At 73.0% G+C, this 57671-nt stretch carries 46 protein-coding genes and 3 pseudogenes (2 of these 49 cut by a window edge); 22 read left to right on the plus strand and 27 right to left on the minus strand.

The genetic code is table 11. The features are described from left to right. The 3 genes from FHS34_RS10730 to FHS34_RS10740 all read right to left on the minus strand — a co-directional run. Positions 1-204 carry the 5' portion of an SDR family oxidoreductase gene (locus tag FHS34_RS10730; protein ID WP_184963602.1) on the minus strand. 654 nt of this gene lie to the left of the window's left edge, so the window shows 204 of its 858 coding nt (coding positions 1-204); its start codon is at positions 202-204; the stop codon falls past the left edge of the window. 566 nt (positions 205-770) lie between these two features. Continuing rightward, on the minus strand, positions 771-1565 hold the full coding sequence (locus tag FHS34_RS10735) for a hypothetical protein (protein WP_184963604.1): 795 nt from the start codon (positions 1563-1565) through the stop codon (positions 771-773). Between the two features lie 99 nt (positions 1566-1664). Then, positions 1665-3737, minus strand: coding sequence for a SpoIIE family protein phosphatase (locus tag FHS34_RS10740; RefSeq protein WP_184963606.1), 2073 nt, complete (start codon positions 3735-3737; stop codon positions 1665-1667). Positions 3738-3777: 40 nt separating this feature from the next. On the opposite strand from FHS34_RS10740, the gene FHS34_RS10745 reads away from it, so the two are divergent. From FHS34_RS10745 to FHS34_RS10770, 6 genes are all read left to right on the plus strand, one after another. Then, positions 3778-4446 (plus strand): hypothetical protein, encoded by a 669-nt coding sequence (locus FHS34_RS10745; RefSeq protein ID WP_225817336.1) that lies wholly within the window; start codon positions 3778-3780, stop codon positions 4444-4446. Between the two features lie 28 nt (positions 4447-4474). Then, positions 4475-5488 carry a hypothetical protein gene (locus FHS34_RS10750; protein WP_184963608.1) on the plus strand — a complete coding sequence of 338 codons (1014 nt, stop codon included), beginning with the start codon at positions 4475-4477 and terminating at the stop codon, positions 5486-5488. A 19-nt stretch (positions 5489-5507) separates the two neighbouring features. Next, positions 5508-6842: a Dyp-type peroxidase gene (locus FHS34_RS10755; protein ID WP_225817337.1), complete on the plus strand. Its 1335-nt coding sequence runs from the start codon at positions 5508-5510 to the stop codon at positions 6840-6842. A gap of 57 nt (positions 6843-6899) precedes the next feature. Beyond that, positions 6900-7493, plus strand: a complete 594-nt coding sequence (locus FHS34_RS10760; RefSeq protein ID WP_184963612.1) for a GNAT family N-acetyltransferase — start codon at positions 6900-6902, stop codon at positions 7491-7493. Positions 7494-7549: 56 nt separating this feature from the next. Next, on the plus strand, positions 7550-8095 hold the full coding sequence (locus FHS34_RS10765) for a hypothetical protein (RefSeq protein WP_184963614.1): 546 nt from the start codon (positions 7550-7552) through the stop codon (positions 8093-8095). Between the two features lie 210 nt (positions 8096-8305). Further along, complete coding sequence (locus FHS34_RS10770) at positions 8306-9256, plus strand: beta-propeller domain-containing protein (protein WP_184963616.1); 951 nt, start codon at positions 8306-8308, stop codon at positions 9254-9256. Positions 9257-9401: 145 nt separating this feature from the next. Here the strand turns inward: FHS34_RS10770 and FHS34_RS10775 are convergent, their stop codons facing one another. From FHS34_RS10775 to FHS34_RS10785, 3 genes are all read right to left on the minus strand, one after another. Continuing rightward, positions 9402-9929: a substrate-binding domain-containing protein gene (locus FHS34_RS10775; protein WP_225817403.1), complete on the minus strand. Its 528-nt coding sequence runs from the start codon at positions 9927-9929 to the stop codon at positions 9402-9404. 27 nt (positions 9930-9956) lie between these two features. Next, the gene (locus tag FHS34_RS10780) at positions 9957-10178 is read right to left on the minus strand and encodes a hypothetical protein (protein ID WP_184963618.1); all 222 of its coding nucleotides are present in this window, start codon (positions 10176-10178) and stop codon (positions 9957-9959) included. A 108-nt stretch (positions 10179-10286) separates the two neighbouring features. Next, complete coding sequence (locus tag FHS34_RS10785) at positions 10287-11165, minus strand: alpha/beta fold hydrolase (RefSeq protein WP_184963619.1); 879 nt, start codon at positions 11163-11165, stop codon at positions 10287-10289. A 131-nt stretch (positions 11166-11296) separates the two neighbouring features. Here FHS34_RS10785 and FHS34_RS10790 point away from each other — a divergent pair, with 131 nt between their 5' ends. Then, complete coding sequence (locus FHS34_RS10790; protein WP_184963622.1) at positions 11297-13255, plus strand: AfsR/SARP family transcriptional regulator; 1959 nt, start codon at positions 11297-11299, stop codon at positions 13253-13255. A 37-nt stretch (positions 13256-13292) separates the two neighbouring features. Here the strand turns inward: FHS34_RS10790 and FHS34_RS10795 are convergent, their stop codons facing one another. From FHS34_RS10795 to FHS34_RS10815, 5 genes are all read right to left on the minus strand, one after another. Then, positions 13293-14357 carry a hypothetical protein gene (locus tag FHS34_RS10795; protein WP_184963624.1) on the minus strand — a complete coding sequence of 355 codons (1065 nt, stop codon included), beginning with the start codon at positions 14355-14357 and terminating at the stop codon, positions 13293-13295. Between the two features lie 12 nt (positions 14358-14369). After that, entirely contained in the window at positions 14370-17342 is a 2973-nt protein-coding gene (locus FHS34_RS10800) for a protein kinase family protein (protein ID WP_184963626.1), read from the minus strand. Between the two features lie 252 nt (positions 17343-17594). Continuing rightward, positions 17595-18551 (minus strand): hypothetical protein, encoded by a 957-nt coding sequence (locus tag FHS34_RS10805; protein ID WP_184963628.1) that lies wholly within the window; start codon positions 18549-18551, stop codon positions 17595-17597. Positions 18552-18752: 201 nt separating this feature from the next. Then, positions 18753-19514, minus strand: coding sequence for a VC0807 family protein (locus tag FHS34_RS10810; RefSeq protein ID WP_221508776.1), 762 nt, complete (start codon positions 19512-19514; stop codon positions 18753-18755). 211 nt (positions 19515-19725) lie between these two features. Further along, positions 19726-20595, minus strand: coding sequence for a class II glutamine amidotransferase (locus FHS34_RS10815; protein WP_184963630.1), 870 nt, complete (start codon positions 20593-20595; stop codon positions 19726-19728). A 404-nt stretch (positions 20596-20999) separates the two neighbouring features. Here FHS34_RS10815 and FHS34_RS10820 point away from each other — a divergent pair, with 404 nt between their 5' ends. After that, positions 21000-22091 (plus strand): FUSC family protein, encoded by a 1092-nt coding sequence (locus FHS34_RS10820; protein ID WP_184963632.1) that lies wholly within the window; start codon positions 21000-21002, stop codon positions 22089-22091. A 138-nt stretch (positions 22092-22229) separates the two neighbouring features. Beyond that, positions 22230-22859: a flavin reductase family protein gene (locus tag FHS34_RS10825; protein ID WP_184963634.1), complete on the plus strand. Its 630-nt coding sequence runs from the start codon at positions 22230-22232 to the stop codon at positions 22857-22859. A gap of 72 nt (positions 22860-22931) precedes the next feature. On the opposite strand, the gene FHS34_RS10830 is transcribed toward FHS34_RS10825, so the two are convergent. The 5 genes from FHS34_RS10830 to FHS34_RS10850 form a co-directional block, all read right to left on the minus strand. Further along, the gene (locus FHS34_RS10830; RefSeq protein WP_184963636.1) at positions 22932-23675 is read right to left on the minus strand and encodes a class I SAM-dependent methyltransferase; all 744 of its coding nucleotides are present in this window, start codon (positions 23673-23675) and stop codon (positions 22932-22934) included. A gap of 105 nt (positions 23676-23780) precedes the next feature. Beyond that, positions 23781-23939: a hypothetical protein gene (locus tag FHS34_RS10835; protein ID WP_184963638.1), complete on the minus strand. Its 159-nt coding sequence runs from the start codon at positions 23937-23939 to the stop codon at positions 23781-23783. Further along, positions 23936-24289 (minus strand): MerR family transcriptional regulator, encoded by a 354-nt coding sequence (locus FHS34_RS10840; RefSeq protein WP_184964280.1) that lies wholly within the window; start codon positions 24287-24289, stop codon positions 23936-23938. The genes FHS34_RS10835 and FHS34_RS10840 overlap by 4 nt, the downstream gene beginning before the upstream one ends. 54 nt (positions 24290-24343) lie before the next feature. Further along, entirely contained in the window at positions 24344-24832 is a 489-nt protein-coding gene (locus FHS34_RS10845; protein WP_184963640.1) for a hypothetical protein, read from the minus strand. Positions 24833-25154: 322 nt separating this feature from the next. Next, positions 25155-26078, minus strand: a complete 924-nt coding sequence (locus tag FHS34_RS10850) for an NADP-dependent oxidoreductase (RefSeq protein ID WP_184963642.1) — start codon at positions 26076-26078, stop codon at positions 25155-25157. A 133-nt stretch (positions 26079-26211) separates the two neighbouring features. On the opposite strand from FHS34_RS10850, the gene FHS34_RS10855 reads away from it, so the two are divergent. Together FHS34_RS10855 and FHS34_RS42480 are read left to right on the plus strand one after the other, a co-directional pair. Next, complete coding sequence (locus tag FHS34_RS10855; protein WP_184963644.1) at positions 26212-27264, plus strand: GlxA family transcriptional regulator; 1053 nt, start codon at positions 26212-26214, stop codon at positions 27262-27264. 28 nt (positions 27265-27292) lie between these two features. Next, a pseudogene (locus FHS34_RS42480) lies at positions 27293-27541 on the plus strand (MFS transporter); the annotation flags it as partial. Between the two features lie 3 nt (positions 27542-27544). Here the strand turns inward: FHS34_RS42480 and FHS34_RS10860 are convergent. The 3 genes and pseudogenes from FHS34_RS10860 to FHS34_RS10875 form a co-directional block, all read right to left on the minus strand. Beyond that, positions 27545-27772: pseudogene (locus tag FHS34_RS10860) on the minus strand (MFS transporter); the annotation flags it as partial. Positions 27773-27938: 166 nt separating this feature from the next. Continuing rightward, the gene (locus tag FHS34_RS10870; protein ID WP_184963646.1) at positions 27939-28082 is read right to left on the minus strand and encodes a hypothetical protein; all 144 of its coding nucleotides are present in this window, start codon (positions 28080-28082) and stop codon (positions 27939-27941) included. Between the two features lie 342 nt (positions 28083-28424). After that, entirely contained in the window at positions 28425-28697 is a 273-nt protein-coding gene (locus FHS34_RS10875) for a hypothetical protein (RefSeq protein ID WP_184963648.1), read from the minus strand. Positions 28698-29112: 415 nt separating this feature from the next. Here FHS34_RS10875 and FHS34_RS10880 point away from each other — a divergent pair, with 415 nt between their 5' ends. Next, entirely contained in the window at positions 29113-31386 is a 2274-nt protein-coding gene (locus FHS34_RS10880) for a hypothetical protein (RefSeq protein WP_184963650.1), read from the plus strand. Positions 31387-31577: 191 nt separating this feature from the next. After that, positions 31578-31787: a hypothetical protein gene (locus FHS34_RS10885; RefSeq protein WP_184963652.1), complete on the plus strand. Its 210-nt coding sequence runs from the start codon at positions 31578-31580 to the stop codon at positions 31785-31787. A 115-nt stretch (positions 31788-31902) separates the two neighbouring features. Here FHS34_RS10885 and FHS34_RS10890 read toward each other — a convergent pair whose 3' ends face one another. Beyond that, positions 31903-32748 (minus strand): RNA polymerase sigma factor SigF, encoded by an 846-nt coding sequence (locus tag FHS34_RS10890; protein WP_184963654.1) that lies wholly within the window; start codon positions 32746-32748, stop codon positions 31903-31905. Positions 32749-33604: 856 nt separating this feature from the next. On the opposite strand from FHS34_RS10890, the gene FHS34_RS10895 reads away from it, so the two are divergent. The 6 genes from FHS34_RS10895 to FHS34_RS10920 all read left to right on the plus strand — a co-directional run bounded on the left by FHS34_RS10895 (position 33605) and on the right by FHS34_RS10920 (position 49209). Beyond that, a complete protein-coding gene (locus FHS34_RS10895) occupies positions 33605-34717 on the plus strand; it encodes a WD40 repeat domain-containing protein (RefSeq protein ID WP_184963656.1) in 1113 nt (370 codons plus the stop codon). Positions 34718-34723: 6 nt separating this feature from the next. Continuing rightward, entirely contained in the window at positions 34724-37624 is a 2901-nt protein-coding gene (locus tag FHS34_RS10900; protein WP_184963658.1) for a DUF6603 domain-containing protein, read from the plus strand. Between the two features lie 82 nt (positions 37625-37706). After that, positions 37707-40268 (plus strand): amino acid adenylation domain-containing protein, encoded by a 2562-nt coding sequence (locus FHS34_RS10905; protein WP_184963660.1) that lies wholly within the window; start codon positions 37707-37709, stop codon positions 40266-40268. 31 nt (positions 40269-40299) lie between these two features. Further along, a complete protein-coding gene (locus tag FHS34_RS10910; RefSeq protein ID WP_184963662.1) occupies positions 40300-46290 on the plus strand; it encodes a hypothetical protein in 5991 nt (1996 codons plus the stop codon). Positions 46291-46608: 318 nt separating this feature from the next. Further along, the gene (locus FHS34_RS10915) at positions 46609-48105 is read left to right on the plus strand and encodes a hypothetical protein (RefSeq protein ID WP_184963664.1); all 1497 of its coding nucleotides are present in this window, start codon (positions 46609-46611) and stop codon (positions 48103-48105) included. Positions 48106-48324: 219 nt separating this feature from the next. After that, positions 48325-49209, plus strand: a complete 885-nt coding sequence (locus FHS34_RS10920) for a universal stress protein (RefSeq protein WP_184963666.1) — start codon at positions 48325-48327, stop codon at positions 49207-49209. Between the two features lie 105 nt (positions 49210-49314). On the opposite strand, the gene FHS34_RS10925 is transcribed toward FHS34_RS10920, so the two are convergent. Together FHS34_RS10925 and FHS34_RS10930 are read right to left on the minus strand one after the other, a co-directional pair. Beyond that, positions 49315-50028: a response regulator gene (locus tag FHS34_RS10925; RefSeq protein ID WP_184963668.1), complete on the minus strand. Its 714-nt coding sequence runs from the start codon at positions 50026-50028 to the stop codon at positions 49315-49317. A gap of 224 nt (positions 50029-50252) precedes the next feature. Further along, the gene (locus FHS34_RS10930; RefSeq protein WP_184963670.1) at positions 50253-50657 is read right to left on the minus strand and encodes an STAS domain-containing protein; all 405 of its coding nucleotides are present in this window, start codon (positions 50655-50657) and stop codon (positions 50253-50255) included. Between the two features lie 250 nt (positions 50658-50907). Between FHS34_RS10930 and FHS34_RS10935 the strand changes: the two genes are divergently transcribed. Then, the gene (locus FHS34_RS10935; RefSeq protein WP_184963672.1) at positions 50908-51993 is read left to right on the plus strand and encodes a zinc-dependent alcohol dehydrogenase family protein; all 1086 of its coding nucleotides are present in this window, start codon (positions 50908-50910) and stop codon (positions 51991-51993) included. A gap of 15 nt (positions 51994-52008) precedes the next feature. Then, positions 52009-52215 (plus strand): annotated as a pseudogene (locus tag FHS34_RS10940) (pyridoxamine 5'-phosphate oxidase family protein); the annotation flags it as partial. 139 nt (positions 52216-52354) lie between these two features. On the opposite strand, the gene FHS34_RS10945 reads toward FHS34_RS10940, so the two are convergent. Continuing rightward, positions 52355-52837: a pyridoxamine 5'-phosphate oxidase family protein gene (locus FHS34_RS10945; protein ID WP_184963674.1), complete on the minus strand. Its 483-nt coding sequence runs from the start codon at positions 52835-52837 to the stop codon at positions 52355-52357. Positions 52838-53207: 370 nt separating this feature from the next. Here FHS34_RS10945 and FHS34_RS10950 point away from each other — a divergent pair, with 370 nt between their 5' ends. Then, positions 53208-54926, plus strand: coding sequence for a sensor histidine kinase (locus FHS34_RS10950; RefSeq protein ID WP_184964282.1), 1719 nt, complete (start codon positions 53208-53210; stop codon positions 54924-54926). Between the two features lie 13 nt (positions 54927-54939). Here FHS34_RS10950 and FHS34_RS10955 read toward each other — a convergent pair whose 3' ends face one another. The 4 genes from FHS34_RS10955 to FHS34_RS10970 form a co-directional block, all read right to left on the minus strand. Continuing rightward, entirely contained in the window at positions 54940-55110 is a 171-nt protein-coding gene (locus FHS34_RS10955) for a hypothetical protein (protein ID WP_184963676.1), read from the minus strand. Then, the gene (locus FHS34_RS10960) at positions 55107-55565 is read right to left on the minus strand and encodes a cyclic nucleotide-binding domain-containing protein (protein WP_184963678.1); all 459 of its coding nucleotides are present in this window, start codon (positions 55563-55565) and stop codon (positions 55107-55109) included. The genes FHS34_RS10955 and FHS34_RS10960 overlap by 4 nt, the downstream gene beginning before the upstream one ends. A 306-nt stretch (positions 55566-55871) precedes the next feature. Next, entirely contained in the window at positions 55872-56504 is a 633-nt protein-coding gene (locus tag FHS34_RS10965) for a sarcosine oxidase subunit gamma (protein ID WP_184963680.1), read from the minus strand. Further along, a protein-coding gene (locus FHS34_RS10970) for a sarcosine oxidase subunit alpha family protein (protein WP_184963682.1) crosses the window boundary here: on the minus strand, positions 56497-57671 show its end. 1687 nt of this gene lie beyond the right edge of the window; only the last 1175 of its 2862 coding nucleotides appear in the window; its start codon lies off the right edge, out of view; its stop codon occupies positions 56497-56499. Before FHS34_RS10970 ends, FHS34_RS10965 begins: the two co-directional genes overlap by 8 nt.

Genomic DNA, 57671 nt, shown 5'->3' on the forward strand with positions numbered 1-57671 from the left:
GCGCACCGCCTCCTCGCAGGAGGCGGCGTCACGCAGTTCGAGGCGGAGCGGGACGACGCGGTCCGGCCAGGCGGCGGCCAGTTCGTCCAGGCCGGCGGTCCGACGGGCGGTGACCGCCAGTGAGTGTCCGGCCCGCGCCGCGGCCGTGGCCAGCGCGCGCCCGAGGCCGGAGGAGCATCCCGTGACCAGCCAGCGTCTCCCCATCGTTCCCCCGCCCTCATCGACTCGCTTCGGCGGGCCGTGGTGTCCGCGGTGAGCGAGGCGGGGTCGCCTTGCCGTCCGTCGGCCGTACGCGCCGTTCCGCCGCCGCGCCGGTCCCGTGCCCGTGTCGTCCTGCGCCGCTCGGGAGCGAGCAGGGCAGGGCAGTCCGCGAGGACTGCGACTGCCCGGTCCGAGGGAGCAGTTCATAGTCACGGGGTCTTGGGCGCTCGGCCATCCCTCGTGCGGAAGCACGCGCGGGCGCTCCGTCGCACGGTGGGCGCAGAGCGTGGCACGAGCGGGTCCGAGGCGGACGTCGCGGCCGGGCCGTTCGTCGGCGTTCGTCGAGGGCGGTTCGGAAGTGGTCGGTTCCGGACGAGGCGTCCGGCTGGACGGTCCCGCGGGCGTCGGAGCGGCCGGCGGAGCCCGGTGACGCGTGCCGCGGTCTGTTCTGTCTCGGGCACCGGTGTGGAGTCGCCGTGCATCGCTCCTCCCTGCCGAGGCGCCCTTCCCTCGCGCGGCCGCCGCCGTCCCCGGCCCGGCCTGGACGGGGACGGCGGCGAGCCGGGGTGTCAGCCGCCGAGCTTGGAGGTGTCCATGACCTCGCCGGCCGGCGGGGCCGTGACGGTGACCGGCTCGTTGAACGCCAGGAAATCGAACGAGCCCGGCTCCTTGCCGCCCTTGACGGCCATCCTGAGCGCGTACGGCTCGCCTTCGGCCGCCACCAGGAGGGTCTGCGTCTCGGCGCCGTCCTTCCCGGTGAGCGTCACCGCGGACGTGCCGTTGACCTGGGTGTCCGCACCCCGGGTGAGGCGGGCTTCGTCCTTGTCCTTCTCGAACATCGTGTCGATGTCGCAGAAGGGGAACTGGTCGTCAGCCTGGCCCTTGCCCGACGGCATCTTGAGCCAGCGGCCCTTGAGCAGCTCCGTCAGGGCCTTCGTCTCCTCGGCGGACGAGCCCTCCTCGCCGCCCATCTGCTGCCAGAACTTCTCGTCACCCTTCATGTAGGTGGCGCCGCCGGCCTGACGGACGTCGGCGGCCGCGCCCCCGACGGTGAAGGTCCCCTGGCAGTCACCCTTCTTGGCGACGGCGAAGTCGAAGGTCATCTGCTTGCCGTCGGTGGTCATGCCGCCCTTGACCTTGAACGAGTCCAGCTTCGTCATGGCCACGCGGGCCTTTTCGGAGATCTGGGACCCGGTCAGACCCTTGAACGGATCGGCCGGCTTCGCGGGCGACGGCGTGGCGGAGGCGGAGACGGAGTCGCCTGCCCCCTTGTCGTCGGTCTTCTTGTCGTCTCCGCACGCGGTGAGCGTCGTCACCGCCGTCATGGAGAGGGCTGCCGCAGCCAGGAGAGTGCGCTTGTTCACCTTTGTTACCCCTTAAACAATCTGCTCGCTGGTCTGACTCGGCAGTCGCACAAAGGGATGCGGTGACCGGCAGGTGATCCGGATCACTTCTGACGTGGCCTACCGCCGCGGTTCGACCGTCTGCTCGGTCCAGATGGTCTTGGCCTCGGCCGAGTAGCGCGCTCCCCACGCCTCGGCCAGCTGCGCGACGATGTAGAGCCCCCGTCCGCCTTCGTCCGTGGTGCGGGCGTGCCTCAGGTGCGGTGCGGTGGCGCCCGAGTCGCTCACTTCGCAGGTCAGGGTGCGGTCCAGGATCAGGCGCAACTCCAGAGGCGGGGTGCCGTAGCGGATCGCGTTGGTGACCAGTTCGCTGACGATGAGTTCGGTGTTGAACGCGGTCTCCGCCGCCACGCTCCAGTCGGCGAGCTTGTCGGTGGTGAAGCCACGGGCCGATGCGGCGGCGCTGAGTTCGTTGCCCAGCGGGCAGGTGGCCACCCGGTCGGGCGGGAAGGCTCGGGTGCGGGCCAGGAGCAGGACGGCGCCGCCGGCCGCGGTGGCTTCCGGGAGAGCGCGAACGACGTCCTCGCACAGCTGATGGAGCAGCGAGTCGGTGAGTGCGCGGGCTCTGCGCAGCGGGCCGGTGGTGCTCTTCAGATGGGCGGTCAGCGCGCGGGTGGCGGGAAAGGCGACGACGCTGCCCGGTGGGATGCGGATGTCGGTCGCGGCGAAGGGGGCCTGGTCCCGGCTGCCGAGCCGGGGGCCGCAGGCGAGGTCCGGCTGGTCGACCGTGCCGTCGGGGTGGGCGATGACAGGGCCGGGGTGGCCGGCCCGGGCGATGGTGCAGGTCGTCGTCAGCGGGTCGTACACGGCGTAGACGCAGCCGGCGGTGAGCGGCAGGCGGCCGGGCGCCTGTGCCACCCCCTCGGTCATCAGGAAGTTCACGGTGTCGTTGAGCCGCGCGAGCAGGTCGGCGGGCTCCAGGCCGAGGGCGGCCAGTGTGTGGATCACCGTACGCAGTTGGCCCATGGCCGCCGTGGCGTGGATGTCGCCGCCGGAGACCGACCCGGTCACCAGTGCCGTTCGGGCGCCGGACAGGGGGATGGTGTCGTACCATGCGCTCTCGTCGCCGCCGGGACGGGTGATCCCGTCCACTTCGAGCGCCGCCTGAGAGGCGACGTGCGCCGGGGGCATGTGCCTCAGGACGGTGGCGGCCACCGAGTGGTCCCGTGCGTACCGTCTGGCGTTGTCGACGGACAGCGCGGTGTGCAGGGCGAAGTCCCGGGCGAGGAGTGCGTCGTTCTGGTCGTAGGGGCTTCGCCGGGCGGTGCGGTACAGGCTGACCAGGCCGATCACCCCGTCGCGCACCGTCAGGGGAACGACGAGGAGGGAGCGGACGCCTGATTCGCGGATGGCCCAGGCGATGTGCGGGTCGCTGTCCAGCCAGTCGGCTCCCGACGCGATGGCGACGGTCAGGGGGCGTCGCTCCGCCAGGGCCCGGCTGTAGGGGCTGGGGAACGGCAGGAGGCCCACATGCCCCAGCGGATGGGCCTGGGGCTGGTCCTCCCCCGCGCCGCTCAGGAAGGCGGACCGCCGCAGCGTGAGACGGCTGAGGAGCGGAGCGGGCGGTGGCTCGTCCCCCGCGACCACGGCTTCCACCAGCTCCACGACCACGACATCGGCGAAGACCGGCACGAGCGCGTGGGCCAGCTCTCGGCATGTCGCCACCATGTCCAGGGTGCGTCCCACGCCCTCCCGGACCTTGTCGAGTACGGCCAGCCGGGCCTGGGCCCGTTCCCGCTCGGTGACGTCCAGGACCGTGATGCACAGGCCGAGCACCGCGCCGTCACCGGCCAGGAGACGGAACGCGGACAGCTCGTACAGACGCTCCTGTCCCCCGTGGGCCGGCGGCCTCGCTCGTACGATCCGTCCCCGCACGGGCACGCCGGTCTCGAGCACCCGCCGTGCGAGAGCCTCGGCGACGTCCGTGTCGATCACATGGTGGGAAGCGGGAAACGCGCGTCCCACGACGTCTTCTTCCCGCATGCCCTGCATGGCGGGTGTCGCGGTGTTGATGCGCACGACGCACAGCTCGCTGTCCAGTACGGCCAGCCCGACCGGCGCCTGGGTGAAGAGTGCGTCCAAGACCACGGCCCCGGCGTCGCCGGCGCCTGGGAAATCATCGGCGTCGGCCACGGAGTCACCTCCTTCGCACCCCGAAGGCAGTGCCCTTCCGGTGTACTCCGGCACCGAGAACCTGGCCACCGCAGAGCTTCCCGGACGGCAGGCCGGATGCGACCGGCAAGCGGAATCGGTGGCCGGGTGGAACGATGGTCAATGGTCCTGGCACCTGAATCACCGGGGAGCGGACATGGAGATCAAGCCGCAGGCAGCCGTGATCCCCGACGACACGCGGCAACTCGAACAGGGCAAGTACGGCCCCATCTTCCCGAAGACACCGGCGTGTTACGGCTTCACCATCGTCGCGGACGTCAAGCCGGGGCGCGCGGACGCCATCCGCGGGTACGGTCAGGCGCTGGTCGAGAAACTGGAGCAGGATCCCGAGCTCCTCGAACCCCTGAAGCTGCACTACCTGCGGTGGGTCCTGTTCGACGACGACAAGCGCTTCATGTACCAGGGAATCTTCGACACCGACTTCGACAAATACACCGAGGACGCTGTCATGCTGTTCACGAAGGCCGGTGTGAACACCGTCTTCGAGAACCTGGAGGGATTTCCCGAGGACTGGAAGACGAATCCCGACGCGTTCGTCAGGTTCGTGCGGGCGCATCACTGTCCGAGCTTCCTGGAATACGGTGAGTATCCGTATGTGACGGGGGACGAGATCAAAAAGGCGCTGCGGGTCAAGAGCGCTCTGTCCGAGATGCTCGACCAGATGCAGTGAATGGGCACCGCGATCGGAGACGGTCGACATGAGCGAGGCCAGGACCGCGCGCACCTACAACCAGCGGCACGTTCCACGGAAGTACACGCCGGGTGGGCGACGGGTGAGCGTCTACGTCTCCTGGAGCTATCCGGCCGAGGCCGGCCGGTACGCGACCGAGCTGGACAACCGCTTCTCGACGATGACCGAGGTCAGGCGGGTGGCGTGGCCGACCTACGAGGAACCTCAGTGGTCCGACCCCTACCGCTTCCAGCAGGGCATAGCCGGTTCGCTCGAGCTGTTCTTCTGGGCCTGGGTGCCGTTCCAGGACTTCGTCGAGGAGGTCACGGGCCACCCCGTACCGGTGTACCAGCGCATCGACCAGGCGGGTTTCCACACGCCCCTGGACGAGCGGGTGCTGGCGGACACGGACGTGCTGTTCGTCTTCGGGCTGGACCACATGGTCACCGAGCAGGAGGCCCAGCCCGGTGAGATCGAGGCGCTGCGGGAGTTCCTCGGCCGCGAGGACGTCCGGCTGGTGCTCGGCCCGCACCACGACGTCGGGGCCTCGGACGATATGAAGGAACGGGACATGGAGTACCGCCACCACGGCGATCCCCTGGTCCCCCGCCAGCAGAGGTTCGCCACCTACGTCAGGGATCTGATGAAGGGCCTCGGTGTACCGGTGATGAACCGGTACGGCCTGCGTCCCGCCACCGGTCAGGGCAACCAGATCGCCCCCCTGTCCACCGTAGGTGACCTGGACGGCAAGGGGTGGCTGTCCGGGGTGACGAACTTCAACTTCCACATGCACCTGCCGCACTACGAGGTGACGACGGACCGGCCGGACAGGATCCGGGTCCTGGCCCGGCAGCCGATCGACATGTCCAGGCCGCATCCGTTCACCGAGGCCGGCAACACCGAGTTCAACATGTTCCTGTGGATGCCCCCGGGCGGGGACCGGGCCGGGGACGTGCTGCTGGCCGACTCGACGATCTTCAGCTCCTTGTTCGGCGGTGATGACAGCCTGCGCAACTTCTGGCGCAACCTCGTCTCGACGTAGTGCCGCAGGGAGGCGAACCGTGAACGGGCCCGCGGAAGTCAAACTGGAACTCGACGACATCCAGCGTGGAGTCATCAGCCCCCGACCGACCCCCTACGCCGCGACGTACCTCCTCTTCCGCATCGACGAACGGGCCGACGGCAGGGAGTTGATGCGCAGGGCGAGCGCCGCGGTGACCTCCGCCGCGGAATCGGTCAGTCCACTCGGGGAGACGTGGGTCAGCGTCGCGGTCACCTGTACCGGCCTCGCGGCACTCGGTGTGCCGCGCGCGTCGCTGGACACCTTCGCCTGGGAGTTCCGGCAGGGGATGGCGGCCCGCGCCAGGGCCCTCGGCGATGTCGGGGAGAGCGGCCCGGAGAACTGGGAGGCACCTCTCGGCAGCCCGGACGTCCACGTGGTGATCAGCGCGGTCGCACCCGACCCGTTCCTCCTGGATGCCGCCGTCGACCGCGCCCGGCCGGCCTACGACCGCCTCCCCGGTGTGACGGCCGTCTGGCGGCAGGACTGCTACGCCCTGCCCACCGAGACCGAGCACTTCGGCTACCGCGACGGCGTCAGCCATCCGGCCGTCGAGGGCACCGGCATCCCCGGGTCCAACACGCGGGAAGCCCCGTTGAAGGCAGGTGAGTTCATCCTCGGCCATCCCGACGAACTCGGCGGTGTGCAGGCCCCCCGGCCGGACGTCCTGGGCCGCAACGGCAGCTACGCGGTCTTCCGCAAGCTGCATCAGAGGGTCGCCGAGTTCCGGCGCTACCTGAAGGAGAACTCCGTCGACCCCGCCGACGAGGAGCTGGTCGCCGCCAAGCTCATGGGCCGCTGGCGCAGCGGAGCCCCCCTGGCGCTCGCCCCGCTGCACGACGATCCCGCGCTCGGCGCCGACCCGCTCCGCCGCAACACCTTCTGGTACGAACAGGACGACCCGGCGGGGTTCACCACTCCCCGTGGCTGCCACATCCGGCGGGCCAACCCTCGCGACGCCTCGGTGGCCGGCGAGGTACGGCTGCACCGCATGATCAGGCGTGGCGCGGTCTACGGCCCGCCGCTGCCGCACGGGGTCCTGGAGGAGGACGGAGCGGACCGCGGCCTGATGTTCGCCTTCATCGGCGCGCACCTCGGGCGCCAGTTCGAGTTCGTACAGACGGAATGGATCAACGACGGCGTCTTCTTCGGAGGCGAGGACGCCAAGGACCCCGTCGCCGGATCCGCCGACGGCACCGCCGGCTACACCATTCCGCGACGGCCGCTGCGCCGCCGCCTGGCTCCCCTTCCCCGGTTCGTCACGACCCGTGGCGGTGAGTACTGCTTCCTGCCGAGCCTGAGCGCCCTGCGCTGGCTGGGAGAGCTCCACGACTGACCCCGGCGGAGCGCACCCTGCTTCGACAGCGACCCGGCCAGGTTGTTCAATGACCGGATGACACCGGACGCCACCACCTCCACCTCCGCCCTCACCTCGCCCATAGGCGGCCGCGGCCTGCGGCTTCGTCGGTGGGATCCCTCCGCCGAGACCGATGTCGAGACGTTCCTGCGGGGCTGCTCCGACCCGGACTTCCAGCGCTGGAACACTCCGCTGCGCCCCATCACGGATCTTGCGGCCGCCCGCGCCACCCTGCTCGGCAAGGCCGAGGCGGCCGAGGCCGGTACCGAGGCGTCGTTCTGCGTGGAGGACGCGGACAGCGGCACCCCGCTGGGCCACGTCGGCGTCAACCGGATCGACCGCGCGATGCGGTCCGCCTGCGTCGGCTACTGGGTACTGCCCGAGGCACGCGGCCAGGGGGTCGCCACCCGCGCACTCACGCTGGCCACCCGCTGGGCGTTCACCGGTCTGCGGCTGCACCGCCTGGAACTCGACCACGCCGTCGGCCACGAGGCGTCGTGCAAGGTCGCCGAGCGATGCGGTTTCCGCTACGAGGGGACGCTGCGCGGCGCGATGTGGGAGGAGGGCCGCAGGGACGCCTTCCGTGACTGCCATCTGCACGCCCGCCTCGCGACGGACCCGATGCCGTAGCGGGCACGGGCGGCGAACGCCACTATGATCTTCGGCCTGGTCGAGGAGGGGCTCGGATGGCGTTTCAGGAACATGTGGAACGGGTCGCCCGCGAGGTCGTCGGAGCGTTCCCGGCGGACCGCGGGATCTACGCGGTGACGTTCCGCGTCGACAGCGTCGATCAGGATCCGCGGCTTCCGTACGTGGCGATCGGCTACACGACCGAGGCCGACGCCACGGCATCGGCGCGGCAGACGTCGGACGCCTGGGAGGCACGCTGGAGTTACGCGTTCTTCCCGGAGACGGGGCTCGAAGGCGTCAGGAGCGTCGGGCGTGATCCTGACGGTGCGCGGGCGCACCGGCGGGAGGCCGAGTCCCAGGGGCTGTGGTACGGGGACGACGACGAGCCGGACGGCCGCGACGAAGGCCTGGTCGAGTGGTTCTACGAGGTGTGCGTCGCGGCGGCCCGGCACCTCCACGAGAGCGGCCGGATCGTGGAGGCGCTGGGACGGCCGGTCCCGGTGATCCTCTACGACATGTTCGAGCCGGACGCGATGTTCGAGCTGACGTCGAGTGCCAATCCGGCCGAGCTGACCGCCGGCTTCATGGCCGCAACCCCCTGAGCGACGGTCACCGCGTGCCGCGCCGCGTCACGTGTGACAGCGGTGTACGGAACGTGTCACAGAGCGCGTACCGCCAGGTCCCGCCGCTTCCGCACGGCCCCGCCGGGTGGGATGTTTACCGGCCGGAGCGGCCCGCGGCGGGCCGCACGCAGTGATCGGGGGGACACCTTGACGCACCGACAGCACCGCACCGACGACGGCGGAACCGCCGTGGGAACGCGAAGAATCGGCACGGCCTGTGGAGAGGGCACGGCGCGGCGCCGCCGGGCGGCGGCGATCGCCACCGCGCTCGCCATGGCCGTACCGCTGACGCTCAACGCCGCGGCAGACGCGGGAGCGGCGACGGACCACCCGATCGTCTTCGCCCGCTACACCGCGGCAGCGCCCGTCGAAGACCTCTACGCGATCTCCACCGGCGGCGGCACGCCCGTCAAACTCACCCACACCGCCACCGTCAGCGACGTGATGCCCAGCTGGTCCCCGGACGGCAAGCGGGTGGCCTTCGTCCGCTACGGATCCGGGGGCGCCATCGACGGCATCTGGACGATGAACACCACGGGCGGCGGCCTGAAGGCCGTCCCCGGCACCAAGGGTGCCTCCGACCCGGCATGGTCCCCGGACGGCAAGCGGATCGCCTACGCCAAGCCGGTCGGCACCCAGCGTGAGATCTACGTGGCCGACATCGACGGCACCCCCGCCACCCGGCTGACCCACACCGCGGCGGACGACCTGCATCCGACGTGGTCCCCGGACGGGAAGTACCTGGCGTTCAACCGCGCGGACGCCGGCGGGCACAGCAGGGTGATGCGGATCCGGCTGTCCACCCTGGTCCAGACGGCGGTCACCGCGTCCGGCTCCCACGACTGGACGCCCGACTGGTCGCACGGCAACCGGATCGTCTTCAGCCGTGTGGACTCCTCGGGCTTCGCCCACCTCTACGTCGTCCGGCCCGACGGCACCGGCCTGCACCGCATCACCGCGTCCCGCTCCAACGACAAGTACCCCTCGTGGTCCCCGGACGGCCGCCGCCTGGTCTTCACCCGCGGCGGCGGGGACGACGCGGATCCCGAGCACCTGTTCCTGGTCCGTGCCGACGGCACCGGCCTGACCCAGCTCACCAAGACCGACTCCCACGACCTGGAGGCGGACTGGCGCCCCTGACGCACTCCACGGCCTGAACCAGGGTTCACCGGCGACCGGTCCGCAGGGGTCGGTCGCCGAGCCGGGCCGACGGCGAGGAGGACGAGGTCGCGTCGTTGCTCTGTTCGTGGTGCGTCCCGACCGGTACGGGCCGGTGGCAAGGGGGTCAGTCGGCCGGCCGTTCGTTGTTCTTCGCGAGCAGCGGGTTGGGGTCGTCGGCACGCGTGACGAGCACGACTTCGCAGGGATCGACGTCGATGACGGGCACCAGGGCGATGTCCTCGCGCACGGCAGCGCGTCGATCGCCGGCAGGGAAGATCGCGACACAGTGGCCGGTGGCGATGAGTTCCAGCTTGTCCTCGAAGCTGTCATCGATCGAGGGCGGGGGTGGTGCCGGGCGGTCGCCGACCGGCTTGGGCGTGCTCCAGACAACCGGAGTGCTGACGCAGGCCACCAGTTCCTCGTCCGACAGAGCCCGCAGGCTGACGGGTTTCTCGTTCGCCAGATGATGACTCGCCGACGTGAGGAGTACCCGCGGCTCCTCACGGAGCTCGGTCACCCGGAAGCCGTCCGTGGGCCAGGGCAGGGGTCTGTATGCGACGAGGGCGTCGACCCGCCCCTCGGCGAGGACGTGCGTGTCCCGCCAGTCGAGGTGCCGGGTGCGGACCTGGCCGTCGGGATGCCGGCGGCGCAGGGCAAGGACCCGATTGCCCGGGACGGCTCATCGAGGCGGTCCCGGCCGCCAGGCACCCGGACCACCGCCCCGCCACTCCACCCAGCTCGCTCTCGCCACGTCATCCGGCTCCACATCGGGCATGCCGGCCGCGCGCAGGAACTCGGCGATGTCGAGCAGCGTGTACGCCATGCCCAGGAACCGGTCCTCAAGGCGCACACGCCGCCCGCCGTCCCCGGCGGGCTCGTACACGATGACACGCACTGTCATGCCACCAGCGTCACCGAGCAACCGCACGAGCGCGCGTCGTGAGCAGCGCGGCACGGTTCACGCGCCCGGGCCACGACGCCCGCGGCTTGCCCCGTCGTCTGCGCGCGATCACCTCTTCACCAGGTTCTGGATCAGCCGGGCGATGTCCTCCGGCGCCTCCTCGGCCATGAAGTGACCCGCCCGTGTGATGACGTGCCGAAGGTCGGTGCTCCACGGCCGCCAGGTCTCGGCGCCGTCGAAGCCCAGGTGCCGGCCCCAGTCCTGCTGGACGACCGTGACCGGCATGGTGAGCCGGTTGCCGGCGTCGAGGTCGGCCCGGTCGTGTTCGATGTCGACGGTCGCGGTGGCGCGGTAGTCGGCGACGATCGACACAACGGCGCCCCGGCACGCGCGCAGGTACTCGGCGCGTACGTCTGCCGGGATCGCGTCGGGGCTCGTGGACCAGGCGTCGAGGAAATGGCCGAAGAACGCGTCGGCGCTGCCCGCGATCATCCGCTCGGGCAGACCGGGCGGCTGGGCCATCAGGTACAGGTGGAAGGCCACCGCCGCACCGGCCCCGTGCAGGACGTTCCAGGTGTCCAGAGTGGGAAGGATGTCCAGGATTCCCAGGTGGCTGATCCGGTCCGGGTGATCAAGTCCGGCCCGGAAGGCGACGTGCGCGCCGCGGTCGTGCCCGACCAGCGTGAACCGGTCGAAGCCGAGTGCGTCGGCCAGGCGGACGACGTCCGCGGCCATCGTCCGCTTCGAGTAGGTGTCCGCGCCGACCGCTTCCGGCTTGCCGCTGGCGCCGTAGCCGCGGAGATCGGGGCAGATGACGGTGTGGTGGCCGGCCAGGAGAGGAGCGACATGCCGCCACATCAGGTGGGTCTGGGGAAAGCCGTGGAGCAGCACGACGGCCGGTCCCTCTCCGCCGACCGCCGCGTTCAGCTCCACGCCGTCGGCCACAGCGGTGGACCTGGTCTCGAAGCCGGGGATGCCGATGCCCATCGTCGTCGTCTCCTTGTCTCGGACTCGTGAGTCGCTTCCGTTCACGCGGGGGGCGCGTGACGCACAGGGAGGATCCGGGAGCCGGATCAGCAGCGGATCAGCGGCAGCGCGGTACCGACGACAATGAGCCCATGGAGATCCTCGTCAACGTGCTCGGGCCGATCGAGGTCACGGATACCGAGGGCCGTCCTGTGCCGGTGGGCAGCCGGCGCCGCCGCGAGCTTCTGGGTCGGCTGGTCGCGGCCGGCGGCCGGGCCGTCCCGCTTCCGGTGCTGATCGACGATCTCTGGGAGGACCCGCCGCCCACGGCGGCCGGGACGGTCCGCACCTTCGTAGCCGAGCTGCGCCGTGCCCTCGAACCGGATCGGCCTGCGCGGACCCCGTCGCGCACCATCGAGACCGTCGGTACCGGATACGCCCTGCGGGTTCCGCGGGCGCGCGTCGACGCCCACCGGTTCGAGGACACCCTGCGGGCCGTGCAGGACGGACCCGGCGGCCAGGCTGCGGGCACGGGTGCAGGTGCGCTGAGCGAGGCGCTGTCGTGGTGGCGGGGCGAACCGTACGCGGACCTCGACGCCTCGTCCTGGCTGACGCCGGAGCGCGCCCGGCTGACGGAACTCCACCGTCAAGCCGTCGAGCTGCGCGCCCGGGCGACGCTGGACCTCGGACGTGGCGCGCCCCTCGTCCCCGAGCTGGAGGCGTTCGCCGCCGCGCACCCGTGGCGGGAGCATGCCTGGGTTCTGCTCTCCCATGCGCTCTACCAGGCCGGCCGTCAGGTCGACGCGCTGGCCTCGCTGCGCGGCGCGCGAGCCGTGCTGCTGGACCGGTTCGGACTCAGTTCGGCGGACGGCCTCGATCATCTGGAGCGCGACATCCTTCGGCAGGCTCCGCATCTCACGCCCGCGCCTCAGGACGAAGACCGGCTCCGCCTGCTCACGCGCACGGAAGCGGCGGGCACCTACACGCGGCTGCGCTCGATGAGCACCGTCGCCGGGGCCGCCGCGGTCACCGGCGGCACCAACCTGGTACTCGCCCAGAAGCAACGCGCCGCGGCGGCCGCGGAAGCGGAACGGACCGGGGATCCCCTCCTCACCGCCCGGGTGATCGCGGCGTACGACGTACCCACGATCTGGACGCGCGCCGACGATCCCGGCCGGTCCGAGGCCCTGGTCGCGACCACTCGGCGCACGCTGCACCGACTCGGCCCCGGAGCTCCGCCCGCGCTTCGGGCCCGTCTCCTCGCCACCGTCGGGCTGGAGCACCGCGGAAGCCGGGACCGCTGGGCCGCCGAGGCGGCGGCCGAAGCCGAACGCCTCGCCCGCGGCCTGCACGACCCCCACGTGCTGGTACTCGCGCTCAACGCCCGGTTCGTACAGTCCTTCCAGCACCCGGGGCGCACCGGTGAACGCGACGTGATCGCCGACGAGCTCATCGCTCTCGCCGCGCGGCACGATCTCCCGGTGTTCGAGATCCTCGGCCATCTGATCAAGATCCAGGTATGCGCGGCCCGCGGCGCCACCGAACCCGCGCAACGCCACGTCGAGGCGGCCGAGCGGCTCGCCGCCATGCACGATGCCCCGCTCGTGCACGTGCTCACCGCCGCGTTCCGGACCATGCGGCTGGCAGAGCGCTCGAACGACCCCGCCGAAGTGGCTCTCGCCCATCGCACCCTGGCCGACGACCTCGCCGGTGCCGGCATGCCCGGGGTGGAAGCCGGCATCCTCCCGCTCGCGCTGCTCTCCCTCCGTATGCGCCACCGCCGTCCCGCGCCCACGGACCCCGCCCTCGACTGGGGCCCCTGCCGTCCCTGGGTCCAGCCGCTCCTCCACCACGCCCACGGCCGCCTCGCGGCGGCCCGCGAGGCCGCCGCCGCCCTGCCCACTCCCCCCGCGGACCACCTGTACGACTCGCTCTGGGCCGTCACCGCGCACACGGCGGTCCTGCTCCAGGACGCATCACTCGCCGCACGCGCGCACGACGCCCTCTCCCCCCTGCGCGGTGAGATCGCGGGCGGCACAACGGCCATGCTCAGTTTCGGCCCCGTCGACGACGTCCTGACCGCTCTCGATCAGCACCTCGTCCGGCGATGACACCACCCTCGGCGCCGCCCACCGACGCGTCGTTCCGTCATGGGCGGAGCGGATCGCCGTCGCCGTCGCCGCCGAAGACGATGCCGGGAGTGCCGAGGGAACCGGACCGGGCGTTGCGGGCCGCGGAGAGTGCGGCCCCACGCAGCTTGTCGTGGTCGGGGCCGAGCCATCCGGCCAGTTGTCGGTTGGTCGCCGAATCGCCCTCCAGGACACCCAGCAGCAGGTGGGCGTCGCTCACCACGGGCGCCATGTCGCGTGCGGCCTGTCCGCGGGCGTGCTGGACATCGGCGCGCTCGGCCCAGTCGAAGGGGCGGAACGGGCCGAACTCGGTGGTGGTCAGGTAGCGCTGGAGCATCCGGCGCACGGTGTCGGCGAGTGCGGGGCGGACGGAGTCGAAGCACGCGGCGGTCCTGCCGTACGGGACGGACAGCAGGGCGAGCAGCAGGTCAGGGGTGACGAAGGCGCGTTGTGACGTGCGGCAGACGTCCCTGGCGGTGTCGAGAGCCTGGCGCAGCGGCTCCGCCAGAGGGATCAGGGGCGCGGCCCCGCCGTGCACCGCGGCCGCCAGGGCCTGGAAGGAGGTGTCGAGCCGCTCGAGCCGGGTGAGGACGACGCGGGGGAACAGCGGACTGTCGATGGCGGCGGCCGCTTGCGTCACTTCGGCGCGGATGTGGACGAAGAGCCGCTCGATCAGGTGGTCGAACGCCATCGGAAAGGTGTCGGGGTCCAGGCCGGCCCGCTCGGCGGCCTGACGCCAGATCAGCAGAGCACCGCTACGGTCGCCTACCGGGGCCCCCGGCTCTGCGCCGGCGCCGGGGTGAGCCGGGGCGGGATCCGGGTCGCCCGGTGGGGCAAGCAGGGGGATGTCATCGGGGTCGGCTTCCTCCACGAGCCGTTGCAGCAGGCCGAGGACATGGTCCGCCTCCTCTCGGGTGGCGCCCTCCTCCCGTACGTCGTCCACCGCACGCTCCAGCGCCGTACGGCAGGCTTTCTCCAGGGCACGCCGCTCCGCCGGGCCGAGAACGACTCTGCCCAGCCGGTTGCCGACCGGTCCGAGGAGCAGCCGGACGAGCGCTCCGGCCACCGGCGTGACGAATTCCAATGTCGGCTCCTCTCAGCTCCGGCCGAGTGCGGCGGCACGGGACGCCGCCTCCGTCGCGTCCTGCGGGCGGTCCAGTGCGCGATAGCAGTCCGCGAGCATCAGCAGGACCAGGGGCTGCACGGGATCCAGCGCCAGCGACTTCTCGAAGGCTTCCGCGGCTTCGGTCGTCTCCCGCTTTCTGAGATGCACCCGTCCGAGCACCGCCCAGCAGGCGGCTTCGGTGGGCAGCAGTCCGACGGCTCGCCGGGCCGGGACGAGAGCCTCGTCGAGGCGCTCAGCACTCATCAGCGCCTCGGCCAGTCCTCGGTGCCTGAGCGGGTCGAGTGGCTGCTCGTCCGTCAACCGCTGCCAGAAGCCGACGGTGTACTCCCGGTCTCCGTGCAGGAAGCGGGCGATGGGGTCGTCGGCGGCGGGGTCGTGCACGTGGGACAGGGACACGATCTGCCCGAGTTCCCCGCGCAGAGTGACGAGCAGACGCTCGACGTCCGGCGGCGTCCGGTCCGCGTACGCGTGGCTGCGCGGGGGTGCGGTCCTGCGCAGGACGAGGGCGGTGGGGCTGCCGGCCGCCCCCATGCCGCGCCGGTCGACCTCGGCTCGCAGGAAGCTGGACAGGGGATGGTCGTCCGCGACCAGCTCCCATCCCGCGGCGGTGGCGATCGAGCGCACCCGTCGCGCGCGCTCCCGGTCCTTGGTGTCGACGAGCAGCGACAGTACGTGGCCGGAGAGGTCCACCCTGTCCAGTCCCGCGGCTCGTTCGGCCGCGTCCCGCAGCCGGTCCAGTGTGCCGTCCCGCACCTCCCGGGCGGGAGCGGTCGTGTCGCACCACCGGCAGCGCAGGTCCTTTCCCGCGTCGCGGTTGGTCAGCACCGCCCCGCCGCATCCGGGACAGCGGGTGAAGTAGAACGGGGTGTCCCGCAGTTCTCCGCGTGGATACTCCACTCCCATGCGCACGCTGAATCGCCGGAGGTTGTCGGTGAAGGCCGCCGCGTAGTGGCCGGGCTCGGCGTCGCCGGCGAGGTAGAAGTCGACCGTGTAGAGCTGCGTGTGCATGTTCATGCGTGCGTTGAGGAACGGCGTGGCGGGCGAGAGCGGCGCCTCTCCCCGCGGAGCCGCGCCGGCCGGGTCGGGGGTTTGCCGGGGGACGGCGTCGCAGGCTCCGGCGGACGCCGGCCGCGCCGGGGGCGTGGCGGACGCGGCGCCGGATGCCACGGCGGGAGCGGGGGCGGGATCGGGCAGGCCGGCCCCGGTGGAGTCCCGGCCGGGCTCGGCGATGCCGCGGGCCAGGTCGACGGCCGTGTTCCAGAGGGTGGTCGCGTCGGCCTCTCCGAGCTCGTCGCGCGCCGCCGCGTCCAGCGCCAGCGCCTCGTCGGTGCGCTTCATCAGTAACTGGCAGGCCAGGAAGCGGACGTACCACTCCGGGGTGGACAGCCCCTGGGCGTGCGCCATCTCCAGGGCCTGCCAGGCGGTGTGGATGTCGCGGAGATGGTCCATGCAGACCACGGCCAGCCGGAACTGCAGGATGGTCTCCTGCGGGGCGACCTCCAGACCGTGCTGGTAGGCGTCGACCGCTCGGGCCCACTCGCCCAGTTCCTCCAGTGCCCGGCCCTGGTTGCCCCAGGCCTGCCACGCGTCGGAGTACTCGGCGGTCACCCTGGTCAGCAGATCCAGCGCCGCCTGCGGCCGGTCGGCCGCCAGGTGGACGGTGGCCAGGTTGCTCAGGACGGCTACCCGCATGTCCGGCGGCGCCTCGACGGCCAGGACCTTCAGCAGTTGCTCGGCCCGCTCCAGGTCGCCGAGCCTCTTGTACGAGAGCGCCACTTCCACCTGGCACGCCCACCCGGTTCGCGTCGGCAGCCCCATGTCGAGCGCCTGCCCGAAGGAGAAGAGGGCCTCGTCGTCCTGCCCCAGCAGCGACAGCGCGGTACCGCGCCGGTAGCGCAGTGTGGCCGTGACCCGTTCGGGCGGAAGGGAGTCGATCTCCTCCAGACCGAGCTGGGGCTCTCCCATGCCGAAGAGACTGACGATCCGCTGTTCGTCGAGTTGGGCCTGCTGCTCGGCCAGCACGGCGGCCAGCGCGGCGCTCTCGTGCATCAGCATCAGCGAGGACATCGGCTCATGGGTGTCCGCGGCGGTCCGCACCCTTTCCACGACGACGCCGAAGTCCCTCGGCCGCTGCTGCGGACGCGGGGCGAGGCAGTCCCGGGCGAGTGACATCAGGGCGCCGCCGAGACGGTCGTCCGCCGGGCCGTCCGACGGCGGGGGCGCACTCGGCAGTGTTCCGGAGCGGTGGGCGGCCTCCCACTCCCGCTTCCCGGCCACCGTGTACGGGGTGTGTCCGGTGAGCAGTTCGAACAGCACCGTGCCGAAGGCGTAGACGTCCGCGGCCACGGACGGCTCGGCGTCGGCGTCCCAGCACTCGGGCGCTCGATAGGCCCAGGTGCTCTCCAGGTCCGAGGGGCCGTGCCGGCCGGTGACCCGCGACAGGCCGAGGTCGGACACCAGGAGCCACCGGCCCAGTACGAGGAGGTTCTCCGGCTTGAGGTCGCCGTGGACGAGACCGGGGATCTTCCGCTGGGCGAGGTGCATCCCCACGGCGGTCTGGAAGGCCAGGGGCAGGACCGCCGCGGCGGGCAGGGCGGTGCCGTCGGTGAGCAGGTCGCGTACGGTCCGCCCGCCGAGCGGTCCGGGTGGGACGACCGGCATCACCACGAACGGACGGCCCTCGAACGTCTCCAGGGAGAGGGCCGGCATGATGTGCGGCAGCCCCGTCAGCCGTGACCAGAGCACCACCTCGCGCACGAAGGCATCACGGACCGCACGGTCGAAGAAGAACCGGCGTTGAAACGTCTTCAGGGCGAACTGCGGTGTGTCGCTGTCCCGTTCCCCGCACAGAAGCACCTCGCCCATGCCTCCGCGCAGGATCTCGTACACCAGCAGATGCTCGCCGAGGCTGCCGATCGGCTGCTGTCCCGGCGGCTGTTGCACGTCGGCCAACGGAAAGTCGGCAAACGGGTTGCCTGGAGTGTGCCGCTCCATCCGCCCTCCCCCTGGGCCGTGCTGTCGGCCCATGATGCGGGCCGTGCGGAGAGCGTGTCGATACCCTCCCCGCTCGCAACTTCGTACCAGTCCCGGGCGTCCTGCTCGGCCCCCGTCGGATCGGGCCACCGCTTCAACGGCGGGCAGCCACCCATGCGACCCGGCCCCGCCCTCGCCCCTGGGCTGAGCAGCGCGGACCGCTCACTGACCGACGGTGGCTCTGCGCTGCGCCTGTTCGTACTCGGTGAGGGGGTCGCCGCCGGTCTGCCAGGGCCAGGCGGTGACATTCCCGCCGACCGCCTCGAACACCGCACGGGCCTCCGCCCGGCGGTCGCCGGCCATCAGTGCGTAGGCCAGGAGGTTCAGGTCGGCGAGAGTCCTGGCGTGCCGGAGGAATCCCGGCTGACTCCAGGTGTGCACCACCCGGTCGAGCGCCTGGGCCGCCATCCCCTGGGACCAGTGGGTCCGTGCCACCAGTGCTTCGTAGCCGCCCCGGCCGAGGATGGCGTGGTACTGGAAGACCTGGGCGGTGAGCTCCGTCGCCACACAGGGGGCGTTGGCCGGCACACGGGCGACCAGCGCGTCGACGAAGTCCAGTACCTGCAGCCGGGAACCCCCTTCTTCCGGGGTGAGATAGGCCAGCATGGTCATGTACGCCTCGCGGTTCCAGCGGTCCCGGGTGAGCACCTCGTTCCACACCCCGAACACCTGGGGCTGCCTCCAGCGCTCCCAGCGGGCCACCTTGAGCAGGGCCACCCAGGGGGTGGGATCGTCCGGCGCCAGTTCGGCGGCGCGCAGACAGCTGTCCGCGGCGTCCGACGTGTCGCCCCCATGATCATGGGTGCGGGCCTGCTCGACCTGGGCCCACGCATGCAGCACGAGCGCGGTCGGATTGCGGGGCTCGCGTGCGGCCCAGGACTTCGGCAGGTGTGACGCGGAGAGGAAGTCGGCCAGGACGCCGAGGCGATGGGCTTGGCGGTCCCAGTCACCCTGGTCCTGCTCCAGGAGCCGGGTCATCTGCGCCGTGCACAGGTCGGTGGTGGCGATGGTTCCCGTCCTGGTCGTCGCCCGCAGGGACTTCAGCAGCCTCCCCAGCTCTTGGTCGTCGAGTTCCGGGGCGAGACGGGCTCGTTTGCGGCGGCTTGAAAGAAATCCCATGTGCGGAGGCTAAAACGGATCACACTACGCACAAGGGCTACGCCGAGATCGTTATCGATCGCAGCCCGATCGACATCCGGGGGACAGTGGACAGCCCCTACGGGACGACGCCCGGCCGGGCGATCCGGCCGGGCGTCTTCGGTGGTGTCCCTGCCGCGGTGCAGCCGAAGCGGGGCCGGGTCCGGACCCTGAACGGGTTTCTCAGCCCTGGGCCACCGCCGCGGCGGCCGCGGCGGCGCGTTCCTCACCCTTGCGCCGTGCCCGCTTGCCGTAGGTGGCCGTCCACAGGACGAGGACGCCGAGCACGCCGTAGATCAGGATCGGGCTCAGGGTCACCATGGTGTCGGTGCCCAGCGTGTAGGACAACGCGATCCGCACCGCCGCCTCCAGGCAGTAGGCCACGCCCCAGACCGTCGTCATCGTCCGCACGGTCTGGCGGAACCCCTCGAATTCCCACAGGCCGTTCCACCAGGCGGTACTCGCCGCGGTGCCGTCGGTGGCGAATTTGCGGCCGAAGTAGAACATCAACGGGCGCGGAGCCAGCAGTGTGGTCAGGCACAGCAGTCCGAACAGCCCGGTGATGGCCGAGTCCTTGATCAGCAACGCCTTGGCCGAGTGGGGACCGACGAGCGACACCACGGCCGTGAGCACCAGGAACGCCAGCGTCACCACGGCGAACTCATCGAGCCGTCGCCGCCACGCAAGGTGCACGGCGCTGTCCAGCACCGGCCAGGCGCCGCTCGCCAGCAGCGCCGCGAACTCGCTCCATCCCTGATCGCGTAGTGCGTTGTACGTGAGGATCGGGGCGGCCACGTTGAGCGAGATGGTGAGCACCCAGCCGCCGAGGGCGGCGCCCCGGGACCGGGCGGGCGGCGCCGGGCGTTCGTCGGCCGCCGCCCGTGCCTCCGGTGCGGTCGCGGGGCCTGGTCTGGTCGCGTCGTGGTCGTGATCGTGGTCGGGCATGGTCCCCCCTGGATTTCGGTCTAAGGCTCGTGGAGAAACGAAGGCAGGCGCGCGGCGGGAAGACAGCTCTTCGGGCCGCGCGTCGATTCCCCCTGCAGGGCGTGATCTTCCACGACCAAGATCCTGTTCCGCAACCGGTGCCGCGGGTTGTCCCGTAAGGGTCTTGCGGTGGAAGGGTTTTCCGTGAGGCGTTGCCTGAGCGGTCGCGCGGCTACGCGGCCTTCTGGGAGGCGGCGGCGTCCGGGCGCAGGTCGTCGAGGGTGAGCTGGTGCGTCGGCCGGTCCGGCAGGATCACGCGGCGGTCGGTGCGCAGGTCGGGGCCGACGTGGAAGAGTTCGCCGGGCTCCAGCGGGCGCCAGCGGGGGTTGTCGTCCATGCGTTCGCTGGCGACGACGACGGCGGGATGGGCGGCCAGAGCGGCGGAGTGGACGCGCATGCGGCCGTGGCTGCCGCTGTGGTCCAGATGCCGGGTTCCGTGCTGGCCGCCCGCCGCGCGCTCGAGCACGTACAGCTCATGGGTCTCCGGATAGCGCAGCGCCCACAGCTGGTCGGAGGAGATCAGGATCAGGTTGAGGGCGTAGACCGGCAGGTTCCGGGCGATCCAGTGAGCGGCGTGCTCGATTCCTGCGGTGACGTCTCCGTCGCGCTTACGTGTCTCCCGCGTGATCAGGGCGAAGAACCGCTCGGAGTCGGTGTCGCCCTTCACCAGTGACCGGTCCTCGCCGAGGTGGTCGTCGAGCCGCTCCAGGCCCTCGATGACGCCGTTGTGGGCGAACAGCCGTCCGTCCTGCTGGAAGGGGTGGGTGTTACGGGCGTCCAGGCTGCCCGTGGAGGCGAAGCGCACGTGGGCGAGGAAGGTGGCGGACTGTACCTGCCGGGCGTCCTCGGCGAAGGCGCGGTCCTGGTAGGCCGCGATGGGGGCCTTGTCGACGCGTGGGGTTCCGTCGTCGGCGAAGTACCCCAGGCCGGTACCGTCCGGGTCGCTGTGGCTCTGCCGGCTGAGGCTGTCCGGTGCGTCGAGGAGCCAGAAGGTGGCGTGGGTGCGGTTCGGGGCGCTGCTGAGGCCGAACAGGCGACACACGGGCTTCCTCCTCGATCGCCGGACAGGCCGATTGTCCCAGTGGCGGCGGGGATCGACCACTTCGGCGCCATCGGGGCGGGCGCCGGCGGCCGGGTGGTGGCGGCCGGGTGGTGGCGGCCGGGTGGTGGCGTCTTCGGCATGGGGTCTTCGGCCTGGCGGCATGGGCGTGACGTCGACGGCGTGGCGTGACGACGGCGGGGCGTCCCTGAGCGCGTGCATCACGACGGCAGGCTGCCCCTGCGCGTGGCGTCACGACGGCAGGCTGTCCCTGAGCCCGTGGCGCCACGACGGCGCGGCCTTCCTGAGCGTGGGCGACATGCCGCCTTCGGCGTAATCGGGCGCACGGGGCCGGCCGGTCGGCACGCTGTGCCTGTCGATCACGGTCGAGGCCAGGGAGACGGCTGGTGCACAGGTCGCGTGCGGCGCTTTTCACGCACAGGCCGCGCTCTTCCCGCCCCCGCGACGTCCTGCGCGCCGAGGGACCGGCCGCGGCGCGGATCGTGGTCACCGTAGCGGCCGCCTGGCAGGTGGCGTTGTGGCTGGGAGCGGACCAGCCCCCGGTCTACGCGGCCGTCGTCCCGCTCGTGGCCCTGCGGGGAGACCCGCTCACCGCCCTGGCCACCTCCCTGCAACGCGTCCTGGGCGTCGTCGCGGGTGTCCTGATCGGGATCGCGGTCCTGAACGTCCTGCACCCCTCGACCGCCGCGCTCGCCCTGGTGGTCGCTCTGGGCCTGGGCGCCGGAACACTCCTGCGGGCCGGCGGCCCCCTGAACCTGCAGGTCCCGGCCTCCTCGCTGCTGGTCTTCGCCAGCACCTCACCCGACGCCTATGCCTTCCACCGCCTCTGGGAGACCGGAGCGGGGGCCGCTGTGACGATTCTGCTCGCGCCGCTGCTCTGGCCTCCCGACCCTCGCCGCTCCCTCTCCGCCCTGGCCCACGACTCCCGCACACGGCTCGTCCAGGCCCTCACCGGCACGGCTGCGGTCCTCGGCACCGATCCCGGTACGGCGCGCGGCAACGTCAGCGCCGTCGCGGGACACATCGACGCGATCCGCACCGCGGCCGCGTCGGCCCGCGAAGCCGAGCGCGCCATGCGCTTCAACCCCTTGCGCCGCCGGCACCGCGACACGGTGACGCGACTGGTCCGCAGCATCGTGACCGCCGAACGGCTCACCCCGCACTTGGCCACCCTGGCCCGGGAAGTCGCCGCGTTCACCGGCAGGGACGACCTCATCCCGGTGGTCGCCGACGCCCGGCGGCGCATGCCGGGGCTGGCCGCTTCCACCGCCCAGGCGATCAACCACGTCCTGGAATCGGGCCGCCCCCAACCGGCGCTGTCCAGGGCCCGCAACGACCTGAGCGCCTACGCCCACGCGGACAGCCGCCCGGCCGCCGTGGCCCTGCGCAGGCCCTTCAAGGAGATCCTCGACGAACTGGACCCGCCTTCTGAGGGCCCAGGGCCGGGCGGTCACCCACGTATCCCCGCCGGCACCTGATCACCACTCCCGTCGGACATCGGGTGCACAGGTCGGCGCCGGAGGCGGTCGCGGCGTTCCCGTCCGCGGCGCGTGGGACGGCTATGGGGGCCGTCCGTTCGGCGTGCACCGAAGGGTCGCGCCCCTAGCGTTCGGCGCATGACGACTGACACGCATCGAGTGATCCGGCCGAACATCCTCTACTTCGGAACGCCGGTGGTCCTGCTCAGCACGGAGAACGAGGACGGGACCGTCAACCTCGCTCCGATCTCGTCCGCCTGGGCGCTGGGTCAGTGCGTGGTGCTGGGCCTCGGCGTCGAGAGCCGGACGGTGCGCAACCTGGTTGAGCGGCCGGATGTGGTGATCAGCCTCCCCTCCCCCGGCCTGTGGAGGAACGTGGAGTGCCTCGCACCGCTCACCGGCGCCGATCCCGTGCCGGAGAGCAAGCGGGCGGTCTACCGGTACGAGCACGACAAGTTCTCCGCCGCGGGCCTGACGCCACAGCCCTCTGATCTGGTACGCCCGCCGCGCGTCGCCGAGTGCCCCCTCCAACTGGAGGCGCGGGCCGTCGCCCTGACGCCCGGCGGGGAGGGCGGCTTCCGCACCGTCGAGTGCCAGGTGCTCCGGGTCCACGCCGACGAGCGCGTCGTCGTACCCGGCACGCACCACATCGACCCCGGCGTATGGAGCCCTCTCATCTACAACTTCCGCCACTACCACGGGCTCACGCCCGAGCTCGGCCACGGCTTCCGTTCGGAGACGGCCGGGGACGCCGCCCGCGTCGGGTGACTCTCCCGGCGGGTGCCTCGGGCGGAATCGTCCCCGCTCCGCCACCGCATGGCTGCCGGGGCCCGGCCCGGGTCAGTGGTCGGCCACCAGGAGCCGGTATCCGACATCGATCGTGTCGAGCGTGAGCAGCCCGGCATGGCGCGCGTGCCAGCTGCCGTCCGCCAGGTCGGCCGCGAGCCGGGACAGCCCCGGCGCGAGTACGTCGTCGCCGGGCTGGGCCAGCATGGAGATCCCCGCGCGCACGTGCGGATCGAGGTAGGCGTGGGGGCGGCGCCAGTACGCGGCACCGAAGCCGTCGACGCAGTCGTGGGGGATGCCGACGGTCTCCACGCGGCCCCCGCCGAGCAGGTCGAGCAGCCGGTCGGTCGGGACGGCGCGGGTGTCGTCGAACGCGGCTGCCTCCGGGAGGTATTCGCGTACGAGCCAGAACCGTTCGCGGAAGACCTGCTGATCCCACGTCAGGACGAGGACGCGCCGCCGGGCGGCCCTGCGCAGTTCCCTGATTCCCGCCTCGGGATCGGTCCAGTGGTGGATGGTCAGCAGGGCCATGGCGGCATCGGCGGCGTGGTCGCGCACCGGCAGGCGTTCCGCGACGGCTCGCACCGCGGGCGCCGCTCCCGGCGGACGCTGGGTGATCATGACCTGACTGGGCTCGACCGCGAGGACCGTCCGCGGTGGTTCGTAGGAACCGGTGCCCGCGCCGACGTTGATCACGTCCGCGGCGTCACCGAGCGCCGCGTGGATCTGCGCGGCGATCCGCGGATCGGGCCGGCGGGTCCGGGCGTACGTCGCGCCGAGCGTGTCGTAGGTGGTCATGGCGGTCAGTATGCACAGCGGACAGGGCGTCAGCCCTGCCCCTACGGGAGGTCGTCCGCCCGCGCGCGGATGTCCCGTGCCTGCCCCGGCTTCCGCTTCGGGCCCTCACTCCCCCAGCCGGATCAGCGCCCGCATGGCCTCGCGCTCCACGCGGGCGAGGGGCTCCCAGGCGATTCCCGCCTCGCCGAGAACGGACAGCAGCCGGCCCACGCACTCCGCGACCGTCTCCCCGATCGCCGCGGGGGCACAGACCGCCCGTGTCACGGCCAGCCGTCGTTCCGGCTCTCCCCGCTCATCGTCACCTCGTAGCCGGGCAGTCCGCCCGCTGCCAGCCGGTCCAGCAGGTCCAGGCGTGTCCGGTCCCTGCGGATCCGTTCGGCCGGCCGGTCCCGCTCGGCTCGCAGGATCTCCGCCCTGGAGCCGGAATCGGCGGCCAGCGCCCGGGCGATCACGGCCAGGGGGAGGTCCATCTCGCGGAGCACGGCGATGGTCAGGGCGTCACCGGCCTGTTGGGGTGCGTAGTAGCGGTAGCCGGTGCCGCCGTCCACGCGTACCGGGGCCGGCAGCCCCGACTCGTCGTAGTGCCGCAGCTGTTTGACGCTGAGCCGGCACAGGCGGGCGACTCACCGACCACGCACCGGCGGGGGTGTCCCCGGTGAGGCGGGACGCTACGGCGCCACGGGGTCGCCGTCTCCCAGTTGCAGCCACCACACGTCGTCGTGGTCGCGGCTGAGCCGGAGTGTCTGTCGCCGTCCGTCGCCGAAACGCAGCTCGACGGCGGCCAGGTACGGCACGACGGGTTCCTCCACGATCGCGTCGACCTGCCCGCCGGTGTGGGCGCGGTAGGCGGTGACCAGCTTCTGGGCGGCCCGGTCCTGGCCGGTGTACCAGGGGGCGCCGAGCCGGGCGAGGTCGGTGGTGTCACCCGCGGCGAGGCGCTGGACGTACGCCTTGACCAGCAGCTCGACGTCGTCGGCGAGTTCCGGGACGTCGGGGTATTCGGACTGCGCGGCGCGGACGGAGACGTTCACGGCGGGCGTCGCGTGCAGGGAGTAGGGGACGGGGGTGCGCAGCAGCCTCCAGGCGACCACTGCCGCCGCCAGGACGGCCAGCACCGAGACGACCGTCCACAGGCGCTTGCCGTACGGCCCCGACATCACCGCCACCCCCGCCCGAGCTGGAGCGACGCGGCCGCGTGGGCCCTTCCCCGCGACAGCGACGGCTGAGCACCGTGCCGTGCCGACCTCTTCATGTTCAAGATTCCTGATTCTGCGGTCTCCGACGAGCCCGGAGGATCTTCACAGACAACAGGTCTTCATGTCCATGGCCTGCCAGGACGCCGGGAGGCGTCGCGGCGGGGGCGCCGGCGGGCCGGGGCGAACGGCATCCCGTGGGGACAGGTGACCGACCGCGGGTGGCGGCCCCGGCGGGGATCCCGCCGGGGCTGTCCGGTCCGTGCCTCCGCCGGACGCGGCGGGATCAGGCGACCGTCAGGACGATCTTGCCGGTGGTACGGCCCCGCTCGCCGATCTCGTGGGCCTTGGCCGCCTCGGCCAGCGGCAGAACCGTCTCGACGACCGGCTTCAGCGCGCCCCGCTCGACCAGCGCGGCGATCTCCCGCAGGCCCAGGTGGTCGGGCTCGACCAGGACCCACACCGCGCGCACCCCGTCCGGGGCGGCGGGGACGTCGTCCGGGCCGGGCAGGGTGATCAGCCGGCCGCCGGAGCGGAGGACCTTCAGGGAGCGCTCGGCGGTCTCCCCGCCGAGCCCGTCCAGCACCACGTCGACATCGGTCACGGCGTCCTCGAACCGCACCGCCCGGTAGTCGATCACCTCGTCCGCGCCGAGCTGCCGCACCAGGTCGTGCTTGCCGGCGCTGGCCGTGCCGATCACGTACGCGCCTCGGGCCTTGGCGATCTGCACGGCGAAGTGGCCGACCCCGCCGGCCGCCGCGTGCACCAGCACCCGCTCACCGGGACGCACGTCCGCGGCGTCCACCAGCGCCTGCCAGGCGGTCAGCGCGGCGAGCGGCAGCGCAGCCGCCTCCACGTGCGTCAGGCCGGCCGGCTTCGGGGCGAGGTGCCGGGCGGGCGCCACCACGTACTCGGCGTAGCCGCCCGCCTGGCGCGGGAACAGCGGCATCCCGAAGACCTCGTCACCGGGACGGAAGATCCCCACGCCGGGCCCGACGGCCTCGACCGTGCCGGACACGTCCCAGCCCACCGCCGGCACGGAGCCCCACTCGATGAGGGCGCCGCCGGCGCGGGTCTTCCAGTCCACCGGGTTCACTCCGGCCGCGTGCACCCGCACCAGGACCTCGTTGAGTCCCGGCTCGGGGCGCTCCACCTCACGCTCGACCAGGTTCTCGGGTCCGCCCCACTGCTCCACGACCACCGCGCGCATGCTGTTCCGCCTCAGTTCTCTGTCTCGATCGGTTCGCCGGACCGGGAGGTCCCCGGCGCGACGCAGTCCACGATCCGGCACCCCGGCCCGCCATGGTGTTGGCCGTCCGGCCACTATGTGACAGGATTCGGCCATGAGTGGCGCACAGTGGACGACGGGCGAGGACGGGCGGAACCCGGCGGAGGCGGCGGAGGCGGCGCTCCGGCCGCACCGGATCGCCGTACTCGCCCTGCCCGGGGTCCCGCCCTTCGAGCTCGGCATCCCCTCGCGCGTCTTCGGCAGCGTGGCGGACGCCGAGGGCCGCCCGCTCTACGAGGTCACCGTCTGCACCGCGGACGGCGCCCCGGTGCTCAGCGACGCCGGCTTCACCGTGCAGCCGGCCGCCGGCCCCGAGGCCCTGGCCGCCGCGGACACGGTGATCGTCCCGCCCACGCACGCCATGCCCGAGCTGGGGCTCGGCGGCCCGCTGCCCGCCGAGGTCACCGCGGCCATCGCCGGCATCCGGCCCGGCACCCGGCTGGTGTCCATCTGCACCGGTTCCTACGTGCTCGCCGCGGCCGGGCTGCTCGACGGCCGGCCGGCCACCACCCACTGGAACCTGGCCCCGGAGTTCCGCCGGGCCTACCCCAGGGTCAGGGTGGACGAGGAGGTCCTGTTCGTGGACGACGGCGACGTGCTGACCTCGGCGGGCGTGGCCGCGGGCGTCGATCTGTGCCTGCACATGATCCGTCGCGACCACGGCGCGGCCGCGGCCAACCGGGCCGCCCGCATGTGCGTCGTGCCGCCCTGGCGCGACGGCGGGCAGGCGCAGTACATCGACCGCCCGGTCCCCGAACCCACCGTCGCCAGCACCACCGCCACCCGCGCCTGGGCCCTGGAGCACCTCGGCGAGCCGCTGACCCTCGCCCGGCTCGCGGAGCACGCCAGAATGAGCCTGCGCTCCTTCACCCGCCGGTTCCGCGACGAGGTCGGCATGACTCCGGTGCAGTGGCTCACCGCGCAACGCCTGGAACTGGTCAAGCAGTTGCTGGAGACCACCGACCTGTCGATCGATCTGGTCGCGCACCGCGCCGGCTTCGGCTCCGCCAACTCCCTGCGCGCGCACATGAGGACGGCCTTCGGGGTCTCACCCGCCGCCTACCGTCGCACGTTCAGCCCTCATGACCTGGTGGGCGCGGAGGGCTGATCCCCCGTCAGGCCTCAGCGGCCGTCGCCTTTCCTTCACCCGCGGCTCGCTCTGGGCCCTGGTCGTCGGGGTGATCCTGCTCGACCTCGCCGTACAGGCGGTCCATGTCACCAACCAGACCCTGGTCTACGCCCTGCACCCCGACGCGGGCAGCCGACTGATCGGCGGATACATGGTCCTCTACTCGATCGGCAGCGCCACCGGCGCCATCGCCGCGACCTCCCTCTACGCGCTGGCCGGCTGGGGCGCCGTCTGCGCACTGGGTGCCGCGTTCAGCTTCGAGCAGCGCCAGGGCGATGCCGGTGGTCCGCCGGGAGTGCCCGCGGTCGTTCAGGCGGCCCGCCACGGTCGCGGCCAGGGCGCCGGCGACACCGATCAGGCCCAGCGCGCCGATCACGCGGTGGGGCAGGAAGCACGGGGCCTCGCTGAGCGGGAGCGCGACGCTGCTCCACAGCGTGCTGGAGCTGGTCGACCGCAGCCGGGGACAGCGCCTCCGGGCGCTGGAGGTGCTGTCGGCGGACGGGCGGCGGCTGGATCCCGACGACACCACCGTCCACAAGGTCTCCGCCCGGTGATCCGAGCGCGGCGTGGCCGGCGACGCCGCTCCCCCGCGCCGCACGCCGGCACGACGCCGGTCCTCGCCCCGTCAGCCGAGCGGCCGCCTCACCGTCCGGTCAGCCGGCACTGATGCCCAGGACCTGGTTGGTCACCTGGCTGCCGTCGGTCCGCGTGTCCGCCCTCGCGACAGCGGCAGGCACCATGGCCGCCACGCCGCCGACGAGCAGTGTGCCCAGGCGCAGCACGTCACGGCGGCGCATCGGCCCGCCCGCTTCCGGTTCTCCGTGTCTGTCGGATCCGCGATCTCTCGGCACAGCGCACACCTCTGAGTGTCGTGAACCTGTCAAGATTGCGCGTGCGCGGACCGGCCGCCGCACTCGCCCGTCGGCTGCCGCGAGACGGGACGGCAACCTACCGTTCGTTCGAACGACCAGCAGAGTACCGGGAGACGGACGAACAAGCGCCCCCCACGACGCTCGTCGCGCCGGCCCCGAAGGGCACGGCTCCGGCCGGGGAGACACAGCGACGTCCCGCACCGTGGTGCGGGACGTCGGCCACGCGCCTCGACCCGGTCGGAGATCGCGGTGGCGGGAGTGCGGCTCCTACTGGGGGGCGACCCTGCAGGCGCTCGTCGCGGTGTCCTCCGTGACGCCGGCCCTGGTCAGGTCGGACACGCACTGATCGTGGTTGCCGGTCAGGCCGACGTAGCACGCCATATGGACGGAGTCCTGGGCTGCACCGCCCCTCAGCTCGCGCTCCACCTGGTTGACGCAGGACGCGATGTCCGCGTGGGCGGCGGGCGCCGTGAGGGCGGCGCCCCCGAGCGCGAGGGCAAGTCCGGTGAGCACACCGGCGATACGGGTCGACGTGCGCATGGAACGCACCTGCTTTCCGGGATCGTCACGCGGATCCGGCTCGGGCGGTGCGCATCCGCGTGGGAAAGGCGCCGAGCGACGCTCGGCGAGGGCTTGCCCCTCCTTGGACGCCGGAACAGCCGTCCGGCCACCGCGACCTGACAGCGAGCAGCACGGCGGCGTACCGACCCTTCGTGTTCCTCGGGGGCGTGAGAAGCCGCCCATCGCACCCGGTCCCCCGGGGCGGCCGCACGGCAGCGGTCACAGGGCGGTGCGCGGCCTGTGGCGAGACGGACACCACCGCGGGGTGATGCGGGGGCGCGCCTCCTGCTCCTTCCACCGTACGACCGGCAGCGCCTCGCCACGAGCGGGCCGGGGAGGCCGGCCCGTCCGGCCCCGTCACTGAATATGCATATGCCTTTGACATAATCCGCGCATGTCGAGCCGAGACACGATCCAGTACGCCCCCGACGTCGGTCTGCTCATGATCCCGGGCGATCCGGGCAGGGACTTCGCCCCGGGATTCGCGGTCTTCGACGACTGCGTCGCCGCGCTGCGCTCGTACCTCCTGGGCCTGCTGCGGAAAGAAGCCGTCAGGCCGGCGCCGGCCAAGGCGAAGTGCGATGCCGTCATACCCGTGCGCCTGAGTCTCGTCCCCCGGCCCGACAACGACTACGACACGCGTGCCGTCTCGGTCGCCGCCCCGCCCGGCCACGGCGGGTCCGTCCTCGACCGGCACCTGGGCTACCTGTACAGCAGTGCGCTGGATGTCACGAGTGAGAGCGTCCGCAGGCTCACCGACGAGACCGGGACCCCCGTCGGCTGTCACGGCTGGATCGAACTCCACGACCTCGAATCCGACAGCCGTTTCGACGACGAGGACTTCGACGGGGAGGACGACGAGGCCGGGGCCGGCGGCGAGTGGGAGCCCAGCAGGGACCAGCCGGTGTCGTGGGCGGAGCAGAAGGCGTTCGGGTACGCGATCGGCTCCCTGCGGGTCCTGCTGCCCGAGCGGCAGACCGTGCGGACCCTCGTGGAGGCCTACCTGGCAGGGCGTCAGCAGGAGACCAAGGAGCGCACGGAGACGCGGCCGGCTCCGGCCGGTGTGGAACCGGGGCTGCGCCGGGCGCTGGCCGAGCGGCTCGCCGTCCGGCTACGGGCCGGCCTGAGCCATCGCGCCGCCGGCGGCGGCTGGGGCCGGGAGACCGAGCGGGACCGCGCGCGGCGGCGCCGGGAAGCCGAGGCGCGGCCGCTCCTGCACGCATGGGAGACGTACCGCGGTTCGCCGCACGGCTTCCGTGGTCTGCGCGCCGTCACCCGGTCCGTGTTCCAGCACACCCGGGTCGTCGTCCTGGACGAGTCGGGCGTGGAGGTCGGGCAGTACCACCATCCGAACGGTCCGCTCACCCTCACCGACGAGCGGGTGCGCGAGGAGGCGCTGGACGCGCTGCGCGCGCACGGGATCGACGTGGAGGCGCCCGAGGAACTGGCCGCGCTCGGCGGCTTCCCGGACGCGGTGGTCCTCGTGCACGCAGGCACCTGGTCGATCCGGCTCTCGCAACCCGGCGTGGCACGCAGAGCGCTCGCCGAGGCCGGCTGGTTCGACCCGGACTCGGGCACGCTCACCGTGTACGCCGCTCCGCTCGCCGAACCGTTGACGGTACTGCTGCGCCGGCACGGAGTGCGGCCGCTGCTGGTGACCCGGGGCGCGCCGCGCGAGGAGGTGGAGTGGCACAACCTCCGTGCCGCGGTGGCGCCGAGCGCGATCAGCCCGGTGGGCCGCTCCAGCCGGGTGTCGGCCGGCGCGCAGCGGCTGATCCCGGAGCCGTACCGGCGCTGGCTCAACGCGAAGCCCCAGGCCGGGAAGGAGACCGCCGTGAGTGCCGGGAGCCCGCTGCCGCGGCTCGTCGACGACGCGGCGGACAACCCGTACTACCGGCGGGTCCTGGAGTCGCTCTTCGGGGCCCCCGTGGACCTGACGCAACGCGGTCCGTGCCGCCTCTGCGGGCGTTCCGCGCAGTCGGCCCGCCCGGGGCTCTTCTACTGCCACGGCTGCTGTGTCCTCGCGCAGAACGGGGTACTGAGGGACACCGGCGAGGACGGCGCGTGGACGGAGGCGATCGTGTACGCGCTGCGCACGCTCGCGGAGACCGAGTTCTCCGGACCGCCGTCCCTCGCCCAACTGGACCGTGTCTGGCTGCCGTTCGAGGATCCCGGTCCGATCGACGAGGCGATGCTCCGCCGTTTCCTCGTACCGCGTCCCGGCTCCGCGCTGCTGAGTGCGCGCCCGGCGCGCCCGGCCCGGACCTGGACGGAGTGGCTGGCGCACGCGGGGCTGCTCACGGACGGGGTGCGGACCTCGATGGGCACGGTGACCCAGGCGACGGACGGGCACCTGTGCCGCTCCCTGTTCGAGCGGCACGTGGACGACTTCCTCCACCACTGGGGCGTGGCCCATGAGCCCGAGCCCTCCTATCCGCGCCACCCGGAGCTCAACACGACGGGCCTGCGGGCGGACTGGCGCCTGGCGGACGGCACCTTCGTCGAGGCCCTGGGCCTGATGACGCAGGAGGCGTACGCGGCGAAGGTCGCCCGCAAACGGAAGCTGGCCCGCCATCACGGCCTGCGTCTCGTGACGGTCACGGCCGAGGACCTGGACCGGCTGCCGGAGATCTTCGCGGACTGGCTGCCGGACGGCTCGGCGGGCTGAGCGGACCCGGCCGCCCGCTCCGCCGGGCCCGCGCGTGGCGGCCGTCGCGGAACCCGGCGGTGTCTCCCGGACATTCGATGGCGCCGGTGCTAGGTTGAGCGAAACGTCAAATCATCCCCTTTTACGCCGTGAAAACCCGGAGCAAGGTGAGGTGGTCGGCAGTGCCGGTGCGGGCGTACGTACTGTTCGATGTGGACCCAGCCAGCGATGACGTACTCGAACGCCTGGCACATCACAGCCTCGGCGGCTGCAAGGTGCTGGCGAGCGAGATCTACCCGCACGAGATCATCGCCGGTCTGGAAGCCGACCGGCTGGAGGACTTCAACACGGCCATGGGCGAACTGGCCGGTGAAGCCGGGGTACTGCGCACGACCACGCTGCGCATCAGCACCACGCCATGACCTGAGGAGCCGCCTCGGGCACCCCGAGCCCGGGGGCGGCCGCGCGGGTGCAGTCCCGGCGTGACACGGCGAAGCCCGCCGCGGGCACGGCGGGCTTCGTGGTGGCTGTCGGCCCTCAGCTGGTCGTGAGCATGCCCTCGCGCAGGCGGGCCAGTGTGCGGGACAGCAGCCGGGAGACGTGCATCTGGGAGACGCCGAGGCGTTCGCCGATCTGGGCCTGGGTGAGTTCCTCCACGAACCGCATGTGGATGATGTGCCGGTCCCGCTCGTCGAGCTCCGCGATCAGCGGCGCCAGCGCGTGGAAGTCCTCCACCAGCTCCAGCGCGGCGTCCTCGGCACCGATGAAGTCCTGCAGCGCCGCCTCGCCGTCCTCGCTGCCGCCGATCGTGGCGTCCAGGGAGGCGGAGTTGTAGCCGTTGGCGGCCAGCCGGGCCTCGCGCACCTCGTCCTCGGGCAGGCTCATCAGCTCCGACAGTTCCTTGTCCGACGGAGTGCGGCCCAGCCGGCTGCGGAGTTCCTCGCTGGCACGGGCGAGCTGGACGCGGGCCTCCTGCAGGCGGCGCGGCACGTGCACGGCCCAGGTGGTGTCACGGAAGAAGCGCTTGATCTCGCCGACGATGTAGGGGATGGCGAAGGAGGTGAACTCCGTCTCCCTGGACAGCTCGAACCGGTCGATGGCCTTGATCAGGCCGATCATGCCGACCTGGACGATGTCCTCCATCTCCTCCGGACCCCGGCTGCGGAACCGGCCGGCCGCGAAGCGGACCAGGGACATGTTCATCTCGATCAGCGTGTTGCGGGCGTAGCTGTACTCGGCCGTGCCCTCCTCCAGCACCGCCAGCTGCTCGAAGAACAACCGGGACAACTGGCGCGCGTCCTGCGGTGCCACCTGGGAGGGATCCGTTACGTCGGGCAGCGCGGTCGTCTGCGTATCTGCCGCCAGCGTCTTCATGAGCACCATGAAAATTCCCCTCCCGAGGCCGAGCGATGCCACCGCCGGCCGCGCGACGGCCGACAACGCGCCGGTTACCCCGTCATCCTCCACTCATGCCTCCCCGCGCACGAACTGATGCCCGGGCCCTATGCGCCGGGAACGACGTGGGCCAGGCCAGGGGGCCTTGGCGGGCGCCGGACCGCCTCCGGCCGCGGTGCGCGAACCCGAGGCCGGACACCGAGGCCAACCGAGTGAATCCCGGTCGCCGCAGCCCCGTCGCCGGACTTCCCCTCGGTTACGGTGATGACTGTGCGTGACCGTTCCGGTGCCTCATGCGTCGGTCCACGGGCGCACGGCAAGGAGCGGCCATGGCTCGGGTCCGGACGGTGTCCTTCTTCCGCGGCGACGAACGCGTGCGCCACGACGGCGAGACCGGCTTCGCCGACCGCGGCACCCGTCCCCGCGCGGTCAGCGACGAGTGGCCGCGGGCCGAGGTGGCGAGCGTCGGCATTCCGGCTAGGCTGGTGACGTGCGGTAAAGGGACGCAGCCGGACGTGCGCCGCGGCGGCGAGTTCGACGCGCACGCCGTGTTCACCGAAGCCGGTCCGTCCGTCCCGGCGTGCGGCGCGTACCGGAAGCACATTCGGCGCCGGCTGGGACCGAACGGGCAGCCGGTGCCCTTCATCTCCGCAACTCGCAGGCGCCTTCTGGGTGTTCCGCTCTCTCGGCGAGGTGTCCGACGGCACGGTGCCCATCGCCGAGACCATCGCCGTCGAGGAGGTCACCGGCCCTCAGGATCGGTGCCGGTACGCGGTGGAACCGCCGCCTTCGACGTCTCACCGCCCGTCGGGTGACGACGGCTCGACACAGGGAGAAACCGATCATGAGTCAGCCGGGCACGGTGGCACTCACCGTCGAACACAACGGCTCGGTCCAGGCGATCGCGTTCAGCCCGGACAGCACCCGGTTCGCCAGCGGCGGCGGAGACTCGCTGGTGCGGGTGCGGTCCGTGGGCACCGGTGCCCCGCTGGACGCACCCAGCGAAGGCTCCGTGACCGGTATCGACTTCAGCCCGGACGGCGCCGCGTTCGCGGTGGCCGACTTCGAGCAGGTGTTCCTGCGCTCCGGCTCGACCGGAAAGGTCATCTGGCAGGGACCACTGGATCCGGGAAACTCGGTGAACACCGTGCGCTTCGGCCCGAACGGGACACTCGTCGCCGCCACCGACACGTCGGTCGCCGTGCTCGACGGATCGACCGGAGCGGTCACCCGGCGGATCCCCGTCGACACCCCGCTGATCGCCGGCCTCGACCTGAGCCGGGACGGCACCCGGATCGCGCTGGCCATCGACGAGCGTCATGGCGGCAACCACCGGCAGGCCGGGTCCGCGCGCGTGCTGGCGCTGGCCACAGGCGCCGAAATCGGGCGGCTGACCCCCGAGAACGCCGTCTTCGCCGTCGCTTTCAGCCCGGACGCCTCACTCGTGCTGTGCTGCGCCGCCGACGACACCGTCCGGATGTTCGAGGCGGAGGGCGGCACCCAGCTGTGGCCCGCCGAGGACCAGGACGAGGACCAGGACGAGGGCGAGGACGAGGGCGAGGACGAGGGCGGAGGCAGGCGGGTCACCGCTGTGCACTGCCTGGCCTTCGACCCCAAGGGCCGGTGGACGGTGGTCGGCGGGGCGGACGGTTTCGCCCGAGTGCTGGAAGCGGAGTCCGGAACGGAGCGGGGCCGGGCGCCGACGCTGGACCCCGGCTTGCCCGACCCGCAGTTCGGCGCCGTCACCCACGTGGCTTTCGCTCCCAACGGCAAGGCGGCGGCCAGCGCCTCCATCGACAACGTGGTGCGTGTCTTCAACGTCGACGGCAGGGAGCGCTACACCGTGAGCACCGACGAGGTGCTGGCCATGAAGTTCAGTCCGGACGGCCGCTGGCTCGGCGTCGGCTGCTTCGACCGCGCCCTGGTGATCGACAACGGCGAACCGGGCCACGGGTGAGGCCGCATGGATCCGCATGAACTCCTGCACCAGTTCGCCGACCGGCTGCGCGCCCTCGCCCAGGACGCGGTGGAGGGCCTCGTCCACCAGCTGCCCACGCTCGGTGACGAGCCGTCGGCGGCCGGAACCGTCCTCGCTGGCCGGCTGCTGGCCGTGCACGACCGGTTGCCCGCGGGCAACCCGCTGGTGGAGTTGGTGCGCGAGGCGCTCGGCGACCTCAAGGCCGGCTCGGCGGTACGTCTGCACGGCTGGCGGCGAGCACCGCAGGCCCCGATCGGAGTGGCCCTCGTCCTGACCGGCCCGTCCGGCGCCGCGGCCGGACGGGCCGTGCTCGGGGTCTCCCCCGGCGGGCCCGTGTTCGACATCGTGGTCACCCCCGGAGCGGCGCTGACCCTGCCGCCGACGGTGACCGGGCCGTGGCGGGCGGAGGCGGCGATCGCCTCACCGGGCGGCTGGGACACGACGTTCGGCCCCGGCACACCGCCGACGACGCCCGGCGGCACCGCGACGATCCGCCTCACCCGCACCGGCCGTCTGGCGGCCGGGATGACCGACGGGCCCGGCATCAGCGTCAACGGGCTCGCGGTGGCGGTCACGGCCGCCCCGGACGCGCCGCCGGCCGTCGAGATCGAGTTGCGGGAGCTGAACGCCGCCGTGCTGCCGAGGGCCCTGGCGAAACTGGTCGGCGCCGGCGAGTCCAGCCCGCTGGCCGGCGGCTCCGAGCCCGTCACGGTCACCGCCCGGGCCGACCGCGACAACGGCCTGCGCTTCACCCGCACCGGCACCCTGCGCGTCCCGCTGCCGCTGCGGCTGAACACCCCGGGGGTGCGCACCCGGGGTGCCGCGCTGGAGCTGACCCTCGACGGCGGCGAGCCGCGGCTCGCCGTCTCCGTGTCGGTCACCGCCGCCCTGCCCGGTCTGCCCTTGCGCGCGTCGCTGGACCGGGCCGGCATCGACCTGCCGGTGGTGTTCTCACCGGAGCGGCTGGGCATCGACCCGCACCGGCTGGGCGAGCTCTTCCCGGACGGCGTCGGCACCGAACTCACCCTCCCGCCCGTCTCCGGCGGCGGCGTGGTCCGGCGCACGGACGACACGGGCTACGCCGGGCTGATCTCGATCGACCTGAGCGTGCTGCAGATTCAGGCGGTCGCCGTGTTCCGGCCGCCCGCGAAGGGCGCACCGACCAGCTTCCTGGTGCTTCTGTCCGCCGCGTTCCCGGCGCCCGGCGTCCAGCTCGGGCTCGGCTTCGCGCTCGACGCGGTCGGCGGCCTCGTCGGCGTCAACCGGCGGGTGGACGTCACCGCGCTCCGGCAGCTGGTCGGGGACGGCAACGCCGACCGGGTGCTGTTCCCCGACCACGCGGTCGAGCGCGCCGCCGAGATCATCGGGTCGCTGGGCTCGGCGTACCCGGTGGCCTCAGGGCGGCTGCTGGTCGGCCCGGTGGTCCGCCTCACCTGGGGCGGGCGGATCGTGTCGCTGTCCGGCGCGCTGATCCTGGAGCTGCCCGCACCGGTGCGGGCGGTGCTGATCGGGCGGCTCCTGGTGGGCCTGCCCGATCCGGTGGTGCCGCTGATCCGGCTCCAGGCGAGCGTGCTCGGCCGGATCGACCCGGGTGTTCCCGTGGTCGAGCTGCTGGTGTCGCTGGCCGGGTCGTGGATCGTCGGGCTGGCCGTACGCGGCGAGATGTATCTGCTGGTGCGCGGCGGCAGGCAGCCGGAGTTCGTCCTGTCCGCCGGCGGCTTCCACCCGCGCTACACCCGCCCCGCCCAGGTGCCCGCGCTGCGCAGGCTCCAGGTGGACCTGGCCCCTGGCAACGGCTTCGGGCTGCGCATGGAGGCGTACTTCGCGGTCACCTCGAACGCGGTGATGTTCGGCGGAGAGGTGCAGCTGGACGCGACCATCGCCGGCTGCGGTGTGCAGGGCTGGCTCGGACTGGACGCGCTGTTCGTCTTCGACCCGGTGTTCGCGTTCGCGGTGCATGTGCGGGCCGGTGTGGCGGTGCGTGCGTTCGGCCGCCGACTGGCCGGCGTCGGCCTGGACTTCACCCTGGAGGGCCCCGCCCCCTGGCACGCCTTCGGCACCGGCAGCATCTCGGTGCTGTTCTGGGACGTCGAACTGGACTTCGACATCCGCTGGGGCTCCCCGCCCGCCGTCGCGCAGCCCGGCGGGCGCGATCCGCTCGGTCCGGTTCGCGAGGCCCTCGGCCGGTCGAAGTCCTGGGTGGCGGAACGTCCGGCGGCCGAGCGCACCGCCCTGACGTTCACCCCCGCAGCGGTCGAGAGGCTGGCCAGGGGAGACGTCGTGCATCCCGATGCCACGCTGCGGGTCAGCCAGGAGGTGATCCCGCTGGGCGTGCCGCTCTCCCGGTTCGAGCGCCGGCCGGTACCGGTGCAGAAATGGACGATCAAGGAGGTCACCCTCGGCACACCACGGCCCGCTCGCGGTCTCCCCTCGCTGCCCGAACGGTTCGTGCCCGGCGAGTTCTTCGACCTCACCGAGGACCAGCAGCTCAGCACGCCCGCGTTCGTCAGCCACGCCGGCGGGGTGCGGGTGGGCACCGACGGCGTCGGTCTCGGCCCCGGCCACCGGGTCGCCGACGGATACGAAACCGGCTACGAACCTCCCCTGCCCACACGGCAGTTCTCCCACTGGCCCGGGCTCTTCCGCCACGAGTCGGTCCTCAGCCGCAGCACCGCCGAACGGCTGCGGCGCTGGCGTACGCCCCTGGCGGCCGTACGGGTCCGGCCCCCGACGCTGAGCGTGGTCGGCGCCCACGACCTGAGCCCCCTGCTGCAGGACGTGTCGCTGGTCAACGCGACCGCGGACGCCTGGGAAGCGGTGCGTGAGCAGCTCGACGACCCGCGGGCCGCCGTGCAGCTCGTCGAGAGCTGGGAGCAGCGCGCGTGACCCCGGCCCCCTCGGCGCGCACGGGGCCGGTGCCCGACCGCAGACGCATCTCTGGGCCCGGCGGCCCGGGCGGGAGCGACGTATGACGACGCGTTGGTTCTTCTCCTCGGCACGGGTCGGTGCGGCGGCCTCGGCGGTGGGCCAGGCGCTGCCCACGGCCGTCCTGTTCGATCGCGAGATCGACGGCGGGGTCCGGCAGGAAAGCGCGCAGGGACCCGCGCTGACGCTTCTCGGGCCGGGCGACGTCCTCGGCTTCGACCGGGCCATGGTGCTGCGTGAGGAACCGCCGCCCGGCACGACCTCCGCGGCGGAGAACGTGATGGCCGGTGTCGAGCTGGCGCACGCCGACCTGCCCTGGCTGCTGTCCCCCGGTTCCGTCCCGACGCCGTCCGGGCCGACACCTCAGCCGTGGATCGCGCTGGTCGTGCTGCGGGACGACGAAGCGGCCCCGCCGCGTGACGCGCACCCGTTGCCGGTGCTCACCGCTCCCGTCGCCAAGTTGCCACCGGCGGCCGAGCGGTGGGCCTGGGCGCATGTGGAGGCCCGTCTCCCGGACGATGTCACCGACCTCGCGACCGCCGGGCAGCGTGCCGCGCAGGGGGTGCGCGACCACTCGGCCGAGGTCGTCGGGCGGCTGCTGTGTCCGCGCAAACTGGACCCGGACCGCGGGTGGATCGCCGCCGTGGTGCCCGCGACCGCCGCCGGCCGTGCCGCGGGCCTGAATGCGCCGCTGACCGGCCCGGGTACGGCCGACGCCTGGCCGGCCGGCGGAGCCGCCACCGTCGAGCTGCCCGTCTACCACTGGTGGAGCTTCCGCACCGGCCCGGCGGGCACCTTCGAGGAACTGGCCCGCCGACTGCGCTTCCGGCCCGCCGCCGACGCCGGACTCGGCTCCCGGACCATCGACGTCAGCCGGCCCTGGCCCGCCGAGGGGCAGGACGTCCCGCCGGTCACCGTCGCCCTGGACGGCGCCTTGCGGGCGCCGGGAACGGCGGCGCCCGAGACGTGGTCGGACCCGGCCGCCCAGGACCGGTTCCGCGACCTGCTGCGACAGCGCCTGGACGCCCCGGCCCGGCGCCGCGACGAAGCCGACGGCCCCGTCGACACCGACGCACCCCCGGCCCCCGCCGACGGGCAGCCGGCCGGCGACCGGGACACCGCCGCCGTCGCCCCGCCGCTCTACGGCAGTCACCACACCGGCCGGCAGACCGTTCCCGACGACCCCGGCTCCTGGATGAGCACGCTCAACCTGGAGGTCCGCCGCCGAGTGGCCGCCGCGCTCGGCGCCCGCTACGTGCAGCAGGAGCAGGACTTCCTGATGGCCCGGGCGTGGGAACAGGTCGGTGAGATCCGGGAGGCGAACCGGCTGCTGGCCGTGAGTGAACTGGCCACCGTCGCGGCCGAACAGGCTCAGCGCAAGCACCTCGCTCCGCTGGGCGTGGCCGACCTGGTCACCGTGATGTCGCCGGTCGGCAACCGCACCCCGTTGTCCGCCGACACGGCCGGACCGATCGCGGCGCCGACCACCCTGGCGACGATGCTGACGTCGTCCCCGGTGCTGCCCGGCGTGGCCGACACCTCGTTCCTCCGGCTCACCCGCCGCACCGGCGCACTGGCCCGCCGGGCGGGCCGGGTCCCGACCGCGGGCGACGCCGAGGAGGCGACACCCGTCCTGGTGCAAGGGCTGAGCGACATCCATGTGATCGACGAGCAGGCACCCGGGACGGGCCTGCCCGTCGAACTGCGCACCGCGATCAGTCCGCGGCGGCTCCAGCTGCTGCGCATGACCGACCGCATCCCCGCCGACTTCTGGGCGCGCCGCACCGACGCCGAGGCCCGTCCGCTGCGGCCGGTCATGGCGCACCCGACGTTCTCCGTGCCGATCGCCGAGGAACTGCTGGCCCGCTGGCCGGAGTGGGCGCTCCCCGGGATCGGTGCGCTGCCGCCGGACTCGGTGACGCTGCTGGAGACCAATCCGGAGTTCGTCGCAGCCCTGCTGGTCGGGCTCAACCACGAGTTCAACCGGGAGCTGCTGTGGCGCGAGTTCCCGACCGACCAGCGCGGCACCCCCTTCGCCCGGTTCTGGCCCACCGACGGCACCGACATCGACGAGATCGCCACCTGGCCGCTGGACGCCTCGCTGGGCGGCCGACTGCGCACCGGCGGCGCGGGCAGCCTGGCGCTGTTGGTGCGCGGCGAGCTGCTGCACCGCTTCCCGGGCACCGCGCTGCTCGCCGTACGCGGCGAGAACGGCAGGCTGCCCGCAGCGTTCGGCGGGGTGCCGGCCACCCCGCTGGCGCTGGACGAGTCCACCGTGCTCTATCTGTTCGCCGGCCTCGACGCGCAACGGGCCCGCGCCGAGGACTGGTTCTTCGTGTTCCGTGAGCCGATGCGCGCAACCCAGTTCGGGTTCGACACCGGCCCCCTGCCCGTTCCGATGAAGACCTGGGCCGACCTCACCTGGAGCGGCGTCCCGGTGGACGCCGCCGGCTTCGTCCGCCTCGGACCCGCTCCCGCCGCTCCGACCGAAGCGCCGCCGTCCGATCCCCCGGTGTGGGGACGCGACGCGGCCGACATGACCCGTATCGCCTTCCAGCAGCCGTTCCAGCTGGCCTTCCGGGCCGGCACGCTGCTGGGCGGCTGACGACCGCGCCGAGAACAGGAGCACACCGCAGATGACCGACGCGTTCGCGGCATGGGCACAGCTGGAGCGGGCCCGCACCGAGGCCGACGCCGCGCAGGCCCGCGCGGACGAACAGCAGGCCGTGGTGCGACGGCTGCAGGAGGCCCTGCAGGCCGGCGACGAGCACGCCACGCCCGAGATGCTCACCGCCGCCGAGGCGGCGCACGCGGAGCTGCAACGCGCCGCCGACCAGCAGGCCGGCGTGCTCACCGAGGCGGAGGAGGAACTGACACAGGCGCTGGGTACGGGCGCCGCCCTGTTCCCCGACGACAACAGCACCCCGATCGCGCTGCTGCCGGTGCGGGTGGAGACCATCTGGTGGGAGCCGAGCACGCTGCGGGTCCGGGTCTACCCGGACGACGTCCTGATGTCCCAGTTCGAGCCGACGCTCACCCCGGCGGAGGCGGCCGTCGGCACCGAGTACTGGCGGGCTCCGAGCGCGGACGCCTGGCAGCAGGTCCTCACCCGGCTCCGGCCGGCACGCGCCGCCTGGGCCGTCCACGCCAGCCGCCCGGGAACCCCGCCGCCCGTGGTGCGCCCCGACGACCCGGCCGTACGCCCGCGCCGCGTGCTCGCGATGCCGAAACGCTGGCGCTTCCTCGGCCTGGTCGACGGCCAGGTCGTGGTGGACCGGCTCGGCCGTCCGGTGCCCGACCCGCTGCCGGTCGGACTGCTGCGATCCGACGAGGAGGGCTGGGAGACCGACTGGTTCGAGGCGGTCAAGGCCGGCATGGGGGTCGAGCTGCTCCTGCCCCCCGACGGCACCGATCACCTGGACGAGCTGCTGGTCGTCGGCGTGCGCGGGGACTCGGCCGCGGTCGGGGCCACCCGGCTGCGCGATCTCCTGCACGGGCACCGCTTCGGCGGCGGGCTCGGTCTGCTGCCGTCCGGCACGGCGACCAACAACACCCCGCGCGCCCGCTCCGGCTGGTCCTCGGCTCCCGCCTACCCGGGGCCGGAGGCGGACCCGCCGGCCGGACAGCGGCCGGTGGCCGACGCCCTGGCCACCGCCCTCGGCCTGCCCGACGCCGGTTTCCTGCGCGGCTGCTCCGGCGCGACCGACCCGGAACCCGCGGGCGTGGCCGCGCTGACCCTGCTGACCTGGCCCACGCTGGGCAAGGGCTTCGCCGAGGCGGCGGCGTCCCATCTGGACCTGGGCAGCAGCCAGGTGCGGACCACCGACCCGACCCGGCCGTGGCGCGCGGTCCGGGACCATCTCGCCGAGCATGTCCGCAGCCGCGGCCCGCTGCCGATGCTGCGGGTCGGCCGCCAGCCGTACGGGGTGCTGCCCGCCACCTCGCTGGGCGACTGGCGCGCGCAGCGCCCTCGCGACGTGGACGCGCTGCTGTCGCCCTGGCTGCTGCGGCTGCGCGAGCGCTGGCGCGCGGTGGTCGCCCGGGAGGACACCATCCCCCGGGTCCGGCCGGATCAGGCGGTCGACCAGGTCGCGGTGGACGCGTTGCAGCGGCTGCCCGTGGCCACCACGCTGGCCATGCGCCGGCTCGACGGCCCCGGCTTCGCGGTGGGCAAGACCCCGCGCGACCAGCCGCCCACCGAGCTCGGAGTGCCCGGCCTGCCCGCGGACGGGGTGCTGCGCTGGACCACGAGCGCCGACGGATGGACCGATCTCGGCACGGGGCTGGACGCGACCACCGGCGTTCCCGTGTTCGTGCAACGGCTCACGCCCGACCCCGTCGCCTTCCCGGCCAAGGCGTCGGCCACCGCGGACTATATCCGCGCGGTACGCACCTTCCTGAGCGGTGAGCTGGACGCCGAGAGCTATGACCGGGCGTGGCCGGTGGAGCTGTCCTCCGGCCGGGAGACCCCCCCGCGGCCCAGCACGTTCTTCGACCTGCCGAGCGCGGCCGGCCCGGAGCCGCAGGAGGGCGGCGACCCCGACGACGGCGGTACCACGGACGACGACGGCGGTACGACGGACGACGGTGGGACGGACGAGGAGGGCGGGACGGGCGAGGACAGCGGGCCGAAGGACGCCACCGGGGTGCTCGACGCGCTGTTGTACCTGCCCAACTGGGCGTCCTTCGCCGGCGACGACGGCGAGGACGACGCCCTCCGGCAGGCGCTGGCCGTCACCAGCGACGTGGACCAGCTGGTGGCCGACGTGCTCGAGGGACTGGTGTCGGCACACGAGCGCGCGGAGCGGGTCGCGGCCGCGACCCGGGCCGCCGGCGCGCTGCCCCGGCTGGAGCAGGCGCTGCGGACGCTGGCCGCCGTGCCGGTGAACCGGCTGCCCGAGCTGCTCCTGGAGGTCATCGACATCTACTCGCACCGGCTGGACGCCTGGGTCACCTCACTGGCCTCGCGGCGGCTGGCGGAGCTGCGGGCGTCCGGGGTCGAGGGCATCCGGTACGGCTGCTACGGCTGGGTGGAGAACCTGCGCCCGCCGGTGCCCAGGGAACACGTCGACATGGTCGTGGACGACGTGGACACCACGGTCGAAGTGTCCGCGCAGGACGGCTACATCCACGCGCCCTCGCTCCAGCACGCGGCCTCTGCGGCCGTACTGCGCTCGGGCTTCCTCGGCCACCCCGGCGAACAGGCCTACGCGGTCAGCCTCACCTCCCGCCGCGCCCGCATCGCCCGCTGGCTGCTCGGCGGCGTACGGCAGGGACAGAACCTGGGCCCCCTGCTCGGCTACCGCTTCGAGCGGGCCCTGCACGACGCGGAGCTGGACCACCTCGTCGAACGGTTCCGCCGTCAGTTCCCCCTGCCCGTCGTGCCGGAACCCGAGGGGCAGGCGGACGGCGCGCAGCTGTGGGCGCGCAGCGCGGAGGCCGTGGCCGCGCGCAATGTGGTCGACGGGATGGCCCTGGCGCGCAGCGGCGTCGGCGCGCCGGATCTGCCCAGTGTCATCGACGGCGCTCCGGTGGTGCCCGCCGCCGACCGCGCGGCGGTCGTACCGCTGCTGGAGGACCTGGTCGAAGCCCTGGACGCGGTGGGCGACCTGGTGCTGGCCGAAAGCGTCCACCAGCTGGTGGGGGGCAACCCGATCCGGGCGGGACTGACCGCCGACACGCTCGGACGCGGTGAGGACGTCCCGGACACCTTCCACGTCCTGCGCACTCCGCACCGGGCCCGTGCGCTGACCCACCGGGTGGCCGCGCTGCTGCCGGACACACCGGGCGGGCCGACCGGCTGGCCCACCGATCCGGTGGCCGCGCTGCAGCCGGCCGTGGAGGCCTGGGTGGCCCACCTGCTCGGCCCGGCCGCCGGCTGGACCCTGACCGGCGTGCTCGCCGAGCGGGCGGACGACGGGCCGGGCGCGGACCGCTCCTTCGCGATCACGGCCGACCGGCTGGGGCTGGGCGCGCTGAGCACCGTACTGGACACGGCCGGGGCCGAGCCCGCGCGGCTGCGCCGTGCGGTTCTCGACGCCCATGGCGCCGCGCCGGACACCACCGTCACCTTCGCCGGTCCCGGCTGGACCGGACTGCACGGCAGGGCCGTACGCATCCGGTCGATGCTGGCCACCGCGCAACCCCTGCTGCCGGCTCACCTCTTCGAGGATCCGGGTGACCGCCCGGTCGAGACGGCCGGCCTGCGCGGCCGGCTGGCCCGCTTCGCGGCCGACCCGCTGGTCGCGGGGGTGCCCGGCGCGGACACGTTGCGCGAGTTGGCGGAGCAGCCGGCCGGACCGGGCGCGGTGGAGGGCTGGCTGTCGCGGGCCCGTGCCGCGCTGGCCGAGGTGCTCGGCGCGGAGCTCCCGCTGTTGCCCGCGCTCACCGGAGCGGCGCCGGCCGGCCGCGGCGATCCGAACGGCGCCGGCCTCGAGGACTGGCTGCGGCGCAACGCCGCGGTACGGCCCGTGGTGAGCACCCTGCACGAGACGCTGCTGCTGGCCGGGACCCGGGCCGGGCGGGTGGAACGGCTGCGTGCGGCCCAGACCCCGGATGCCGGGGGCGAGCCCTGGATCGGCGGCGCCTTCCCGGCCGGGCGGCGCCCGCAGGCCACCGCCCACCTGGTGTGGCACGCCCCGGCCGACGTCCCGCCCGGTGCGGCCGTCACCGGCCTGGTGCTGGACGAGTGGACCGAGCTGCTGCCCGGTTCCGACCACCTGCGCCCGGCCGCCGATGCCACCCCGCCGGCCGAAACCGTGCCGGAGACCGAACTGACCGGTGTCGCCTTCCACTTCGACCGCCCGGATGCCAAGGCCCCGCACAGCGTGCTCATCGCCGTCCCCCCGGATCTCGAGCGCGGCTGGACGTCCGACGGCCTGGTCCAGGTCCTGCGGGAGACCATGGAACTGGCCAGGCTGCGTGCCGTCGATGTCGCCGACCTGCCCCTGCTGGACGACCTGATCCCCGCGATCCGTATCCCCCAGGCGGGCGCGACCGGGCAGGCGCTGGCCCGGGTCGAGACCCATCGGGGCAGAACCGATCCGGACGGGCCGTTCCGTCTGGAGCCCGGTCACCGCACCGCCGACGTGGAATCAGGTCTGGCCGCGCGGGTGCACGACCCGCTGTGGCTGCTCACACGCCAGTGGCAGTTCGGGGAGTTCGCCGCCCAGGACGCCGGTTCCCCCGCGGTGGTCCGGATGACCGGCAGCAGTGCGCCGATCGACGCCTGGCGCCCGGCCGGAACCACGGAGTGGGTGCCGTACGACCCGCGCACGGGGCCGCTGGACGCCCAGGTCGAGGACGAGCCGGTGCGGGTCGACGAGCGGCTGCGCGCCGAGGGCGGCGCCGCGCTGCTGCGCATGTGCGACGACGCCGGGGTGCTGGACGCGGCCGTCGCCGCGCTGGCGGCCCATCGCCTCCCGGCCGGCACGTCCGACGCGAGCCTGGTCGGTCTTCTCGAGGGCCGGGTGCCGGACGCGGCGTCGGTGGCGGCGGCGCTGGACGCGGGCTCCTTCCACGGCGGACCCGACCCGAGGCTCGGCGAGGTGACCGCCCGGTGGCGGCGCTGGTGGGCCGAACAGCTGGCCGAGCGCGGCCCGGACACCTTCGACCCGCACCGGTTCGAACACGCCGCCGAGGTGTCCACCGGCGGCTCGGTGCTGCGCGCCGAGGAGTATCTGGGCGACGGGCTGGACTGGTACGGCCTGGACGTGCATCCCGATCCCGAGATCCAGGCGGCACCGCCGGGCCCCCGCCATGTGTTCACCGACGAGGGACTGCCCTCGACGGTGCGCTACGGCGGGCTGCCGGCCGACCGGTTCTGGGAGATGGAGGACGCGCGGGTCGACCTCGGCTCGGCGGACGTCTCCACGCTGGACACCGGCCGTCTGCTGCTGATCTCCTTCGCCACCGTCTACGGCAACGACTGGTTCCTGGTGCCGCTCGAAGTGCCGACCGCCTCGCTGACCGTCCTGGACACGCTCCTGGTGCGCGATGTGTTCGGCCGGTACCACCTCGTCGGCCGTGCGGGGCGGGACGATCCGTCCTGGTCCCTGTTCACCCTGCACGGCCCGGACCCGGACCAGCCGGTCGCGTCCGGGCTGCTGATGCTGCCCACCGAACGCGGGCAGACGGGCGAGCCGTTGGAGCAGGTGTTGCTGGCGCGGGACGAGCTGGCGAACCTGGCCTGGGCCGTGCAGCACCGCTACACCGACGGCCGGGGGGTGCTGACCGACCGCCGGGACCAGTGGGCCCGCGTCGCGCCGCCCGAGCCGGTGGGGACGCGACAACTGCCCGCCTTCGGTGTGCAGACGGTGGTCCCCGACTACTGGTTCCCGCTGGTGCCGGAGGCGGTCCGGCCCGGGATGATCCGGTTCCGGCTGTCCGAACTGACCGGGCCCGGCCTCGACTCCCGCCCGGAGGGCCGGCTGGTCGCCCGCGGCCAGTGGGTGCACGAGGAGGAAGTGCCCCGGGAGGGGGTGACCGTGACCCGTCGCCCGGTGCTCGCCCGCTGGTACGACGGGTCGTGGCACAGCTGGGTGCGCAGGCAGAAGGCGCCCGGCAGCGGTGAGAGTTCGAGCGGGCTGGCCTTCGACACGGTTCGGCCGACGGAGCCCTGGCCGTGACGAGGGGTCAGGGATCGGGCACCGCCCCGGTTGGCGGCCCGTCATACGGGGCCCGCGTGGCGGTGCCGCCGTCCCCGCGGCCGGGGAGTCGGGCCGAGGGGAAGGACGGGGCCGCGCCGCGACCGGTGGGCCGTCCCCGAGTCGCGGCGCACGGCGGCGTGGGATTCACTGGAACCTCAGAACGGATGCGACGCGCGTCGCGGCTGTCGGGCCCCGGAACGGAAGGCCCCGGCCCCGGCCGGGCGGTCACGCGCGTTCCGGTTCCACGGCCCTGAAGCTCCGGCCGGGCCCTCCACTCGGCCCACGAGAGGAGACACCATGGGTCAGCTCGTCCTCAGCGGCCGCATCCGTGGCGAGGCCACGACCCAGTGCGAGTTCACGATCTCGGTCAACGGAAGCGCCGTCTCCGCGACCGCCGTGGTGCTGGACCAGTCCGTCTTCACGGTCCCGGACGCCTCGGCGCAGATCGAGATCCAGGCCGCCTCCTTCGAGCCGGCCACATACGGAACGGTGGGCGCGCGGCTGGAGATCGACGCGTTCGGCAGCGTCCAGCCCACCTTCCTGCCGGACGGCTGGGAACCGCCGACCGTCCTGCCGTCCCCGCTCGGCCTGACCACCGTCATGGTGGTGCACTTCTCGCCGCTGCGCGACGCCACCGAAACCGCACGGCGAAACCTCGCCCAATCGGGACCCGACTATCCCGGCTCCCCGCCCGCGCCGCCGCCCGGCGACATGACGTTCCGCAGCCCACCCGTGCCGATGCCGCCCGATGTGTACTCCCCGCTGCCCCAGGTGACCGACACGGCCTTCATCGGCTCGCCGCCCATCGCCGACGGCCGGATCGCCGTGGAGCAGCGCACGGTGACCCCGTTCGGGGAAGTCCTCGTACTGCGGCTGCCCGGCGTCGGCGCGCCACAGCTCGTGGCGGTCTTCTGGCCGGCCGAGGTACCGCGGCAGCCCGGCGCCCCGCCCGCGCCCTTCCTGGTCTTCTTCCGTCCCGCGGCGGCCCAGAACGTTCCGAACGGCTTCTTCAAGGATCCCCGGGACCGTCACGACCCGATGACGAACGACACCTACCCGTGGGGCTGGGACTACCAGTTCTTCGGTCTGCTCCGCCCCTTGCGGTACATGGGCGATCCCCTCCTCGAGTTCCCCTCGGCCAAGGGCCTCGTCCACCAGATCCAGGCCTCCGGGCGCAAGGTGGTGCTGGTGCTGCCGCTGCCGCGGGCCGATGACCGAACGTGCGACGAGATCACGTCGTTCGGCGAGGCCGTCTTCCTCCAGGAGTACCTGGAGGAGATCCAGGCCTTCATGTTCCGGCGAGCCGGGAACTTCTCCTTCGGTCCCATCGGACGGCTCGCCATGGGGTCGTTCAGCAGCGGTCACGCACTGTTGTCGTGCTTCCTGACGAACCCCGCCAACCAGAACCACCCGCTCCTGCTGGACACGCTCCAGGAGATCTACCTGTTCGATCCGCACGCGGACCAGGTCTCGGTGACACGCACGCCGCTGACCCATGTCGCCGCGTGGGCGACGCGGGGCGCGGCCGCAACGAAGATCGCCCGCCTCTACACACAGAACGACCCCGTCCAGCTGGCCCCGGTCCTTTCGCTGTTCGGGATGGTGTCCGGCCAGGCCCCCGCCCATGCCGAGACCCCCGACGGCCGCAAGTCGCTCACCGCGCTGCCCATGGCCGCGTGGAAGAGCCTGGCCGAGCGGCTCCAGGGCAGTGTGCCCTACACGAACTCCGCCCAAGTGCACGAAGTGATTCCGGCGTTGATGCTCACCGACGCGCTGCGGCGCAGCGGCTTCTGAGGGGCACCGCGCCCGGTGGCACCGAGGGGGTGACCAAGCGCTCGGGCCGGCCCAGGTCCGTTCGGAGGCCGTGGCCGACGTCCGCGGCCCGGCCGCGAGGGCCGAAAGCCCCAGGAGAGAGCCGAAGGGCCCTCGTCCTCCGCGGACGACGGATGCGACCGTGTAATCGCCCCCTGTGCTGCACGGACCCGGCAGTCTCCGTGAAAGGTGGCGAGGACGATGGCACTCCCTCTGGTCGTGGGCGTCGACGGGTCGGACGCTTGTCTGCTCGCGGTCGACTGGGCCGTGGACGAGGCCGCCCGACACGATCTTCCGCTCCGGCTCGTCCACGCCTCGCTCTGGGAGCGTTTCGAGGGCGCGGCGCCGTCGACCGACCCGGAGCGCCCCTTGGAGCAGGTGCTGGCCCAGCGGATCGTGGCCGCCGCGGCCGATCGCGCGGAACGGCGCAACCCCGATGTGAAGGTCACCACCGACATCATTCCGGAAGACCCCGCGGCCGCCCTCCTGCATGAGGGCGACGGCGCGTTCGCACTGGTGACGGGCTCGCACGGGCGCGGCTTCCTCAAGGAGATGTTTCTCGGTTCGGTCGGACTGACCGTCGCGGCCCGGGCGCACGGCCCCGTGGTGGTGGTGCGCGGTGATCGCGCGGGGCTCGCCGGTAGACACGGACGGATCCTGCTCGGTCTCTCGGACGCCGAGATCGGCGTGGAGGCCATGCGGTTCGCCTTCCACGAGGCCGATGTACGGGGCTGCGCCCTGGACGTCGTACGGACCGGGCGCCGGACCGCCTCCGGCGCGGGCGGCGAGCGGGTGCCGGCGGACGAGCAGGCCGGGGCGGACCCTTCCGCAGCTCCCGGCGCGTCGCTCGACGACCTGATCGCCGAGCATCCGCGGGTCCGGACGCACCGCACGGTGATCCACGGGACGGCGGGCAAGGTGCTGGTAGACCGGTCGGCGGCCGCGGATCTCGTGATCATCGGCACGCGCCGCGGGACCGGCCGTTTCGGCCTCCCGCTCGGCCAACCGGGCCACACGCTGCTGCGTCACGCTCAGTGCCCGGTCGCGGTCGTGCCCCAGCGTCCGGGGGCCACCGCGTCCGCCTGACGCCGACGCCGGCACCGCTCGGCAGCGGCCGGGCCGTGTAGGGGTGGGCCCGGGCAGGCGGGCCGCCGGGGGACGGGGCGGGGATCCGTCCGTCGACCGCCGGGGCTACGGTGCGCAGTGACGGGACGAGTGCTCCACGCGCTCCGGCGACCCCAGATGCGAGGCGAGGACCGCCGCCTGGACCCTGCGCTGGACGCCCAGCTTCGCCAGCATCCGTGAGATGTGGTTCTTGACGGTTTTCTCCGACAGGTACAGCCTCCTGCCGATCTCGCGGTTGGTGAGACCGTCCCCGATCAGGGCCAGGATGTCCCGTTCACGCGGTGACAGGCTCGCCAACTCGCTCGGCACGGAGGGGGTGTCCGCCGGATCGGTCCGCAGGGAACGCATGAGGCGGGCCGTGGTCGCGGGGTCGAGCATCGACTGCCCCGACGCGACGGTGCGGACCGCGGAGACGAGGTCGGAACCCTTGATCTGCTTCAGCACGTATCCCGAGGCGCCGGCCATGATGGCGTCCAGGAGGGCGTCCTCGTCGTCGAACGAGGTCAGCATCAGGCACGCCAGGTCCGGCATCCGGCTGCGCAGTTCCCGGCAGACGGTGATGCCGTCCCCGTCCGGCAGCCGCACGTCGAGCACGGCTACGTGCGGGCGGAGGGCGGGGCCGCGGGCCAGTGCGTGCTCGGCGGTGTCGGCGTCGCCGACGACGCGGATGTCCGGTTCGGCGTCGAGCAGGTCGGCCAGGCCGCGTCGTACCACCTCGTGGTCGTCCAGCAGGAACACCCGGATGGGGTCCTGCTCCGTGAAGCTGCGCGTCTCGGTCATGACGGCCTCTCGTTCCCCGGGTACGGACAGACTGCGGCCTGCCCACGCCGGCTGATCATCCATCCACGGGCACCGGGTGCACTAGGGCCGACCGGCCCCACCGACTCCATGGTCGTCGGGTGCGAGACCGGACCGCACGTCGGCCGACCCGTGGCCGGACCGCCCGAGAGTCACGCCGCCGTCGGTCGCGGAACGGGGCCGGGGCGGAGGGCTGTCCGGGTCTCTCAGCGGGGCTGAGCGGAGCCGTGGGGACCGGGCGCGAGCCGCGGGAGTCGTTCGTGCACCTCGAAGACGTGGCCCAGTCCCGTGGCCCGCAGTACACGCCGGAAGCGCGCGCTCTGCGTGATCAGCCGCAGCCTGCCGCACCGGGCCAGTGCCCGGTTGCGAGCGCGGCACAGTACTCCGAGGCCGGCGCAGTCGATGAAGGTGACCGACCGCAGGTCCAGCACCAGGTCGGGATGCGGGTGCGCGGTGAGCGCGTCGAACCGTTCGATCAGCGTGGGCGCGGTCACCGCGTCCATCTCGCCGTGTACGGACACGATGATCGCCCCGCCGGTCGCGTGGTGGGGCAGGGCCGCTCCCTTCACGGTGCGGTGCTCCGCCACGCAGGCCGTGTCGTTCTCGGACATGGAACGAGCGAACCCGGGACGCGGACGAAGCGCAAGGGCCGTTCGGCCCTGGGCCGCCGATCCGTCCGGGCCACGACGCGGCTCATGGCAGGCGGCCGGCCTCGATGGGCACCGTCCGGCCGGGCCCGGGGGGCCGGACGGCCCAAGCGGCACCGGTGGGCGACTGGGGAGGCTGAAGGTGCGGGCGGCTCCGGCACCGTGCCGGGACGACCGGTCCCACGGCGTGCGACCGAAGAGGGTGAGGAACCCGATGAAAGGCTTCGTCTTCCATGGTCCCGGTCAGGCGTCCTGGCAGGACGTCCCGGACCCCGCCGTCAAGGATCCCACCGACGCGGTCGTCAGGGTCGGCGCCGTGACCATCTGCGGGACGGACCTGCACATCCTCAGGGGAGACGTGCCGGAGGTCCCTCTCGGCACGGTGCTCGGCCACGAGGCGGTCGGCGAGATCGTCGAGGTGGGCAGCGACGTGCTGACGGTACGCCCGGGAGACCGGGTGCTGATCTCCTGCATCACCTCCTGCGGACGGTGCCGGTTCTGCCGGGGCGGCTCCTACGGCCAGTGCCGGGGCGGCGGGGGGTGGATCCTCGGCCATCTGATCGACGGGACCCAGGCCGAGTACGTCCGCGTACCCCATGCCGATCTGTCCGTCCATCCGCTGCCCGCCGCCGTCCGCAGCGAGGACGCCGTGCTGCTGGCGGACATCTTCCCGACCGCCTACGAGGTGGGTGTCCTCAACGGGCACGTGCGGCCCGGCGACACCGTCGCCATCGTGGGTGCCGGACCCATCGGGCTCGCGGCCGTCGCCACGGCGCGGCTGTTCTCTCCGGAGCGGATCATCTCGATCGACCTGGTCGCGGCCCGGCTGGAGGCCGCCCGCCGGCTCGGCGCAGACGCCGTGGCCGACGTCCGCGAGGCACCCGGCCAACTGGTGGCCGATCTGACGGACGGGCTCGGCGCGGATGTGGTCATGGAGGCGGTCGGCGTCCCCGACAGCTTCGAGCTGTGCACCCGCATGGTCCGCCCAGGCGGGCACGTGGCCAACATCGGCGTGCACGGCAAGCCCGTCACGCTGCACCTCGAAGACCTGTGGATCAGGAACGTCACCATCACCACCGGCCTGGTGGACACCCGCTCGACACCCACCTTGCTGCGGATGACGGCCGCCGGCCGGCTCCCGACCGGACAACTGGTCACCCACACCTTCCCGCTGAAACAGATGGAGGAGGCCTACGACGTCTTCTCCCAGGCCGCCGAGACCGGTGCGCTCAAGGTCGTGCTCGGCGGGGAGCGGCACGCGGAAGTAGCCGTACCGCGCACCGACCGGGAAGGAGGGTGACGGCCATGACCGGGCAGAGTGGCCTTCGAGGTGGATCGCATCGACGACGCCTTCAGCCAGGGCTGGAGCGTGCTGGTCCGGGGCCGGGCACGGACGGTGTCGGACCCTCAGGAACAGCGGCGCCTCACCGAGCGGGCGTACAGCCGGCCTTGGGCGGGCGGTGAACGGGACCTGTGGGTGCGCATCGAGCCCGACGCGGTGACCGGACGCCGTATCGCGGTCCGAACCGACAGCCGGGGCGGCGGCGGTGGAGGGTCCTGGTGCGGCGGTAGAGGATTCTGGCGCGGCGGTGGCAAGTCGCGCCGCCGGGTCCGTCACGGCCGCGGGCCCCGCTCCGGCCGCGGGCCCGGCGGCCGCTCGGTCATGTGCCCGCCGCTCGGTCATGTGCACGGGCTTCGCCCGCGGCCACCTCCGTCTCGGTGAGCAGCACACCCGTGACCAGTTCGGGGCGGATGCGGACCGCCTGGTCCATCTCGGGCTGGCGCATCCAGGGAACGAGCAGTCCGCGCAGGCGCGCCAGTTCCGCGGGGTCGGTGACGAGGCGGGCGTAGCCGGTGACCACCACGCTCCAGCCGAGGTGCGTCTCCGGGTCGATCGCGTCGGCCTCGTAGGCGACGACCACGCCGGCGCTCTGGGACTCCTTCGCCCGCGAGGTCAGGGCCGCGCCCTCGTGCATCCGGATCACGATGTCACCGCCGTCCAGGATGTGGTTGACCGGGCGGACGGTGGGCAGTGCCTGCCGGGTGAAGACGACCCTGCCCAAGGACACGCTGCCGAGCAGCCGCAGTGCCTCGGCCCGGTCGAGGTCGACACGGCGCTGCGCCGGATCGCGATGAGGGATCATGACTGGCTTCTTCGCGTGTGCGTGGCTCTCTTCTGGTCGGACTCGGCGGCCGGTGCGCGCGTGGCGCCCGTGCGGCGGAGCGACACCGCGGGGGTCGGTGCCGCTCCTGATGCCACTGTCGCCCGTGGCCCCGTGTGTCTCCAGTGCCGACCGGTCCCCGGGCAGGGGCCGATCGGCCCGGCTTCGCCCGCTGCGCAACTGCGCGTCGGAAGCCCCTGGTTGTCCGCCCGCGGATTCCGCGGCGGCGCCCCCGGGAGGGCGTCCGGGAGCCGGGTGGCGCCGACCCGGCGTACCGCCCCGGGGCGGAGCCGATACCGTGGAAGTGACCCACCGGTGCGGGGTCCGCGCGCCGAGGATCTGGAGGAACGTGGTGGCAGTCCCGGAGGAGCCCCGCGTACGGCTGCCGCAGCTGAAGCTCGACGAGCTGCTGGAGGAGCTGCAGGCCCGGATCAACGCGGCCCGGGGCACGCAGGACCGGGTGCGCAGTCTGCTGGAGGCGGTCCTCTCCGTCGGCCGGGAGCTGGACCTGGAGCAGGTCCTGCGCTCCATCGTCGAGGCCGCCGTGGTGCTCGTGGACGCCGAGTACGCCGCACTGGGCGTGATCGGACCCGACGGCACCCGGCTGTCCGCGTTCCACACGGTGGGTGTCACCGAGGCGCAGATCTCCGCGATCGGCCCCTATCCGGAGGGCCATGGCATTCTCGGCGAGCTGATCCGGCACCCGCATCCGCTCCGGCTCGCGAAGATCTCCGAGCATCCGGCGTCATACGGTCTGCCGCCGGGCCACCCTCCGATGAACAGCTTCCTCGGCGTCCCGATCCGGGTCCGCGACGAGGTCTTCGGCAATCTGTACCTGACCGAGAAGCGTGGTGGCGCGGAATTCGACGAGGAGGACGAGTCGGTCCTGTCCACCCTGGCCGTGGCCGCGGGCGTGGCCATCGACAACGCGCGCCTGTACGAGAACTCCCGGCTGCGGGAGCGCTGGCTGCGCGCCAACGCGGAGATCAGCCACAGCCTGATGTCCGGCACCGATCGCGCCGACTCCCTGGGGCTGATCGCCGAGCGTGCCCGGGAGATCTCGGACTCGGCTCTGGCGGCGGTCGCCATGCCCATGGAAGGCACGAAGTCGCTCGCCGTGGAGATCGCCGTCGGAGTGGACGCGGAGGCCCACCGCGGCCTGGTGCTGCCCATGCACGACAGCCTGATGGGACTGGCGTACACCGCGAGCGCCCCAGTGACCAGCGACGACGTCATCCACGACCCGCGGATCTCCCCCGAGCCGCCGCGCTTCGAGGGGCTCGGCCCCGCCGTGGCCGTCCCGATCGGCACCGGCGCCGGCGGCGTACGGGGTGTGGTCCTGGTGGCGCGGGAATCCGGCCGGCCGGTCTTCTTCCAGAAGGAGACCGAGATGCTGCAGGGTTTCGCCGCCCAGGCGTCGATCGCGATGGAGCTGGCCGAGCGCAGGCAGGACGCCCAGCAGATCGCGCTGCTGGAGGACCGCGACCGCATCGCCCGGGACCTGCACGACCTCGCCATCCAGCGGCTGTTCGCCACGGGGATGACCCTGCAGAGCGCGGGCCGCTTCATCGAGCATCCCGAGGCCGCCGAGCGGGTGCTGCGGGCCGTGGACGACCTCGACGAGACCATCAAGATCATCAGGTCGACGATCTTCGGGCTGCGGGCACACTCGGGCACCGCCGGAACCGGACTGCGGGCGAGGGTCGTCAGCGCGGTGGGCGAGGCCACGCCCCTGCTGGGCTTCGCCGCCGGCGTGCGGATGGAAGGCCTGGTCGACACCGATGTGCCGCCCGAGATCGCCGACGACGTCATGGCCGTACTGTCCGAGGCCCTCGCCAACATCGCCCGGCACGCCCACGCCGACCGGGCTCAGGTCGTGCTGACGACCGACGGCCGCGAGGTGTGCCTGAAGGTCTCCGACAGCGGTGTGGGCATCCCGCCCGACGGCCGGCGCAGCGGGCTGGCCAACATGGCCGAGCGGGCGGAGAAGCTCGGCGGGCGGTTCGAGGTGACGAGTCCCGAGGGGGGCGGCGCCGTGCTGGACTGGAGCGTCCCGCTGCCCACCCGGTAGGCCTTGCTCTCCTTCACTCCCTTCCGGCAGCGGTGAGCCTGCGGTCCACGCCGGCGACACCCGCCACGCCGCGTACCGGGAACAGGGCCACGCGGCCGCCGGGGCCGACGGCGCGCGTCATGACGTCACCCGCTCGGTGCGGACCGCCGTCCGTGCCGGCCCGCTCCCGGTACCAGGCGATCACAGCAGGTCTCCGGCGCCGTACGGGGCGTAGAGGTCGAGCAGCCGCACCCGGGAGGCGTGCAGGCGTTGAGCGACGACGCGTCCGACCCATACGGCGACCGCCCGGCCGATCTCAGGGTCCGCGACGCACATCGCCCGTACGGCCTCGGCGTCGAACTCCCAGGCCCGCACCGGGCTCGTCGCTTCGGCGCCCAGGTGCCAGAGATACGGGGGGTAGTGCCACGACCAGCCGATCAGTTCGCCGTGACCGAGGGTCTCGATGACGGCGGGCCGGCGGCCGGGCACGTGCAGGTCGAGCGCGACGGTGCCGGTGCGCACGATCCAGAAGCGGTCGGCGCGCCGGCCCTCCTCGAACATCCGGCTGCCCGCCGCGTAGGACACCTCGCGGGCGAGGGTCATCAGCTGTTCGCGGTGCACGGGTGCAAGGGCCGCGGTCATGGTGGTGGCGGAGGTCATCGCACCGACTCCCTTCGTGGCTGCTGCCCTCAGCGTGGGCGCGTCCGCCCGGGCGCACCACGGGCCGGCCGGGCCCGGCCGGGGGCCCTTCGGCCCCGAGCCGGCCGGCGGTGGCCACTGCCCCTGCCACGACATGACGGACGGGAAGGGCGCCATCCACTTCTCGCGGATCCAGATTGCGCGGTGCACGGCCGCCGGCCGCTTCCCCGCGTCTCCTACGGGTCCTTCCCGCCAGTACCAGCACACCACGTGCGTCGCCTTTCCACCAGGGCCGACGTGGCTGTGGCGGGGGGTGCCACAGAGCCGTCAGGGCACCTCCGGGCCCCGGTACTCGGCCATCGCGTCGATGAGCCAGCGCGCCAGGTAGTCGGCGAACGAGGACCGCGGGAACAACCGGTACGTCGGTGCGTCGTCGACCTGCCAGAGCAGCACCGCCACGGGGCCCACCGTGGTCGACACCGCCCGGCCGGGTCCGTGGGCCCGGGGGTGCAGGTCGAGTGGGCAGCCCTTCTCCAGCACCTGCCGGGCGGCCGGACCGCTCAGCTCCAGCGTGGTGCGGTTGGCCGAGACGTCCACCACCGAGCCGGGATCGCCCGCGAGCGCCTCCCCCAACTCGCCGGCCACGGCGGTGCCGTCGGCGTGGGACAGCACGAGCCACTCGTCGGGGCCGAGCCAGACGAGCGTGTGCGGGCCGGACGCGGTGGTGTGGCCGCACTGTCGCGGCAGCGGCGCGCCCAGAGTCTTCTCGATGCGGACGGCCGCCTCGGACGCGGGATCGACGCGCAGGTTCACCATGGTGACGAACGGCCACTCGGCCAGCGTCACACCGCGGGCGCCGGTGACGGCGGCGGCACGCATCCGGTCCGCCAGATGGGCCAGGGGGCTGGTGCGCGGGGCCGGTGGGCCCGCCCCCGCGTCGCTCGTCGTGGGCTCAGCCATCGCGCTTGGTCCCTTCGGGGTCGTAGAGGACGGATTCGGTCACCTCGACGGGCACGAGGTCCTCCCCGACGGGGGCGAGCAGGGTCTCGCCGATCCTCGCCCGGCCTCCGGCGACGAGGGCGAGGGCGAAGGGGCGGCCGAGGGCCGGGCTGTGGTAGCTGGAGGTGACGTGGCCGAGCATGGGCACCGGACCGGTCCCGGGGGTGACCGGCACGTCCGGCGCGACGAGCTGGGTGCCCTCGGGCAGCCGGGTCGTGCGGTCCACCGGCAGCAGGCCGACCAGCTGCTTGCGGTCCCTACGGGAGGTGTCGGCACGGGAGTGGGACCGCTTGCCGATGAAGTCCTTCTGCTTCGAGACGACCCAGGACATGCTCGCGTCCTGCGGGGTGACGGTGCCGTCGGTGTCCTGGCCGACGATGATGTAGCCCTTCTCGGCCCGCAGGACGTGCATGGTCTCGGTGCCGTAGGGGGTGATGCCCCACGGCCGTCCGGCCTCGTGGACCCGCTCCCAGACGGCCGGGCCGTACCACGAGGAGACGTTGATCTCGTAGGCGAGTTCGCCGGAGAAGGAGATCCGGCAGATGCGGGCGGGAATGCCGGAGGCCAGGGTGGTCTCATGGAAGGCCATGAAGGGGAACGCCTCGGCGGACAGGTCGGCGTCGGGCGCGAGCCGGGCGACGACCTCGCGCGACTTCGGGCCCACGACGGCGATCGTCGCCCACTGCTCGGTCACCGACGTGCAGTGCACGTCGAGTTCGGGCCACTCCGTCTGCAGCCACTCCTCCAGCCAGTCCAGGACATGGGCGGCGCCGCCGGTCGTGGTGGTCATGAAGTAGCGGTTGTCGTCGAGGCGCAGGGTCACACCGTCGTCGAAGATCATGCCGTCGGGCTTGCACATCACGCCGTAGCGGGCCGTGCCGGGCTTCAGCTTCTTGAACGCGTTGGTGTAGACGCGGTTGAGGAACTCGCCCGCGTCCGCGCCCCAGATCTCGATCTTGCCCAGGGTGGACGCGTCCATGAACGCCACCCCTTCGCGGGCGGCGCGGCACTCCCGGGCCACGGCGGTGTCCATGTCCTCGCCGGGCAGCGGGTAGTACCGGGGGCGCTTCCACTGCCCGACGTCCTCGAACTCCGCGCCGTGCGCCACGTGCAGGCCGTGCAGCGAGG

The organism is Streptomyces echinatus (assembly GCF_014203595.1).
Lineage (GTDB): Bacteria > Actinomycetota > Actinomycetes > Streptomycetales > Streptomycetaceae > Streptomyces > Streptomyces echinatus.

Bases quoted from the DNA above. Each gene is read 5' to 3' on its own strand.
- FHS34_RS10965 (WP_184963680.1), bottom strand. From the start codon at position 56,504: ATGGCTGAGCCCACGACGAGCGACGCGGGGGCGGGCCCACCGGCCCCG.
- FHS34_RS10785 (WP_184963619.1), bottom strand. From the start codon at position 11,165: ATGGGCATCGGCATCCCCGGCTTCGAGACCAGGTCCACCGCTGTGGCC.
- FHS34_RS10935 (WP_184963672.1), top strand. From the start codon at position 50,908: ATGAAAGGCTTCGTCTTCCATGGTCCCGGTCAGGCGTCCTGGCAGGAC.
- FHS34_RS10895 (WP_184963656.1), top strand. From the start codon at position 33,605: ATGAGTCAGCCGGGCACGGTGGCACTCACCGTCGAACACAACGGCTCG.
- FHS34_RS10925 (WP_184963668.1), bottom strand. From the start codon at position 50,028: ATGACCGAGACGCGCAGCTTCACGGAGCAGGACCCCATCCGGGTGTTC.
- FHS34_RS10945 (WP_184963674.1), bottom strand. From the start codon at position 52,837: ATGATCCCTCATCGCGATCCGGCGCAGCGCCGTGTCGACCTCGACCGG.
- FHS34_RS10870 (WP_184963646.1), bottom strand. From the start codon at position 28,082: ATGCGCCGCCGTGACGTGCTGCGCCTGGGCACACTGCTCGTCGGCGGC.
- FHS34_RS10890 (WP_184963654.1), bottom strand. From the start codon at position 32,748: ATGGTGCTCATGAAGACGCTGGCGGCAGATACGCAGACGACCGCGCTG.
- FHS34_RS10780 (WP_184963618.1), bottom strand. From the start codon at position 10,178: ATGACAGTGCGTGTCATCGTGTACGAGCCCGCCGGGGACGGCGGGCGG.
- FHS34_RS10830 (WP_184963636.1), bottom strand. From the start codon at position 23,675: ATGACCACCTACGACACGCTCGGCGCGACGTACGCCCGGACCCGCCGG.
- FHS34_RS10765 (WP_184963614.1), top strand. From the start codon at position 7,550: ATGGCGTTTCAGGAACATGTGGAACGGGTCGCCCGCGAGGTCGTCGGA.
- FHS34_RS10845 (WP_184963640.1), bottom strand. From the start codon at position 24,832: ATGTCGGGGCCGTACGGCAAGCGCCTGTGGACGGTCGTCTCGGTGCTG.
- FHS34_RS10850 (WP_184963642.1), bottom strand. From the start codon at position 26,078: ATGCGCGCGGTGGTCGTGGAGCAGTGGGGCGGACCCGAGAACCTGGTC.
- FHS34_RS10750 (WP_184963608.1), top strand. From the start codon at position 4,475: ATGAGCGAGGCCAGGACCGCGCGCACCTACAACCAGCGGCACGTTCCA.
- FHS34_RS10930 (WP_184963670.1), bottom strand. From the start codon at position 50,657: ATGTCCGAGAACGACACGGCCTGCGTGGCGGAGCACCGCACCGTGAAG.
- FHS34_RS10810 (WP_221508776.1), bottom strand. From the start codon at position 19,514: ATGCCCGACCACGATCACGACCACGACGCGACCAGACCAGGCCCCGCG.
- FHS34_RS10905 (WP_184963660.1), top strand. From the start codon at position 37,707: ATGACGACGCGTTGGTTCTTCTCCTCGGCACGGGTCGGTGCGGCGGCC.
- FHS34_RS10855 (WP_184963644.1), top strand. From the start codon at position 26,212: ATGAGTGGCGCACAGTGGACGACGGGCGAGGACGGGCGGAACCCGGCG.
- FHS34_RS10760 (WP_184963612.1), top strand. From the start codon at position 6,900: ATGACACCGGACGCCACCACCTCCACCTCCGCCCTCACCTCGCCCATA.
- FHS34_RS10960 (WP_184963678.1), bottom strand. From the start codon at position 55,565: ATGACCTCCGCCACCACCATGACCGCGGCCCTTGCACCCGTGCACCGC.
- FHS34_RS10880 (WP_184963650.1), top strand. From the start codon at position 29,113: ATGTCGAGCCGAGACACGATCCAGTACGCCCCCGACGTCGGTCTGCTC.
- FHS34_RS10825 (WP_184963634.1), top strand. From the start codon at position 22,230: ATGACGACTGACACGCATCGAGTGATCCGGCCGAACATCCTCTACTTC.
- FHS34_RS10790 (WP_184963622.1), top strand. From the start codon at position 11,297: ATGGAGATCCTCGTCAACGTGCTCGGGCCGATCGAGGTCACGGATACC.
- FHS34_RS10915 (WP_184963664.1), top strand. From the start codon at position 46,609: ATGGGTCAGCTCGTCCTCAGCGGCCGCATCCGTGGCGAGGCCACGACC.
- FHS34_RS10900 (WP_184963658.1), top strand. From the start codon at position 34,724: ATGGATCCGCATGAACTCCTGCACCAGTTCGCCGACCGGCTGCGCGCC.
- FHS34_RS10805 (WP_184963628.1), bottom strand. From the start codon at position 18,551: ATGGGATTTCTTTCAAGCCGCCGCAAACGAGCCCGTCTCGCCCCGGAA.
- FHS34_RS10910 (WP_184963662.1), top strand. From the start codon at position 40,300: ATGACCGACGCGTTCGCGGCATGGGCACAGCTGGAGCGGGCCCGCACC.
- FHS34_RS10920 (WP_184963666.1), top strand. From the start codon at position 48,325: ATGGCACTCCCTCTGGTCGTGGGCGTCGACGGGTCGGACGCTTGTCTG.
- FHS34_RS10875 (WP_184963648.1), bottom strand. From the start codon at position 28,697: ATGCGCACGTCGACCCGTATCGCCGGTGTGCTCACCGGACTTGCCCTC.